This window comes from Arcobacter sp. CECT 8989, assembly GCF_004116715.1.
Lineage (GTDB): Bacteria > Campylobacterota > Campylobacteria > Campylobacterales > Arcobacteraceae > Halarcobacter.
In genome coordinates this window covers 1-57,671 of record NZ_PDKE01000014.1, presented here as the reverse complement: position 1 = coordinate 57,671, position 57,671 = coordinate 1, and the positions used below count along the sequence as shown (strand labels likewise).

General features: G+C 28.1%; 60 protein-coding genes (1 of these 60 running past the window's edge). 28 read left to right on the top strand and 32 right to left on the bottom strand.

Features of this window, described 5'->3' with window-relative positions; translation table 11 throughout:
• The 3 genes in view from CRV02_RS12515 to CRV02_RS12505 are tightly spaced (at most 12 nt apart) and all read left to right on the top strand, a layout consistent with a single transcriptional unit that may run on beyond the window.
• On the top strand, positions 1–27 hold the end of the coding sequence (locus tag CRV02_RS12515; RefSeq protein ID WP_129084384.1) for a polymer-forming cytoskeletal protein. Its footprint begins 411 nt before the window's first position; 27 of the gene's 438 nt are visible here — the last part of the coding sequence; its start codon lies beyond the left edge, outside the window; the stop codon is at positions 25–27.
• Complete coding sequence (locus CRV02_RS12510) at positions 17–2,131, top strand: DEAD/DEAH box helicase (protein ID WP_129090599.1); 2,115 nt, start codon at positions 17–19, stop codon at positions 2,129–2,131. Before CRV02_RS12515 ends, CRV02_RS12510 begins: the two co-directional genes overlap by 11 nt.
• A gap of 12 nt (positions 2,132–2,143) precedes the next feature.
• Positions 2,144–3,781, top strand: coding sequence for a cation:proton antiporter (locus CRV02_RS12505; protein ID WP_129090598.1), 1,638 nt, complete (start codon positions 2,144–2,146; stop codon positions 3,779–3,781).
• A 16-nt stretch (positions 3,782–3,797) separates the two neighbouring features.
• Here the strand turns inward: CRV02_RS12505 and CRV02_RS12500 are convergent, their stop codons facing one another.
• The 5 genes from CRV02_RS12500 to CRV02_RS12480 form a co-directional block, all read right to left on the bottom strand.
• Positions 3,798–4,610, bottom strand: a complete 813-nt coding sequence (locus CRV02_RS12500) for a DUF4198 domain-containing protein (protein ID WP_129090597.1) — start codon at positions 4,608–4,610, stop codon at positions 3,798–3,800.
• 11 nt (positions 4,611–4,621) lie between these two features.
• Complete coding sequence (locus CRV02_RS12495; RefSeq protein ID WP_129090596.1) at positions 4,622–4,942, bottom strand: DUF3325 domain-containing protein; 321 nt, start codon at positions 4,940–4,942, stop codon at positions 4,622–4,624.
• Positions 4,942–6,663: a PepSY domain-containing protein gene (locus CRV02_RS12490; protein ID WP_129090595.1), complete on the bottom strand. Its 1,722-nt coding sequence runs from the start codon at positions 6,661–6,663 to the stop codon at positions 4,942–4,944. Before CRV02_RS12490 ends, CRV02_RS12495 begins: the two co-directional genes overlap by 1 nt.
• Positions 6,664–6,665: 2 nt before the next feature.
• A complete protein-coding gene (locus CRV02_RS12485; RefSeq protein ID WP_129090594.1) occupies positions 6,666–6,929 on the bottom strand; it encodes a hypothetical protein in 264 nt (87 codons plus the stop codon).
• A 73-nt stretch (positions 6,930–7,002) separates the two neighbouring features.
• A complete protein-coding gene (locus CRV02_RS12480; RefSeq protein ID WP_129090593.1) occupies positions 7,003–9,240 on the bottom strand; it encodes a TonB-dependent receptor domain-containing protein in 2,238 nt (745 codons plus the stop codon).
• A gap of 168 nt (positions 9,241–9,408) precedes the next feature.
• Between CRV02_RS12480 and CRV02_RS12475 the strand changes: the two genes are divergently transcribed.
• Positions 9,409–10,143, top strand: coding sequence for a response regulator (locus CRV02_RS12475; protein ID WP_129090592.1), 735 nt, complete (start codon positions 9,409–9,411; stop codon positions 10,141–10,143).
• Positions 10,127–11,926, top strand: a complete 1,800-nt coding sequence (locus CRV02_RS12470) for a sensor histidine kinase (protein ID WP_258239306.1) — start codon at positions 10,127–10,129, stop codon at positions 11,924–11,926. Before CRV02_RS12475 ends, CRV02_RS12470 begins: the two co-directional genes overlap by 17 nt.
• A 3-nt stretch (positions 11,927–11,929) precedes the next feature.
• On the opposite strand, the gene CRV02_RS12465 is transcribed toward CRV02_RS12470, so the two are convergent.
• A complete protein-coding gene (locus CRV02_RS12465; RefSeq protein ID WP_129090591.1) occupies positions 11,930–13,636 on the bottom strand; it encodes a lysophospholipid acyltransferase family protein in 1,707 nt (568 codons plus the stop codon).
• Positions 13,637–13,787: 151 nt separating this feature from the next.
• Here CRV02_RS12465 and CRV02_RS12460 point away from each other — a divergent pair, with 151 nt between their 5' ends.
• Genes CRV02_RS12460 through mfd form a run of 3 tightly spaced genes read left to right on the top strand, consistent with a single transcriptional unit; the run spans position 13,788 to position 17,807 of the window.
• A complete protein-coding gene (locus CRV02_RS12460; RefSeq protein ID WP_129090590.1) occupies positions 13,788–14,495 on the top strand; it encodes a DUF445 domain-containing protein in 708 nt (235 codons plus the stop codon).
• 13 nt (positions 14,496–14,508) lie between these two features.
• Positions 14,509–14,814, top strand: a complete 306-nt coding sequence (locus tag CRV02_RS12455) for a hypothetical protein (protein WP_129084398.1) — start codon at positions 14,509–14,511, stop codon at positions 14,812–14,814.
• On the top strand, positions 14,814–17,807 hold the full coding sequence (gene mfd / locus CRV02_RS12450) for a transcription-repair coupling factor (RefSeq protein WP_129090589.1): 2,994 nt from the start codon (positions 14,814–14,816) through the stop codon (positions 17,805–17,807). Before CRV02_RS12455 ends, mfd begins: the two co-directional genes overlap by 1 nt.
• 8 nt (positions 17,808–17,815) lie before the next feature.
• Here the strand turns inward: mfd and CRV02_RS12445 are convergent, their stop codons facing one another.
• From CRV02_RS12445 to CRV02_RS12435, 3 genes are all read right to left on the bottom strand, one after another.
• The gene (locus CRV02_RS12445) at positions 17,816–18,115 is read right to left on the bottom strand and encodes a hypothetical protein (RefSeq protein ID WP_129084400.1); all 300 of its coding nucleotides are present in this window, start codon (positions 18,113–18,115) and stop codon (positions 17,816–17,818) included.
• A 53-nt stretch (positions 18,116–18,168) separates the two neighbouring features.
• Positions 18,169–20,829, bottom strand: a complete 2,661-nt coding sequence (locus CRV02_RS12440) for a diguanylate cyclase domain-containing protein (RefSeq protein WP_164969001.1) — start codon at positions 20,827–20,829, stop codon at positions 18,169–18,171.
• A gap of 76 nt (positions 20,830–20,905) precedes the next feature.
• Positions 20,906–21,322 (bottom strand): hypothetical protein, encoded by a 417-nt coding sequence (locus CRV02_RS12435; protein WP_164968628.1) that lies wholly within the window; start codon positions 21,320–21,322, stop codon positions 20,906–20,908.
• A gap of 205 nt (positions 21,323–21,527) precedes the next feature.
• Between CRV02_RS12435 and CRV02_RS12430 the strand changes: the two genes are divergently transcribed.
• The 6 genes from CRV02_RS12430 to CRV02_RS12405 are packed head-to-tail and all read left to right on the top strand — an operon-like array spanning position 21,528 to position 28,580.
• Positions 21,528–22,334: a mannosyl-3-phosphoglycerate phosphatase gene (locus tag CRV02_RS12430; RefSeq protein WP_129090587.1), complete on the top strand. Its 807-nt coding sequence runs from the start codon at positions 21,528–21,530 to the stop codon at positions 22,332–22,334.
• Complete coding sequence (locus CRV02_RS12425) at positions 22,316–23,476, top strand: glycerate kinase (RefSeq protein WP_129090586.1); 1,161 nt, start codon at positions 22,316–22,318, stop codon at positions 23,474–23,476. The genes CRV02_RS12430 and CRV02_RS12425 overlap by 19 nt, the downstream gene beginning before the upstream one ends.
• Positions 23,476–24,687 carry a glycosyl transferase gene (locus CRV02_RS12420; RefSeq protein ID WP_129090585.1) on the top strand — a complete coding sequence of 404 codons (1,212 nt, stop codon included), beginning with the start codon at positions 23,476–23,478 and terminating at the stop codon, positions 24,685–24,687. Before CRV02_RS12425 ends, CRV02_RS12420 begins: the two co-directional genes overlap by 1 nt.
• The gene (locus CRV02_RS12415) at positions 24,687–26,411 is read left to right on the top strand and encodes a sugar phosphorylase (RefSeq protein WP_129090584.1); all 1,725 of its coding nucleotides are present in this window, start codon (positions 24,687–24,689) and stop codon (positions 26,409–26,411) included. The genes CRV02_RS12420 and CRV02_RS12415 overlap by 1 nt, the downstream gene beginning before the upstream one ends.
• Positions 26,412–26,425: 14 nt before the next feature.
• Complete coding sequence (gene galU / locus CRV02_RS12410) at positions 26,426–27,259, top strand: UTP--glucose-1-phosphate uridylyltransferase GalU (protein WP_129084407.1); 834 nt, start codon at positions 26,426–26,428, stop codon at positions 27,257–27,259.
• A 49-nt stretch (positions 27,260–27,308) separates the two neighbouring features.
• Entirely contained in the window at positions 27,309–28,580 is a 1,272-nt protein-coding gene (locus tag CRV02_RS12405; RefSeq protein WP_129090583.1) for a glucose-6-phosphate isomerase, read from the top strand.
• Here the strand turns inward: CRV02_RS12405 and CRV02_RS12400 are convergent.
• The 3 genes from CRV02_RS12400 to CRV02_RS12390 all read right to left on the bottom strand — a co-directional run bounded on the left by CRV02_RS12400 (position 28,577) and on the right by CRV02_RS12390 (position 30,865).
• Positions 28,577–29,476, bottom strand: coding sequence for a DMT family transporter (locus tag CRV02_RS12400; protein WP_258239305.1), 900 nt, complete (start codon positions 29,474–29,476; stop codon positions 28,577–28,579). The two genes, CRV02_RS12405 and CRV02_RS12400, sit on opposite strands and share 4 nt — an antisense overlap.
• On the bottom strand, positions 29,469–30,365 hold the full coding sequence (locus CRV02_RS12395; RefSeq protein WP_258239304.1) for a uroporphyrinogen-III synthase: 897 nt from the start codon (positions 30,363–30,365) through the stop codon (positions 29,469–29,471). Before CRV02_RS12395 ends, CRV02_RS12400 begins: the two co-directional genes overlap by 8 nt.
• 74 nt (positions 30,366–30,439) lie before the next feature.
• Positions 30,440–30,865: a MarR family winged helix-turn-helix transcriptional regulator gene (locus CRV02_RS12390; protein ID WP_129090582.1), complete on the bottom strand. Its 426-nt coding sequence runs from the start codon at positions 30,863–30,865 to the stop codon at positions 30,440–30,442.
• Between the two features lie 65 nt (positions 30,866–30,930).
• On the opposite strand from CRV02_RS12390, the gene CRV02_RS12385 reads away from it, so the two are divergent.
• A complete protein-coding gene (locus tag CRV02_RS12385) occupies positions 30,931–31,239 on the top strand; it encodes a monooxygenase (RefSeq protein WP_129090581.1) in 309 nt (102 codons plus the stop codon).
• Between the two features lie 7 nt (positions 31,240–31,246).
• On the opposite strand, the gene CRV02_RS12380 is transcribed toward CRV02_RS12385, so the two are convergent.
• Together CRV02_RS12380 and CRV02_RS14860 are read right to left on the bottom strand one after the other, a co-directional pair.
• The gene (locus tag CRV02_RS12380; protein ID WP_129090580.1) at positions 31,247–31,444 is read right to left on the bottom strand and encodes a hypothetical protein; all 198 of its coding nucleotides are present in this window, start codon (positions 31,442–31,444) and stop codon (positions 31,247–31,249) included.
• A gap of 13 nt (positions 31,445–31,457) precedes the next feature.
• On the bottom strand, positions 31,458–31,634 hold the full coding sequence (locus tag CRV02_RS14860) for a hypothetical protein (protein ID WP_164969000.1): 177 nt from the start codon (positions 31,632–31,634) through the stop codon (positions 31,458–31,460).
• Between the two features lie 212 nt (positions 31,635–31,846).
• Here CRV02_RS14860 and CRV02_RS12375 point away from each other — a divergent pair, with 212 nt between their 5' ends.
• Positions 31,847–32,155, top strand: coding sequence for a hypothetical protein (locus tag CRV02_RS12375; protein ID WP_129090579.1), 309 nt, complete (start codon positions 31,847–31,849; stop codon positions 32,153–32,155).
• A gap of 18 nt (positions 32,156–32,173) precedes the next feature.
• Here CRV02_RS12375 and CRV02_RS12370 read toward each other — a convergent pair whose 3' ends face one another.
• Positions 32,174–32,428 (bottom strand): helix-turn-helix domain-containing protein, encoded by a 255-nt coding sequence (locus tag CRV02_RS12370; protein WP_129090578.1) that lies wholly within the window; start codon positions 32,426–32,428, stop codon positions 32,174–32,176.
• Between the two features lie 95 nt (positions 32,429–32,523).
• Between CRV02_RS12370 and CRV02_RS12365 the strand changes: the two genes are divergently transcribed.
• The 8 genes from CRV02_RS12365 (at position 32,524) to CRV02_RS12330 (ending at position 38,144) form a co-directional block, all read left to right on the top strand.
• Positions 32,524–32,829 (top strand): hypothetical protein, encoded by a 306-nt coding sequence (locus CRV02_RS12365; protein WP_129090577.1) that lies wholly within the window; start codon positions 32,524–32,526, stop codon positions 32,827–32,829.
• Positions 32,830–33,063: 234 nt separating this feature from the next.
• The gene (locus CRV02_RS12360) at positions 33,064–33,348 is read left to right on the top strand and encodes a hypothetical protein (RefSeq protein ID WP_129090576.1); all 285 of its coding nucleotides are present in this window, start codon (positions 33,064–33,066) and stop codon (positions 33,346–33,348) included.
• A 17-nt stretch (positions 33,349–33,365) separates the two neighbouring features.
• A complete protein-coding gene (locus CRV02_RS12355) occupies positions 33,366–34,850 on the top strand; it encodes a competence protein CoiA (protein ID WP_129090575.1) in 1,485 nt (494 codons plus the stop codon).
• A 347-nt stretch (positions 34,851–35,197) separates the two neighbouring features.
• Complete coding sequence (locus tag CRV02_RS12350; protein ID WP_258239303.1) at positions 35,198–35,608, top strand: adenine-specific methyltransferase EcoRI family protein; 411 nt, start codon at positions 35,198–35,200, stop codon at positions 35,606–35,608.
• Between the two features lie 15 nt (positions 35,609–35,623).
• A complete protein-coding gene (locus CRV02_RS12345; protein ID WP_129090574.1) occupies positions 35,624–36,193 on the top strand; it encodes a YceI family protein in 570 nt (189 codons plus the stop codon).
• Positions 36,194–36,329: 136 nt separating this feature from the next.
• Positions 36,330–37,040, top strand: coding sequence for a pirin family protein (locus tag CRV02_RS12340; RefSeq protein WP_129090573.1), 711 nt, complete (start codon positions 36,330–36,332; stop codon positions 37,038–37,040).
• Positions 37,041–37,574 (top strand): ricin-type beta-trefoil lectin domain protein, encoded by a 534-nt coding sequence (locus tag CRV02_RS12335; RefSeq protein ID WP_129090572.1) that lies wholly within the window; start codon positions 37,041–37,043, stop codon positions 37,572–37,574.
• A 36-nt stretch (positions 37,575–37,610) separates the two neighbouring features.
• A complete protein-coding gene (locus CRV02_RS12330) occupies positions 37,611–38,144 on the top strand; it encodes an NADPH-dependent FMN reductase (RefSeq protein ID WP_129090571.1) in 534 nt (177 codons plus the stop codon).
• Between the two features lie 142 nt (positions 38,145–38,286).
• On the opposite strand, the gene CRV02_RS12325 is transcribed toward CRV02_RS12330, so the two are convergent.
• The 14 genes from CRV02_RS12325 to CRV02_RS12260 all read right to left on the bottom strand — a co-directional run bounded on the left by CRV02_RS12325 (position 38,287) and on the right by CRV02_RS12260 (position 51,670).
• Positions 38,287–38,616 (bottom strand): helix-turn-helix domain-containing protein, encoded by a 330-nt coding sequence (locus CRV02_RS12325; RefSeq protein ID WP_258239302.1) that lies wholly within the window; start codon positions 38,614–38,616, stop codon positions 38,287–38,289.
• Between the two features lie 2 nt (positions 38,617–38,618).
• Positions 38,619–39,380 carry an oxidoreductase gene (locus CRV02_RS12320; RefSeq protein WP_129090569.1) on the bottom strand — a complete coding sequence of 254 codons (762 nt, stop codon included), beginning with the start codon at positions 39,378–39,380 and terminating at the stop codon, positions 38,619–38,621.
• Positions 39,377–40,735, bottom strand: a complete 1,359-nt coding sequence (locus tag CRV02_RS12315; RefSeq protein ID WP_129090568.1) for an aldehyde dehydrogenase — start codon at positions 40,733–40,735, stop codon at positions 39,377–39,379. Before CRV02_RS12315 ends, CRV02_RS12320 begins: the two co-directional genes overlap by 4 nt.
• Before the next feature lie 9 nt (positions 40,736–40,744).
• Complete coding sequence (locus CRV02_RS12310; protein WP_129090567.1) at positions 40,745–41,329, bottom strand: redoxin domain-containing protein; 585 nt, start codon at positions 41,327–41,329, stop codon at positions 40,745–40,747.
• Between the two features lie 157 nt (positions 41,330–41,486).
• Positions 41,487–43,427, bottom strand: coding sequence for a methyl-accepting chemotaxis protein (locus CRV02_RS12305; RefSeq protein WP_129090566.1), 1,941 nt, complete (start codon positions 43,425–43,427; stop codon positions 41,487–41,489).
• A 10-nt stretch (positions 43,428–43,437) separates the two neighbouring features.
• Positions 43,438–44,628: an HD-GYP domain-containing protein gene (locus CRV02_RS12300; protein ID WP_258239301.1), complete on the bottom strand. Its 1,191-nt coding sequence runs from the start codon at positions 44,626–44,628 to the stop codon at positions 43,438–43,440.
• Positions 44,629–44,653: 25 nt separating this feature from the next.
• The gene (locus tag CRV02_RS12295; protein WP_129090565.1) at positions 44,654–45,229 is read right to left on the bottom strand and encodes a nucleotidyltransferase family protein; all 576 of its coding nucleotides are present in this window, start codon (positions 45,227–45,229) and stop codon (positions 44,654–44,656) included.
• Positions 45,230–45,231: 2 nt separating this feature from the next.
• Positions 45,232–46,023: an XdhC family protein gene (locus CRV02_RS12290; RefSeq protein WP_129090564.1), complete on the bottom strand. Its 792-nt coding sequence runs from the start codon at positions 46,021–46,023 to the stop codon at positions 45,232–45,234.
• A gap of 3 nt (positions 46,024–46,026) precedes the next feature.
• Entirely contained in the window at positions 46,027–48,165 is a 2,139-nt protein-coding gene (locus CRV02_RS12285; RefSeq protein WP_129090563.1) for a xanthine dehydrogenase family protein molybdopterin-binding subunit, read from the bottom strand.
• A complete protein-coding gene (locus CRV02_RS12280) occupies positions 48,165–48,617 on the bottom strand; it encodes a (2Fe-2S)-binding protein (protein WP_258239300.1) in 453 nt (150 codons plus the stop codon). Before CRV02_RS12280 ends, CRV02_RS12285 begins: the two co-directional genes overlap by 1 nt.
• A gap of 114 nt (positions 48,618–48,731) precedes the next feature.
• Complete coding sequence (locus CRV02_RS12275; RefSeq protein ID WP_129090561.1) at positions 48,732–49,193, bottom strand: YiiD C-terminal domain-containing protein; 462 nt, start codon at positions 49,191–49,193, stop codon at positions 48,732–48,734.
• A gap of 1 nt (position 49,194) precedes the next feature.
• Entirely contained in the window at positions 49,195–49,842 is a 648-nt protein-coding gene (locus tag CRV02_RS12270) for a peroxiredoxin-like family protein (RefSeq protein ID WP_129090560.1), read from the bottom strand.
• Between the two features lie 9 nt (positions 49,843–49,851).
• Entirely contained in the window at positions 49,852–50,439 is a 588-nt protein-coding gene (locus tag CRV02_RS12265) for an NAD(P)H-dependent oxidoreductase (RefSeq protein WP_129090559.1), read from the bottom strand.
• A gap of 103 nt (positions 50,440–50,542) precedes the next feature.
• Entirely contained in the window at positions 50,543–51,670 is a 1,128-nt protein-coding gene (locus tag CRV02_RS12260; protein ID WP_129090558.1) for a low temperature requirement protein A, read from the bottom strand.
• Between the two features lie 108 nt (positions 51,671–51,778).
• On the opposite strand from CRV02_RS12260, the gene CRV02_RS12255 reads away from it, so the two are divergent.
• Positions 51,779–52,681 (top strand): AraC family transcriptional regulator, encoded by a 903-nt coding sequence (locus tag CRV02_RS12255; protein WP_129090557.1) that lies wholly within the window; start codon positions 51,779–51,781, stop codon positions 52,679–52,681.
• Positions 52,682–52,918: 237 nt separating this feature from the next.
• Here the strand turns inward: CRV02_RS12255 and CRV02_RS12250 are convergent, their stop codons facing one another.
• On the bottom strand, positions 52,919–53,482 hold the full coding sequence (locus CRV02_RS12250; RefSeq protein ID WP_129090556.1) for a recombinase family protein: 564 nt from the start codon (positions 53,480–53,482) through the stop codon (positions 52,919–52,921).
• Between the two features lie 202 nt (positions 53,483–53,684).
• Between CRV02_RS12250 and CRV02_RS12245 the strand changes: the two genes are divergently transcribed.
• From CRV02_RS12245 to CRV02_RS12235, 3 genes are all read left to right on the top strand, one after another.
• Entirely contained in the window at positions 53,685–54,428 is a 744-nt protein-coding gene (locus CRV02_RS12245; protein ID WP_129090555.1) for an outer membrane protein, read from the top strand.
• A gap of 527 nt (positions 54,429–54,955) precedes the next feature.
• Positions 54,956–56,062: an RHS repeat-associated core domain-containing protein gene (locus CRV02_RS12240; RefSeq protein ID WP_129090554.1), complete on the top strand. Its 1,107-nt coding sequence runs from the start codon at positions 54,956–54,958 to the stop codon at positions 56,060–56,062.
• Between the two features lie 9 nt (positions 56,063–56,071).
• Positions 56,072–56,629: an imm11 family protein gene (locus tag CRV02_RS12235; protein ID WP_129090553.1), complete on the top strand. Its 558-nt coding sequence runs from the start codon at positions 56,072–56,074 to the stop codon at positions 56,627–56,629.
• Between the two features lie 87 nt (positions 56,630–56,716).
• Here CRV02_RS12235 and CRV02_RS12230 read toward each other — a convergent pair whose 3' ends face one another.
• On the bottom strand, positions 56,717–57,028 hold the full coding sequence (locus tag CRV02_RS12230) for a hypothetical protein (RefSeq protein WP_129090552.1): 312 nt from the start codon (positions 57,026–57,028) through the stop codon (positions 56,717–56,719).
• Positions 56,982–57,260, bottom strand: coding sequence for a hypothetical protein (locus CRV02_RS12225; protein WP_129090551.1), 279 nt, complete (start codon positions 57,258–57,260; stop codon positions 56,982–56,984). The genes CRV02_RS12230 and CRV02_RS12225 overlap by 47 nt, the downstream gene beginning before the upstream one ends.
• Between the last annotated feature and the right edge of the window lie 411 nt (positions 57,261–57,671).

Sequence of the window (57,671 nt, the reverse complement as noted above, 5' to 3'; positions counted from 1 at the left end):
TCTCACCAGATTGAGCATGAATCATAAAAAAATAGAAGAAAGATTAAAAGAACTTTATGAACAAAAAACTACTATAGAAAAAGAGATTGAAACTCTTGAAGCTATAGTAAATCAAAAAGAAAAAAAGAGTCTATCAAAAGATGAAAAGATAGAACTTTTTAAATCTCTATTTTTTGCTAGAACAGATATTTTTGCAAAAAAATGGACTAGTAAAGATGGCTCTAAACAAGCCTTTTATCCCTTAACTCAAACATTTAGAGGAAGTGACTATTTACCTCTAACAAACAATGAAGTTGAGCTTCACCTAAGAGGAAAAGTTCAGCTAGCTTCATACTTAATAAATCAAACAAACAAAAGTAAATATATAGTTTTAGAGGTTTTAGAAAAAGATATCTCTAAGATATTAAAAACCTTTGCAAGTATAGATATTGAAGCACTTTTTGAGTATAGCTCTTATAACTCAATTTTAGTATGGGTATTTTTTGAAAAAGAGTTAGAAACAAAGTCTGCTAAAACTTTTGCACAATATATTTTGAAAAAATCAAATATTTCTGCAAAGATTTTTCCTACAAAAGAGTTTGTAACAAATGGAAGTTTCGATGAACCAATAGAGTTACCTCTTCATTTAAAGTTTAGAGACTCAAATAAAACAGTGTTTTTTGAGCCTAACTCTAAAGAGGTTTATAAAGACCAATGGAAACTTTTACAAAATATCTCTAAGGTATCTGAAAAAACAGTTTTAAAATACAATGATTTTGAAAAGATTGATAAAACTGATTTAATGTTTGATGATATAGAGTTCCCCTTATTTAAATTAGAGATTAAACTATATGACTATTTATATGTTCCAACGCAAAACTTATCAAGAAGTTTTATAAATAAGCTAAAAGCTTTTGCTTCTTTTGATAACCCACAAGTAAAAGTACTGTTGAGTCTTAGAAAACCACTTTATAATACTCCAAGGGTAATAAAAAACTTTGAAGAAGATGAAAACTACTTAAAACTTCCAAGGGGACTTATCTATCAAATCTCAAAGTATTTAGATGTAAATAAAGTTGATTTTAAAATTGATGATAAAACATATTGTGAAGAGATAGAAACAAAAAAGGTTTTATTTGAACTAAGAAGTGAACAGCAAGAAGCTATAGATAGAATGCTTAAAAAAAGGTTCTCTATTTGTGTAGCTCCTCCTGGTTTTGGTAAAACATTACTTGGTGCAAAAATGTTTGAACAAAGAACTTGTTCTACTTTGATTATTGTAAATAAAAATATGCTTCTTGATCAGTGGCGAGATAGATTTGTTGAGTATTTTGATTATAAAAGAGCAGATATTGGCTTTTTAGGAAAGAGTAAAAATAAATTAAATGGAAAAATTGATGTTGCAACTATGCAAAGTCTTAAAAACTCTCCTGAGATTATAAATAACTACTCTTTTGTGATAGTAGATGAATGTCACCATATCCCCGCTGTTACCTTCGAGCAGATAGTTAAACAGTTCTATGGAAAGTATATTTTAGGTCTTAGTGCAACACCTAAAAGAAAAGATGGATTAGACCCAATTTTATTCCAACAGCTAGGTGATATTTCCTATGAATATAAAAAGAAAAAAACTTTTAATAATAAATTAGAGATAATACGAACAGACTTTATATGTGAAGCAGATAATTATGCTACATTGATTAATGAATTATGTGTAGATGAAACAAGAAATGGGCTAATTATCGAGCAAATAAAGCTTCATCAAGACAGAAAGATTTTAATCTTAACAGATAGAATTGAACATATTAATGCTTTAGAAAAACTGCTTGAAAATGAACAAATAGATTATGTTTCTATTCATGGAAGTATGAGTAAAAAAGAGCAGAGTGAAAAGATTAAACTTGTTGAGTCTAAAAGTCTAATTTTAGCAACGACTTCATATTTTGGTGAAGGAATTGATTTCCCTCATTTAAATACGATTATATTTGCTACACCGATTTCTTATTATGGAAGATTGATTCAATATTTAGGAAGAATAGGTAGAGGAAATCAAGAGTGTTTAGCTATTGATTTTCTTGATAACAAAAATGCCATGCTTAATTCAGCTTATAAAAAAAGGCTTGAAGGATACAAGCAAATGCATTATTTATAAAAGAAGGAAGAGATGTTAGGAATTATCGTTTGGACACTATTGATTGCAATAGTAGTTAATCTTATTTTAAAAAGATTCCATTTACCAACAATTATTGGTTATATTTTAACAGGTACAATCATTGCATATGTCTTTAATTTACATGCGGCTGTGAATAATCATGACTTAAAAGAGATTGCAGAGTTTGGTGTTGTATTTTTAATGTTTACAATTGGTTTAGAGTTCTCTTTAGAACATCTAAAAAGAATGAGAAAAGAGGTATTCTTTACTGGAACCTTACAAATAGTAGTTACAACAGCATTTGTAATCTCTATTTGTATGTTGATTTTTGGTTTTGATTTTAGAACATCACTTATTATAGGTGCTGCTTTATCTCTATCTTCTACGGCAATTGTTTTAAAAACATATAATGAAAATAATGAAATTAAAAAAAGACATGGGCAAAGAGTTCTTGGAATTTTAATTATGCAAGATATTGCAGTTATTCCAATCTTACTTATGATTTCACTATTTGCTGCAGGTGATGATAAAAGTATCTCATCTTTAGTATTTGAGACAGTTGTTGCAGCTGGTATTTTACTTGCACTACTATATATAAGTGGTAAGTTTTTATTAGAACCATTTTTTGAGCACGTTTCAAAATCAAAATCTGATGAACTATTTGTAGGTTCTGTTTTACTTGTAGCAATTGGAGCTTCATATTTAGCTCACTACTTTGGGTTTACTTACTCTTTAGGAGCATTTGTTGCAGGTATGATGATTAGTGAGACTAAATTTAAACATCAAGTTGAGGCTGACCTTACTCCATTTAGAAACTTATTATTAGGTGTTTTCTTTATTACTGTTGGTATGCAAATCAACTTCAAAATAATTGCAGACAATATTGTAATTATTTTAATTTTATTACCTGTATTAGTTTCATTAAAATATTTAATTATCTACTTACTTGTAAGAATTGATGATACAAAAAGAGTTGCTTTTAAAACGGCTTTATCTTTAGTTCAAATTGGTGAGTTCTCATTGGCTATTTTAGAGCTTGCTAGAAGTAGAAGTTTAATTGATCCAACATACTCACAGATACTTATAGTTACTATTGTTATTTCAATGATTTTAACTCCAATTATCTTAAAAAATATGTCATCAATTGCAGCGAAACTTTTAACAGAAGATACGTTAAAACTTCCAGAGACACACAATGTTGATAAAGATACAAAAGGTCATATTGTTGTATTAGGTTTTGGACACTTAGGTCAAGAGATTGCTCATAACTTAAGAGAAGATGGACATAACTATGTAATTATTGAGCACAACTTAAAATACTTTGAGATGGGATATAAAGATAATGAACCTATCATCTTTGGAAATGCAGCTCATAAACATATCTTAGAGTCTGTAAATATTAAAGATGCTTGTGCGGTTATTGTAGCTATTGATAACCCAGAGAAGTTGCATCTTATTTGTGAAGTTATTGATGATTTAACTCACAACACAAAAACAATTGTTAAAGTAACTAGATTTAGTGAAAAACAAGAGTTAGAGTCTTTACACTTAGAGCATATTATTGTTGAAGATGATGTTGTTGCACGTGCACTTGTTGATGAAACAAAAGAGTGTAGAGTTAATTTTATAAAAGAGCAAAAAGAAGATTAATAAAGTAGGAGAAATCCTACTTTATATTTATTGTTGCACTTGCTGTATCAGAAACCGTGATACCATCAACTTCTTTTTTATTTTTAACAGTAAACATCCACTGACCAAAGTTAGTTAATACAAACTTCGCTTTACCTTTTCTAACATTTGCAAATAGGGCATTATCATTTTTTGCTAAAGCACTTTTAGCAGTAACATATCCACTTTCTAAAGCTTTACCTTTATATAAAACATCAAAAGTAATAGTATCTCCAATATGAAGTTTAGAGATATCATTTGTAGGAATTAGTTCTAACTCATGTCCTACTGCTTTTGGTTCAGACCAAGATTTATTTACAAAATATGTTTTAGCATATGTTGTATTTTGAATTGTTTCTAATACCTCTTTTAGATTTCTAATTTTATCTTTTGATTTTGTAGTAAATCTTTTATTGTCATTTTTATCAAGATATCTAATTAGTGTTTTTGTTTTGGTAGCTAAACTAGCAGTGTATGTACCTTCTTTTGACTCTTTTTTGAAAGATATTTTTTGCATAGCAAGGTTACTATCTACAATATTTAGATTATCTTTATTATAAATCTCTTCTAAACCTTTTTGTGGTTTTTTTAAAGCAATTGCTTTACCAGAAGGTGTAATTAAATCAAAAGATTTTAGTTCAACTCTATCAGATATAGAGTCTTCAATTGTTGGATTATGTCCTGTTCCTAATCCTACTGTTACAAGTTTAGCTCCATGAGAAGATGCCTCAAATGAGTTAAGCCAAAGTCCATGGGCAAAAACAGTTGAAGTTGTTATTGCTCCTGCTAGTAATAGTTTTGAAAGTTTCATTTTTTTTCCTTTTATAAAAAATTTAATATCAATGTTAAAACAAAAAGTAAAACAGATATTTTGATGATTAGATGAGGTTTGTATGTGTACATGAAGGCAATAAAAATTGCAACAATACTTAACAAACCTATAAAATAAGTTATTCCTAGTGAAATACCAATTGTTTTAATAAAAACAATAAAAGAGATAATCAAAAAGATACTGCCTAGTATTTTCATGAAAAGTTTTGTGTTTTTATTTACTGCTTTTTTTATTACTTGTTTATAGTGTTTTTCTAAAGAAAAAGAGAATAGTAACATTCCAAGATAAGTTAAAAATGAAGCAAGAAACATTATGCCTTTCTCCTTTCTTTTCTAATTAAAATAAATCTTATTAATAGACAAACTAAAGCCATAAAGATAAAGAAAATATCAAAATATATAAAGATAGAATCTCTAGTAAAAACTTCTGAAAGGGAGTCTAAAACTGTGATTGCATTTATAATTGGTAAAGATAAAAATAAAACAGCAGTTAATAAAAGCTGTTCTTTCCAAGCCTTGTTTGTATCTCTTAAAAAAGCATAAATATAAGAGAAAAGCCAAGCTAAGAAGAAGGCATTTATTTCTAGGTCTCTTCTATTTGCTTCATCAATAGACATAACTCTATTTGCTATAAAATAAACAGCAAGACCAAGCATTATTCCAACTATTGTTCCAAGGTTCAATTTCTCAACAAGCCAAAAGCCAAAACTTTTTTTGATAGCATTTTTCTTTTTTCTTTTTTGTGTCCATAATGCAAGACCCGTTCCCACAAGAATAATTCCTAAGACTCCAGAAACAAAGAAAACAAATCTAAGTGTAGAATCTGCAAATTTTGCTTCATGTAAAGCTCTTAATGCAGTACTTGTATTTAGAACGCTACTTTCTAAAGAGGGTAGGATAGAACTATCAAGTAAAGTCAAACTCTTAGCATCATAAGTAGCTACTTCTCTTTGCATTTTGTAGTTAAATAGTGTTGTTGCAACCCTTGGGCTAACTTCTATAATAGGGGTTTTATTTTTCTCTTTTATAATTGTAAAAGAGCCAATATTATTAGGCCAGATTTCATTAGCTTTTTTTATGATTGAGTTTAGAGTCTCTTTTGTAATAATATTTTTAGTCTCTATATATTCATACTTATGAAGCTGTCTATTTGCATTTGTTAAAGCAAGTCTTTTAGAGTTATTATTTGTGTTCTTAGCTTGTCTTAGTGCGTTAGAGTTTACAGCACTATAGATATTTGCTTTATTTTCTACTTCCTTGTTTTGAAGAATAACTCTTTTAGTTTCAATCTCTTTATTATCTACACTATAAAGTTTGATGTATTCTTGTTTATAAGCTCTGTAGTTATCTCCAAAGTATGCTTTTATTCCCCATGGCATTATTGTACCAGTTAAAAGAATCAATCCTGAGTAAGTAATCATAAGCAAAAATGGTAAAGCAGCAACAGCAGGAAGAATATGCGCATCCATCCAACCTCTTGTATTGTTTTTAGGTCTAAATGTAAAAATATCTTTGAAGATTCTTTTATGAATTAGAATTCCTGTAATAATTGCAACAAACATTGACATAGTTACAATGGCTACAATCCACCTACCTACACTTCTAGGAACTTCATAAAGTTCAAAGTGGAATCTATATAAAAAATTACCACCTGCTGTTTTAGTAGTCTCTTCAATTTTTTCACCACTACTTGCATCATAATAAGTAGGAGGAATTCTTCTTTTTCTTTTGTTAGTTTGTTCTTTTTTATTTGAGTTTTCAACTCTTACTGCTAATAAGTTACTTCTACTATTTGGTAGAGTTACACTTACTTTATCATTTCTTTCAATCTTTTCTATTGCTTTGTTAATTGCAATATCTAAAGTCTTATCACTTTGTTTTGATTTGTGAAACTCTGGTTGCATCCATAATGTGATTTCATTTTTATAGTATGCACTTGTTCCTGTTACAAAAATAGCAAATAAAAGCCAACCTACAATTAAACCACTGTAAGTATGAAGCCATCTCATTGTTTCATTAAAGTTCTCTTTCATGGCTATCCTTTTATACCAGTAAGACAAATATTTATTAAATAAAGATTTGCACTAATTAGGCTAAGTTGTATAATTAAACTTTCTAATTTGATATTACTATATGAGTAGATAATAAATCCTAACCAAACAAGAAAGGAAATCATTGTTGCAAAAGAGATTGTTTCAATTTTATTTGAAAAAGGTAGAGCAAGGCTTAAAGTCACAGTAAGTAAGGAGGCTAATAAATATCCCCCAGTACATGCAGTTATTAATCTAAGTATATTCATTTTGATTCCATTATTTTAATGATAGTATTAATGCCCAAGTCAAAAATTCGCAAAAGACTTAGGCATTAAGAATTTAGAATGTGTAGTTTAAACTAATCCAAAAGTTTCTACTTGGTGTGATATTACTGTATTGGTCATAGTAATATGGAGTTCTTCCTGAACCTTTTTCCACTGCTGAATACTCTAAGAAGTCTTTATCTAATAAGTTGTTAACTCTTCCATTTACAGTTAAGTTTTTATCAACTTTATAAGATGCTCCAAGATTCCAAACTGAGTAGTCTTTGTAATATAAGTCTTTATAATCTCCACTAGCAGTTTCATATCTTGTGTTAAATCTATCTTTCTCTCCTTTATATTGTAAATAAGTATTAAACTTAGGAGTTGCTTGATAGTCTAAAGTTGCACTATACATATGTTTTGGACTACTTGTAAGTGGTCTTCCATTTGTTGAGTCTTCATTTGATTCAATTTCAGAATCCATATAAGTCCAACTAGCTTTAATAGATAAGTTATCTAAGATAAAATATTTACCTGCTAATTCAAGTCCTAAGATTTCTGCTTTTCCAACATTTTGTTTCATTTTTGGGTCATAACCTAAATCAACCCAAGCTTGAGAAATACCACCAACAGCATCATCACTTTCAATCTTATCTTTAAAGTTATTTTGGAATAAAGTCACATTGAAGTTGTGTCTATCAGGGTGTTCATAATAAACTGCAATCTCTTTACTTAAACTCTCTTCTGGTTTTAAATCAGGATTTCCAATCCAAGGAGAAGTACCTTGTCCTCCAAATCCTGTAACACCTTCTTGTAAGTCTGATGTTTTAGGAGTTTTATATCCTGTTGCAACACCACCTTTAACAGTCCAGTTATCATTTAAAATATAAGTTAAATAAGCTCTTGGACTTACATGGCTTCCAAAGTCTTCATGCTTATCATATCTTGCACCAACAGTAAGAGTTAATAAATCAGCCAAATTCCAACTATCTTCAGCAAATAGGGCATATTGATAATACTCTTTTTCACCATTTGTTTTTCCTTCACTCATACCAAAAACACCATCTGTCATCTGTGCTTTTAAGTATTCTGCACCAACAACAATATGATGCTTATCTAAAGGAAGTTCATATTTTGCACTAAATGTAGTGTTTTTAGATTCTAATGTTCTAGCTGGTCTTGGCATAAGTGCTGCAAAATAAGGATCAGCTAATGCTGCATCTAAGTCTGCCCATCCTGCTTTATTGTCTTCAATATATTGTCTTTGTTCTGCTGTTAAAGGTAAACTTCTTCCTAAGTTTTCACTTTCAATATGATGAACACCTACTGTACTTTTACCAACTTTCCAATCTGCTTCCCAAGATAAAGAGTATTGTTCTCTTTGCATTCTTTGGTATTCAGCATAACCAACTCTTTGTCTTTCATATAAAGTTTCATATGTATCAAGAGTTCCTACTTGACCTTCTGTATTGTCATATTTTTGTTTTGCAATATCAAAGTCAGCTCTAATAGTATGATTATCATTTGGAGTGAATGTTAACCCTGCACCTAAAGTCCAGTTTTGATTATCCATAGTTTTACCACTTGCTGCAAAACTATCATTTGATTTACTTGAATCCTCCATTGTTCCATTATTATTGAATGTATCTGCATCCCATTGTGGTTGAGACTCTTCTTTATCGTAGTAACTTCCTCTAAGGCTAATTCCTAATTTATCTTTGATAATTGGACCCATGATTGCAACATCAGTTGTTGATTCACTTCCCCAATAGCTTTTTGATTGGAATGTTTGACCTTTTGTGATAGAACCAGTCCATTCATTTGCAATTTTTTTAGTAATGATATTAATAACACCACCCATTGCATCAGCACCATAAAGTGTACTCATTGGTCCTCTTACAACCTCAATTCTTTCAATCATAGATATAGGAGGAATATTAGCAAATTGTAAACCACCAAAGTTATTCGGATAGATATCACCATTATTATTTTGTTTTCTTCCATCAATTAGAACAAGAGTATAATCAGAACCCATACCTCTAATACTAATAGTACCTTGACCTGATTTATCAGTACTCTCTCCAATGTCAACACCTTCGATGTCTTTTACTGCATCTAAAAGATTAGTGTATGGTTTCTTTTGTAAATCTTCTTGTGAGATTACAGAGATACTTGCAGGAGCTGTTACAAGCTTTTGTTCAAATCCACTAGCACTAGTTACAGTGATGTCCCCAAGATTTGACTCATTTGCATAAAGATTACTCAATGTTGTAATTGCTACTAATGAAAGTAAACTTTTTCTTTTTATATTCATTTTAATCCTTGTGTAAAAAATTAGTAAACGTATTGTATTAATAAAAAATGATGTAAAAATGATATTTTGATAATTGCTATCAAAATCATTTGTAAAAGTAAAATTTAATTAATTTTTCAATACAATACTGAGTCTAATTATCATAATAAGTATTAGAAAGGCTTAAAAGTGTCAAGTAATTTATTAGCAAATAGAAATTTTGATGTTCTTGTAGTTGAAGATGAACCAATCTTAGCTATGGCGATGGAGTTAAAATTAAAGAAGTTAGGACTAAATGTAAGTGGAATTGCTACTTCTCCTGACCACGCAATATTGCACGCTCAAAATAATTTTCCAGATATAGCAATTATTGATATAAATCTAAATGCTAAAAAAACAGGAATAGATGTTGCAAACTATTTATGGAAAAATTTTAATATTCCTATAATATTTTTAACTTCATACTACAATGATAATATTTTAAATCAGGCTATGGAGTCCGAGCCATACGCATATTTAATAAAGCCTTGTAGAAATGAAGAACTAAAAGTTGCAATAAATACTGCAATGCATAAACACCAGTTCTTTTTTAAAAATAAAAAAAGTTTTAAGCAGATAAAAGATGATTTTTTATATTTAGAAAATAGTGTTAAATATAATAGAAGTACTTCTGAATTATATGTAAATGATGAGGTTTTTAAACTAACAAGAAATGAAAAGAAACTATTTGAGATATTAACAAAAGAAGCTGGTAAGGTAGTTAGTTTTGATACTATTTTTAACTTTATTTGGCGAGAAGATGTATATGACTTATCAAAGCTGAGGTCTTTGATTTATAGACTTAAAACAAAACTAGGATTTAATCCTTTTGAGAATTTATATGAAGAAGGTTATAGGGTAAAAATAGTTGGCGAGGATATTTAAACTAAAAAACTACTCCTTTACTACAAAGGTAATTTTCTCATTTTTTCTTATGCTTATATTTATATATGGAATAAGAACTGCATTAACAATTCCTAAAATTCATAGTGAAAATGAAAAAGAGGTAATAGAACATATTACTAGAACTTTGATGATTATAAAAAATCAATTTATGATTATTGGTAAATCTATTGGTATGCAAGCAAACCTTGAAAGAGAGCTTACTCAAAATAAGATTGCAAATGAGTTTTTACAAAATGAAAAGCTCTTAAACTCTTTTTCTAAAGAAGAACTTCTATCATATCTTAGTAAAAATGAGTATATAAAAGAGTGCTCTTTTCAAATAGAAAACTTTGATGCATCTAAAATATATAGAAAATGGATAGAGAAAGTAGAAAATAATCCTTCAAAAGCATATAGAAAACAAAAAACTTATCACTATAATTTTCCTTTAGATAATAAAAAGAATATAGCTCTTGCTTGTAGTCATAGTAGCTTAAATCCTGGACACTCTCCTTTTGAAAAAGAGTTAAAAAAACATTTCCATGAAAAACTTGTATTTGGAACAAGTTTAAGTGAAGCAAAGACAGCACTTTTTTGGCTTAACCCAGAGTTTAAGCAGTATGATACTCCTTTATATTCAAATGATACAAATATAAGAAAAAGTAGATATACCCTAAGTAATCTGTCCAATGTTAAAAATCTTCCAATAGGAGATTTAAGTTTAAAAGAGCTTTTAGAAGCAGATGAAAAGAAACCAATATCTCATAAAATAGATGGAAAAGAGGTTTTAACTTGGGTTATAAACCTAAGTCCTAATGCAAAGAACAATAGATATTTTATTTTAATCCATAGTATAAATAAAGAGGAGATAATAAATAAAAATAGTGAAGATATTATTGTTTTACTAAATGAGACTCTACTTACTATTGCAATTAGTTTTTTATTAATTTTATTTTTATTTAGAAGGATATTAAAAAATATTGACAAAATCACAAGAGCTGCAATAGAGGTAAATCAAGGTAAAAAAAATATAAGAAGTAGGGTTAATGGAGATGATGATATTGGTATTTTAGGTCATGCTTTTGATTCTATGTTAGACCTTTTTGAAAATAACATTAAAACCTTAGATAAAAAAGTTGAAGAGAAAACAAAAGAGATAACAAAATCACTAGAAGAAAAAGAGTTACTTTTAAAAGAGATTCACCACAGAGTTAAAAACAATCTTGCTTTAACAATTGGTTTAATTGAACTTCAAGAAGAAGATGTACAAGATGAAAAAACAAGAAAAGTTCTAAAAGATATTCAAGAAAGAATTTTTACAATGGAACTTTTACATAGAAAACTTTATGAGTCTGAAAATATAAATGATATACCTTTTAAAACCTATGTAAAAGACTTAGTATCTACAATAGCCCACTCTTATGATATGAACAATAAAGTAGCTGTTTCAATTAAAATGGAAGAGATAAATTTAAATATAGAAAAAGCTATGCCATGTGGTTTGATTTTAAATGAGTTAATAACAAACTCTTTTAAATATGCATTTTGTAAAAATGAAGATGCAAAGTTAGATATAGAGATTACAAAAGATAAAGAGACTTTAATTATGAGTGTAAAAGATAATGGTAAAGGTTTAGAAGGTGAGTTTGATGAACTTCATACTAAAACATTAGGTTTAAAACTTATAAATACTATTGTTAGATTTCAGCTTTTTGGTTCTATTGATTATATTTATGATGAAGGTGCAAAGTTTATTATTAAAGCAAAAGTAGAAGATATATAGACCTTAGCCTATATATCTTTTTCTTGCACTATCTTTGATTTTTTCTACATCAACTAAAATAAAACCATCTAAACAATCTGAAAAGTCAGGGTCAACATTAAAGCCTAAAAACTTAACACCACCTTCTTCACAAATATCTGAGTACTGTTTAAATAGTGTAGGAACTGCAACTCCAATACTATTTAGACTTGATTTTAAAATTTTAAAGTCCTCTTTTCTACTTTTATATTCAAAGATTGACCTTAAATCTAAACTATGAGAAGAGTATTGATATGGTATTTTTGCTTCAACCATCTCTTCATCATTTGCATAATAGTATGAATAGTGAAATACCATTAAGTCTTTTGCTGCACTTGGAAAGTTTCCTGAGATTGATACAGGACCAAACATATATTTTATTTCAGGATGATTTTTTAAATATGCTCCAATTCCATACCAAAGATAGTCTAAGGCTCTTGTTCCCCAATACTTTGGTTGTACAAAACTTCTTCCAAGTTCTATTGAGTCTTTTAAATATGGAATAAATCTATTGTTATATTTAAACAAAGTATTAGAGTAAAAACCTTTCACTCCAAGGTTTTCATTGATAAACTTACCATTTCCTATTCTATATGAACCAACTATCTCTAAGTCATTTTCATCCCAAAGAATGATGTGTTGATAATAAATATCATACTTATCAGTATCTCTTTTTTTATTTATTCCTTCACCAACTTTTCTAAAAGATAGTTCCCTTAGTCTTCCTAACTCTTTTAAAACTACAGAATCCTCTTCATAATCATAAAGGTAGATTTTTTTGCCATCTTTTGTTTCACCTATTAGCTTTGATTTTTTAAGCTCTTTTATAATGTCCTCTTTTTTCTGAGGATGAGCAATAGCTTTTTGTGTTTCAAAGAATGACTTTTTGCCTTTTTTTAGGGCATAAAGATGCTTTTTATAAAGGTTTACAAGATACTTCTTATCTAAACCTTTTGGTTTGATATTCTCATTTGGAATAATCTGTCCTATCTTTATATTTATATTTGTTGATTTCTTTTTAAACATCTCATGGGAAAGTAGAAGTGTTGAGAATGTCTTATTTAAAACCGACATAGTATAAAAAGTTTTAGAGTTTTTACCACCAATAAAAATAGGTAAGATTGGAGCATTTGTATTTATTGCAAAATTTAAAAAACCTTTATTCCAAGAAGGATCTTTTACTCCTTTTGCACTAGCACGGCTAACTTCTCCTGCTGGGAATATAATCACAGCTTCATCATTGTTTAAAGCATTGTAAACTGATTGGATATCTTTTTTTGATTGTCTCATTTTATAGTTATCAATTGGAATGAAAAGTGATTTTAAAGCATCAATTCCAACTAAAAAATCATTTGCAACAATCTTTACATCAGTTCTAATTGTTCCAACAAGTTTTAGTAAAGATAGCGCATCTAATCCTCCAAGAGGGTGGTTAGCTATAATTACTACTTTTCCAGTACTTGGAATGTTTTGTAAATCATTACTTGAAACTGTATAGTCAAAGTTAAAATAGTCTAATACAGCATCAACAAACTCAAAACCTTTTAGGTGTGAGTGTTTTTCTAAAAATTCATTTATTGAGTTTTCATGTACAACTTTTTTTGCAATGTTAATTAAAGATTTCTTCAAGAAGTTAGGGTTTTTATTTATATTTGGAAACTTCTTTGCTATCTCTTTTTGAACATCTATCATTTTTACTCCTTAGTTTGGAAATTTTAAAATAAATGCATTACAAATGAGTTACATGGATTTATTTAGGTGGTTACTTTTTTTAAGAGCAATAGGGTAATAAATAAATTACGTAAATTATGATAAAATCCCAAAATAAAATAAGGAGGCGTTTATGAGTAGAAGTGATATTACAAATTTAGTGACTTTGCTTATTATGGCATTTGGTTATTCAAATGATAACCATACTATTTTTATGGTTGGACTGTTTGCCTTAAGTGGTGCTATTACAAATACTTTGGCTATTCATATGCTTTTTGAAAAGGTGCCATTTTTATATGGAAGTGGTGTTATTGAAAAAAAGTTTGAAGCTTTTAAACATGCAATCCATAATTTACTTATGAATGAGTTTTTTACAAAAGAGAACTTAACAAACTTCTTTAAAGATGAAGTTTCAAGTGCAAAAAGTACAATTGATTTTGAAAAACTATTAAATAAAACAGATTTTACACCTGCTTATGACTCTTTAAAAGAATCAGTTATAGAATCACCTTTTGGTGGTATGTTAGGAATGTTTGGTGGTGAAGTAGCATTAGAACCACTAAAAGAGCCTTTTGTAGAAAAACTAAAGACTTCAATAGTAAAGATTTCTCAAACAGACTCTTTTCAAGCTGTTGTAAATGAAGCCTTAACATCTGAAGATTTAAGTGAAGATGTATATGAAAAGTTAAGTAAAATAGTAAATGCTAGATTAGATGAACTAACACCAAAAATGGTAAAAGAATTAGTTCAAAATATGATAAAAGAGCACTTAGGATGGCTTGTTATTTGGGGTGCAGTATTTGGTGGACTAATAGGACTTATTAGTACAATAATTTTATAGGATTAGGATAAAAATGGAAGAATTAGACGTTTTAGTACTACTTGATGTAGCAGGGCTAGAAGACAAAGAAAAATTTGAAAAACATGTAAAAAGAGAAGGTTTTTCTCCTGTAGAAGGTGAAAATTTTGTTTATACTGCAAAATCTACAACGACAACATTTTCTACAAAGGCATATATTTTAGAAGTGTTTAAAAAGGGACTTCAAAAAAACAGTTTCACGGATGCAAATTTAATTTTCTTGCTTAATGAAACACCTTATCCAGCATATTATTATGATAAGCAAACAAATGACTTTGAAGAAGCAAAAGAAGAAGAATAGTGAAAAATATATATGAATATTTAAAGAACTTAAAGGATGAAAAAAGATTAAAAGAGTGTCAACTCTTAATCGTAAATGACGATAAACAAGCTCAAGTAGCAAGTGATATTGTCTCTTTTTTAGGATTTAAACCTTTTGCTTTAGCTGATTTTAGAGCAAATTATGGGGACGATTTATTATCTTTTTCAACTGAACTTCAAGATATAACAAAAGTTTTAAACGAATACTACTCATATAAAAAACAAGACAAAATATTAATTGCTCCAATTAGAACAGCTTCATTTCCCTTACCAAAAGATAAGTGTTTTGACTCATTTGAGATAAGTTTTGCAGATACTTTAAACTTAGAAGAGTTAAAAACAAAACTTTATAACTGGGGATACTATTTTGTAGATATTGTTACAAGTGAAGCGGAAGTTTCTATTAGAGGAGATATTTTAGATATTTGTCCTTTAGGAAGTGAAACAGGATATAGAGTATCACTTTTTGATGATGAAGTAGAGAGTATCAGAGAGTTTGATATTGAAGACCAAAAATCATCAAAAGATGAAATTGAAAACTTTAAAATCACTCCTGCTTTTTTAGCCCTTGATGAAAGTTCCCTTGATGAAATAAATGAGCAAATAGAGAGTGTAGAAAGTGATGCATTTATTAAAGATATACACTCTTTAGGGTTTTGGTATTTAGGTGAACTTGGTGAATATTTACCACAAAAGCTAAACTCTTATGTAACTTTAGAAGCTTTAGATGAGTTAGAAGAGGTTTATGTATTTGAAGATAAAAGAATAAACAAAGACAAATTTTTAACTCTACCTCAAATATTTAACTCAAAGTCTTATCAAGAGATAGCTCCAGCAAATATAAAAGAGTTTTTAACTTTCCATGAAGATAAGAAAGTGACTATTATCTCTTCTTCAGAAGCAAAGGTAAAATCTTTTGATTTAGAACTTTCTAATTCAAATATAAATTATGTCTTTGAAAACTATATTATCAATCTTATTGGAAGTGATGAGATAGTAATTTCACTTAATAAAGAGATTAAAAAAAGAAGAAAAAAGAAAGTAAAACTTGTACTTGATGAGCTTCAAGTTGGAGATTTTGTAGTACATGAAACCCATGGTATTGGTCAATACAAAGGAATAGATCCAGTTGTAGTTATGGGAGCAAAAAGAGATTTTGTTGTTGTAACTTATGCAGGGGATGACAAGCTTTTAATTCCTGTAGAAAATATTGATTTAATTGATAGATATGTTAGTGATGGAAGCTCTTACGCTGTAGTTGATAAACTTGGTAAGGGAAGTTTTGCAAAACTAAAAGAGAAAGTAAAAGATAAGCTATTTGCTATTGCAAATGATATTATTAAGATTGCAGCAGCAAGAGAACTAATCAATGGTATTAAAATAAATACTGACAAACAAGTATTAAAAGATTTCCAAAATAGTGCAGGCTTTGAATATACAAAAGATCAAGCAAGAAGTGTAAGAGAAATCTTTGAGGACTTAAGTTCTGGAAGAGTTATGGATAGACTTCTTTCTGGTGACGTTGGTTTTGGAAAAACAGAAGTAGCTATGAATGCAATTTTAGCAACTGTTTTAGATAAACACCAAGCTATTTTTGTATGTCCTACAACCTTACTTGCAACACAGCATTTCCATGGGATGCAAAAAAGATTTGAAGAGTTTGGTATCAGAATGGCTAAACTTGATGGAAAATCAACAACAAAAGAGAAAAATCAAGTTAAAAAGTCACTTGAAGATGGAAGTTTAGACCTTGTAGTTGGAACTCACTCTTTATTAGGTGTAAAAACAAATGACTTAGCCCTTGTAGTTATTGATGAAGAACACAAGTTTGGAGTAAAACAAAAAGAGAAACTAAAAAGTCTAAGAGAAGATGTTCATATTTTCTCTATGAGTGCTACTCCAATTCCTAGAACACTAAACTTAGCCCTTTCTAAACTAAAAGGTATGAGTTCACTTCTTACTCCTCCAAGTGAGAGACTAGGAGTTAGAACTTACGTAAAAGAGTATAGTGATAAGCTTATTAAAGAGATTGTTTTAAGGGAAAAGAGACGTGGTGGTCAACTTTTCTATGTACATAACAATATTGCTTCAATAGAAGCTAAAAAAGCTGATATAGAAGAGATTGTTCCAAATATTAAAATAGAGATAATTCACTCTAAAATCAAACCAAAAGAAGCAGAAGAGATAATTGAGAAGTTTGATAATAAAGAGTTTGATATCTTACTTGCTACATCAATTGTAGAATCAGGACTTCACTTACCAAATGCAAACTCAATTATCATTGATGGGGCAGATAGATTTGGTATTGCCGATTTACATCAGCTTCGTGGAAGAGTAGGAAGAAGTGATAAAGAAGGATTCTGTTACTACGTTGTTGAAGATAAAAAACAAATCACTAATGATGCTATTAAAAGATTAGTAGCCCTAGAATCAAACTCTTATTTAGGTTCAGGAACTGCTTTAGCTCATCAAGATTTAGAAATCAGAGGTGGTGGAAATATTATTGGTGAAGCACAAAGTGGTCATATCAAACAAATTGGTTATGGACTATATTTAAAGATGTTAGAAGATGCCCTTGCAAGTTTAAGTGGAGATACAAAAGAAGAAGCTAAAACTGTTGATATCAAATTAGCTATTTCAGCATTTATTTCAAGTGATTATATAGTTGAAGATAGAGTAAGACTTGAACTATATAGAAGACTTTCTAAATGTCACAGTAAACAAGAAGTTTATGAAATAGAAGAAGAGATGGAAGATAGATTTGGTAAGCCAGATATTCCAACAAAACAGTTCTTAGAATTAATTATTATAAAAATACTTGCATTGGCAAATGGAATTAAAACTATCTCGTCTTATGAGATGAATATAACATTTACAAAATTAGATGATACAAAAGAAACAATAAAGAGTTCAAGCAAAGATGATGACGATATCATCGATGCTACACTAAAGTTTTTAAATAAGAAAAAGTAAGGGTAACCTTACTTTTTTCTATTTGGAAGATAACTAAACAGCATAAAAATTACAAACACCATTACAAATACAATTGCAATAGAGTTGAAACTTAACTCAACTTCTGGACCCGCACCTCTTTGGTAGTTTTTAGGCATAAATAAAAACATTGTAGAAAGTAACATGAATGAAGAAGTTACGATAGCAATTAAGTGTGCAAAAATCATATGAAAACGTTGTTTATAGAAATCCTTGATTATTTTCCAAGTTATAAACGAAGCTGTAAATACAATGATTAGTACAATGATCTTATCATAGTTTGGTTCCATAAAAGTCCTTAAAATAATTTATGGAATATTGTATGTATATATTACTTAAACCCTTATGATATAACTATTTTATTTCGCCCAGTTTTCTTAGCTGTGTATAGATTTATATCAGCTCTTTTGATTGTATCTTTTATATCTTCATCTTTTTTATAGATTGTTGCTCCAAAACTACAAGTTAAGTTTCCAATTATCTCAAACTCATGTTTTATAACTACACTTTTAATATGCTCTAGCGAACTTTGAAGAGTTTCATCTGTAACATTTTTCATAAGTAAAATAAACTCTTCTCCTCCCCATCTAACTAAAATATCTTCTTTTCTTGTACAAGAGTTAATAACTTTTACTAAATCTATTAAAGTAATATCTCCAACATCATGCCCAAAGGTGTCATTTACTTTTTTGAAAAAGTCTATATCCACAAGACATAAAGCAAAACTTGTAGTTGGGTTTTGGTCTGATTCATAAATAAACTTTTTATTAATAAGCTCAAAATACTCTCTATTGTAAGCATTTGTTAGTTTATCATGGATAGTTTTTTGTTGTAACTCTTGGTTCATTAAAATTGTTTCTGTAATATCAGTAAAGCTAACTATAAATAGTGAGTTTTCAAAGCTATTAATAGTCACAGAAAAAGATTTTTTTCTTCCATTATTATCATTGATAGCTACAATTCTACTTGTTTGAGGAAGCTTTTGCAGTTCTTGAACCCACTCATTGTGATTTTCTATTTTTGTTAGATTAAAGTAATTATTATCATCTAAGAATAGTTCACAAATACAATTATAGTCTTGTAGAAAGTGAGATAGATTTCTATAGTTAAAAAACTCAAAGAAACTTTTATTTGCAAATTGAAGTTTTTCTCCATCTGTAAGGATTACAATATTTTGTTGTAAATCGATAAATTTGTATAGCTTGTCATAGGCATTTTTTTGTGAATTAATATCACTAATAATCCCTTCAAGATACTTTTTATTATCTTTTCTCATGATTTTAAATCTATCACTTATCCAAATAGAGTTTCCAGATTTTTGTTTTAGTCTATACTTTAATGTGATAGCTTTAGTAATATCACTTTTAGCTAGATTCTCTAAAGAATACTCCACTTGTCTTAAGTCATCTTCATGAATTATTTGGCTGAATGAAATTCTACTATTAAAAAGTAAATCCTCATTTTCATAGCCTAAAATATTTTTTAAACTATTATTTAAATATGTTATTGTTTGGGTTTTATCAATTTCTCTTTTATAAACAATATCAGGAATATTTGAGACTAAAAGCTCAAACTCTTTTTTTGAATATTCCGCTTCAATTTGGAATTTCTTTATTTCAGTTACATCTCGTAATGTACCAATTGAACGTATTGCTTTACCTTCTTTATTAAGTATGTGGTGTGCTTCTTGTTCTACAAATATAACTCTTCCTGTATTTGTTATAATTCTAAATTCAGCTTTATAGTCAAGAAGATTTTTAAAGAATTTTTTATAGATTGTATTTATTCTTTTAAAATCTTCTTTATGAATAAATTTCATAAAATTTTTATATGAAGGCGTGATTTCATTTTCTTTTACTTCAAGAATTTTAAATAACTCTTCACTCCAAGTTAGTTTCTTATTTACATTGTTTCTTTCCCAATAACCAATGTGTCCCATAACTTGTAGTTCATCAAGTATTTCATCTTTGTGTTTTAGTTGTATTTTTCTCTTTTCAGATTTAAATAAAAAGTAGAAGAATAAAGAGTTTAATATAATAAAAAACATTAATGAAGTTTGAAATTTATTTATTGCACTTTGTAAGTGAGGGTGTTCTCTTGTTATTATTAAGTATGCGACTTTCTTTTTTGAGATGGCATTTTTAATAGGCAAATATGTAGTTATATATCTTTTGTCTTCATATGTTGAAGTAAAGTTAAATATCTTATTGCTATCTTTTTTTGCTAAGAACTCTTCTTTATTTGTATTTATATAGTCTTCAGTAATATCTTCTATAATGATATTTTTCTTTTTGCTTATTGATTTTTCATGGTAGTAAGCATTGTTTGTTTCACAAAGTCTATAGTTAGAAATTTCTGAGTTAAATACTTTTGCATCTACAACCTCTTTTTTTATTATAAAGTCAATATCTGCTTTTAACTCTTTATTTAAAGATTTAATAATTGCATTCATAGAAACTGAAATTTCTACACTTCCTAGATATTTCATTTTGTAACTAAGCGGATAAACAAATCTATAGCCATTGAAAACTCTTCCCTCTTCAAAACCTTGAATAGCTTGTCTATTTTTATTAGTGTACATAACAGTTGTTCTGATATTAGAAAGGCTATCTCCAAATTTTTCAGGACGATGAAATCTTAAAAAGCTTTCATTGTCTTTTAGATGAAAGTGAAGTTGTTTGATTTTAAAACTATGCATGTTTTCATACATATATAAAAGTTCTTCGTGCAGATTTTTTCTTATTCTGTTTTTTTGAGTTTCATTTGCTTCATAGGCATCAAATATTATTTCTTTAACTTCTTTTGTATCAAGCTTATTAAAGTAGATGATATTTGCATTAGTTTTATAAGAATCAATAATTGTTTTATATGTCACATCTAAAATCTCTTTTTCTGATTCTAGTTGTTGTTCAACTTTGTTATTTATCAAATAAAAGATAATCGTCACAAATGTGACTGTTGTCAGAATAAAGGCTGTAAAAAGTATCTTCAAATTATTATTCATGTTTAATAACATTTCTTTTTATTTAATTATAACAAAAAGATACTTTTTATTTGTTGAAAAGTATAATGAAAACTTATTAAAAAGTTTTCCCTAAAGAGTAACCTTTATTTGAATGATTTACAATAATTCCATAATAAGTTAAATCTCTAATTCTCTTTACTATATTTCTCATAGTAAATATTGACATTTTTTTATTTTTCCAAACTTCTTTATGTATTGTTTCAAAGTCTATAATTTCACTCTTATTTTGTAGAAGTAGGTTAAATAGACCATGTTGAAGTTTTGTAAACTGAATTGCTTTACCATTTTTATCAAAAAGACAATTTTTTAGTTTGTCGTAATAAAAACCTTCTTCAAACATAACTTTACTGTTTATTTGTTCATTAATTAATTGTTCAATAGTCTCTTCAAGTGGAAGTTCAATTTCTTGTGATTTTTCAGTTAGGAACTCTTCCATCTCTTTAGATAACTTGATAGTTATATCTTTACTCATTTGTTTCCTCATACTACAATTAAAATATAATTATTATTGTAACATAAATCAATTTTTTAAAGTTTAAAATTACAGTAAATTTTAAAATTTTGTCACAAAAATCACGAAAATGATAAAATTGTTTTGAAAATTATTTTTGTCACTGGATAGTAATTATTCATTTGTACAATAAATATTGAAAAAAAAGATGTTAGAATAAACTATTATGAAGAAAATTATATTTACAGATTTAGATGGCACATTTTTAAATCACCATGATTATTCCTATAAAGAGTCATTAAGCTCTTTATCTAGATTAGTTAAAAGTGATATCCCAATAATTTTTACTACTAGTAAAACTAGAAGTGAAGTTGAAGAGTTGCATAAGCGATTAGGAATAAACGAACCTTTTATTGTAGAAAATGGAGCTTCAATATTTATTCCAAAAGGGTATAAAAACAAAGATTTTTCTTTTTTAGAAAGTTTCGATGAAAAATATTATTATTGTAGGATTGGTGAAGATTATACTCTTATATTAGAGTTTTATAATAAATATAAAAATGAGTTCACTCTTAGTGGATTTTCTTCAATGTCTACAGAAGAAATTCAAGGACTAACTTCTTTATCATATGAAAAAGCAAAACTTGCTTCAAAAAGAGATTTTACAGAACCTTTTATTCTAAAAGATGAAAATCAAATTGAAGCTTTAAAACAAAAGGCTTTAGCTTATGGTTTAACTCTTACAAAAGGTGGTAGGTTTTATCATATAATAGGAGCTAAACAAGATAAAGGGAAAGCTGTAAAAAAAGCAATAGAGATTTTTGAAAAACTCTTTAATGAAAAGTTCTTTTCTATAGCTTTAGGTGATGGAGAAAATGACCTACCTATGCTTGAAATTGTTGATTTACCAATTGCAATTAAAAATCACAAAGGTTTATTTGTAGAAACAAATAACAAAGAGATTTTAAAATCAACACACCAAGGTGCAAAAGGTTTTAAGGAGATGATTACAAAATGTCTAGAAAACTACTAAAAGAGCTTTATTTTACAAGTGTAAATGAAGTAAAAGCAAAAGCCTTGATAAGTCAAAATATCAAACTATTTGATGAGAGTATTAAAATAGTTGATAAAAGTTATAGTTTTGAAAGGTATAAAAACATATATGTCTTTTCTGTTGGTAAAGCCTCTTATCTTATGGCAAAAGAGTGTGAGCAAATTTTAAAAGATAAAATCTCAGGTGGTTTAGCAATTTGCCTAGAAGATAAAAAATTAAACTACATAGAAACCTTCCAATCTACTCATCCAATAGTTTCAAGAAAAAGTTTTAAAGCTGCCCAAAAGATGATAGAAAAAATGCAATCTTTACAAAAAGATGATTTGGTGATTTTTTTACTTTCAGGTGGTGCTTCCGCAATGATAGAAAAACCAATTGATGGTTTAAACTTTCAAGAGTTTGAAAAGGTTTCAACTGCTGTTTTAAAAAGTGGAGTTGATATCAAGGCTTTAAACTCTGTTAGAAAATCTATTTCTCAAATCAAAGGTGGAAAACTAGCAAACTACACAAAGGCAAAGTGTGTGAATCTTGTGCTTAGTGATGTTGTTGGAAATGACTTATCAGCTATTGGCTCAGGTCTTATGTACAATGAAAAAGTAGCTAACTATATTATTGGAAGTAATAAAATAGCTTTACAAAAAGCGAAAAAAAGTATTGAAGCTAAAGTTAAAAAAGCAAAAATAGTAACTACTGTTTTAAATAAAGATACAAGTAAAGCAGCTCAGTTTATAAAAGAGACAATAGAAAAGTATGATAAGAAGTTTGATTCTTATGCTCTATTTTTTGGTGGAGAAACTACTACAGAAGTAAAAGCAAATGGAGTAGGTGGAAGAAATCAAGAACTAGCCCTAAAGCTTTTAATAAATGATGCAATAAAAGATAAAACAACTATTCTTTGTGCAGGAAGCGATGGAATAGATGGAAATAGTAACTCAACAGGAGCTTTTTTAGATAATAAAATCTATAAAAAAATCCAAAAACTAGAATTAAATGCACAAGAGTATTTAGAAAATTGTGATAGTAATAGTTTTTTTAAGAAACTAAAATATGATTTTACTATAGGAAAGACTGGAACAAATGTGATGGATTTTATCTTTGTACTAAAAAATGGAGGTGCATAATGGCAGATTTTTTTCAAAATGGTGCAATAACAACTTTACAAAACTTAGGAAATAGAAGTTTAGAAAGTATTGAAAATGAACTTGAAGAGTTTAGCAAAAGAAGAAGAATGGTATTGCTTTTACCTGCACTTTACTCTGAGTTTGAAACTCCTGCGATGGCAAAGATTATTGAAGAATTAAAAAGTGTCAAATATCTTTATAAAATTATTTTAGGTTTAGACAAAGCTACAAAAGAGCAGTTTGAAGAGGTAAAAGAGCTTATGTCAGTTCTTCCTTGTAAGGTCGATGTTTTATGGAATGATGGACCAAATATTCAAAAACTATATAAACAACTAGAAGAAGAGGGCTTCCCTGGACTTCAAGACCCAGGAAAAGGAAGAAATGTTTGGACTATGATGGGATATGGACTTACAGATAAAGATGCATATGCCTTTGCTTTACATGATTGTGATATTGTAAATTATAGTAAAGAGATACCCGCAAGACTTTTTTATCCTATTGTTCACCCTGCTTTAGACTTTGAGTTTAATAAAGGTTTTTACTCTAGGGTTACAACAAAACTTCATGGCCGAGCTACAAGACTTCTTTTTACTCCTTTAGTAAACTCCCTTGTAAAAGTTTTTGGAAGTAACAAGTATTTAGAATATATGGAGAGTTTTAGGTACTCACTTTCAGGAGAATTTTCATTTATAAGGTCACTTGGTAGAGGTATTGGTATTTCTCCAACTTGGGGCTTAGAGGTTTCTACTTTAAGTGAAGTTTATAAAAATACTTCAAATAAAAGAATCTGCCAAACAGAGATTATGGAAACCTATGAACATAAACATCAAGACTTAGGAAGTCAATCAAGTGGTGGTGGAATATACAAAATGGCAAATGATATAGCCAAAACTTTATTTAGAGTTTTAGCCCAAGAGGGAGTTGTGTTTTCAGAAGCTTCATTTAAAACCTTACTTGCTACATATTTTCAAGAATCAAGATTTGAAATCTCAAAATACAATGCCCTAAGTAAAATAAATGCTCTTCAATACAATAGAGAAAAAGAGATAAAAGCCGTTGAAGCTTTTCAAGATGCTATTAAACAAGCCTCTTTAGAGTTTTATGAAGACCCAATGGGAGTACCATCTTTACCACCGTGGATTACTGTTAGATCTGTATTGCCAGACTTCTCTGATAAGTTTTATTTCTCAGTACAAGAAGACAATAAATAATGCATATCTCAAATCCAGAACATACTATAAATAAAAGGCTAAATAGACTTTATCCTCCTGAGATTGCCCAAAAAGCAGTAAATAGTATCATAGATTTAATATTCAAATATAAATCAAGGGTTGACTCAAAAGAGTATAAACTAAGCCAAAAAGATGTTATCTTGATAAGCTATGGAAACCAAGTTACAAGGGAGAGTGAGCCTTCACTTCAAACCTTAAAAGAGTTTATGGATAAACATTTAAAAGGCATAATAAACTCAATACATATTTTGCCCTTTTATCCATACTCTTCAGATGATGGTTTTTCAGTTGTAAACTATAATACTGTTGATCCTCATATGGGTTCATGGAGAGAGATTGAGCAAATAAGTGCTGACTATAGACTTATGGTTGATGGAGTTATAAATCATGTGTCACAGTTTTCTGATTGGTTTAAAGCCTATTTGGAAAATGATGAGTATTTCAAAGACTTTTTTATAGAAGTTGACCCAAGTGCTGATTTAAGAAAAGTAGTTAGACCAAGGTCAACACCTCTTTTAAGTGAGTTTCTTGATGCAAACGGAAGAGTAAAAAATATTTGGACTACCTTTAGTAAAGACCAAGTTGATTTAAACTACAAAAGCCATAGGGTACTTAGAAATGTTCTTGATTCACTTTTTTACTATATAGAAAAAGGTGCAAGAATTATAAGACTAGATGCCATTGCATTTATTTGGAAAGAGCTTGGAACATCTTGCGTACATCTTCCTCAAACCCATGAGTTAATACAACTAATAAGAGAAGTCTTACATGAAGTAGCCCCTGAAGTTATAATAATCACAGAAACAAATGTACCCCATGATGAAAATGTTTCATATTTTGGAAGTGGAGATGATGAAGCACAGATGGTATATAACTTTGCACTACCACCTTTACTAATTCACTCAATTTTAAATCAAGACACTAAAAAACTTACCTCTTGGGCTAAGACTTTAACATTGCCTAGTGATAAGGTTTGCTTTTTTAACTTTACAGCAAGTCATGATGGAATAGGCTTACGACCTGTACATGATATCTTAAGTAAAGAAGAGCTTGAGAACTTAGTAGAAACTGTAAAGGAGCATAAAGGACTAGTTTCCTATAGAATGGATGAAAATGCAGTTGAGAGTCCATATGAGTTAAACTGCTCATATATAGATGCCCTAACTCACCCAGATGAAGATAGTAATATAAGATTAAAAAGAATGTTAGTAGCTCAAGCAACAGCTTTAGTTATGCCAGGTGTTCCAGGGATTTATTTCCACTCCCTTGTAGGTTCAAGAAACTACCATGATGGAGTAAAACATAGTGGTCAAAACAGAACTATAAATAGAGAAAAGCTAAATATTGATTGGCTTGAAACAAAGCTTGCTAAACAAGGAAGTTCAGTAAAGACTATGTTTGATAGTTATAAAAGGTTGATTTCTATTAGAATTAGTGAAAAAGCCTTTGACCCTTTTGGTTCATTTAGATTTTTAGATTTAGGTTCAAAGCTTTTTGCTCTAGAGCAAACTTGTAAAGAGTGTGAGCAAAGAGTCTTAGCTATTCATAACTTTTCAAATGAAAGGGTTAAGTGTATTATTCCTGAAGATATATCATTGCCTTTATATGATATACTTTCATCAAATTTTACAGTCACAATAAAAGATAATAGAGAAATATATATTGAGCCTTATCAAATAGTATGGCTTAAAGGAAATGTATAAAAGGAGAAAAAATAGTGATAAAAAAATGTTTATTTCCAGCAGCAGGATATGGAACTAGGTTTTTACCAGCAACAAAAGCAATGCCAAAAGAGATGTTACCAATTTTAACTAAACCATTAATCCAATATGGTGTAGAAGAGGCAATGGACGCTGGATGTGATGTTATGGCTATTATTACAGGACGAGGTAAAAGAGCTATTACTGACCACTTTGATATTTCATATGAGTTAGAACATCAGATTCAAGGTTCATCAAAAGAGAAAATGCTTGCAGATATTAGACATATCATTGACAAGTGTACTTTTACATACACAAGACAAAATGAGATGAAAGGTCTGGGTGATGCAATCTACAAAGGAAATGCACTTTTAGGTGAGCAAGACCCATTTGCAGTAATCTTAGCAGATGACCTTTGTGTAAACCCAGACGGTGATGGAATCTTAGCTCAAATGGTAAAACTATATGAAAAATACAAGTGTTGTATCGTAGCTTGTATGGAAGTTCCTCAAGATGAGGTTCATAAGTATGGAGTTATCGAAGGAAATGAGATAGAAGATGGTGTATTTATGGTTTCAAATATGGTTGAAAAACCAGACAATGATAAAGCTCCTTCAAATCTAGCTGTTATTGGAAGATATGTATTAACTCCTGATATCTTTGATATTATCAAAAATACAAAGCCTGGTAAAAATGGTGAGCTACAAATCACTGATGCCCTTTGTACACAAGCTAAAAATGGCATGGTTATGGCATATAAATTCAAGGGAAAAAGATTTGATTGTGGTAGTGTAGATGGTTTTGTTGAGGCTACTAACTATTTTTATGATTTAGAGAAAAAGCAAAAATAGTTTAACTCTCAAAACCTTTATTTACTAAAATATAAATAAAGGTAAAAAGATGGTAAGTTTTGAGCAGAATTTTTATCCAAAGATTTCTAAAGCAGGAAAAGAGACTTTAAAAAAAAGTTTTGAAGCTTTAAAAGAAGAGAAAGAGTCTAAAAAAGTAGGCTACTATGAGCTTCCTAAAAATGGTTTAAAAACTATAAAAGAGCTCAAAACTTACCAAAAAGAGAATCCTTATTTAAAAAAGGATTCTATAAAAAATATCATTGTAGTTGGAATTGGTGGTTCTAGTTTAGGGACTAAAGCTGTTTATGAGTTTTTGAAATACAAAACCAAAAGCAAAAGAAAACTACACTTTCTTGAAAATGTTGACCCAATAATTATTGGTGAAACTCTACAAAAAATCAAAAAAGAAAATACTCTATTTTTAATCATCTCAAAATCTGGAACTACTATTGAGACAACTTCTATTTTCAAGTATATTATTGAGAAGTACAAGTTTGATTTATCACTAAAAAAAGATGCAAATAGATTTGCTTTTATTACCGATAAAAACTCTTCTTTGTCTAAACTTGCAAATGATTATTCTATAAAGCAATTTAATATTCCTAAAAACGTAGGCGGTAGATTCTCTGTTCTTTCTGCTGTTGGAATTGTACCTTTATCTTTAGTTGGAATTGATGTAAAAGAGCTTTTAGATGGAGCAAAAGGTTTAATAGACTCTTTCTTTGAATTTAAAGAGAAAAAAATATTAAAAAAAGCCTACTTTTATTCTAAACTTGCAAAGAAGTATCCTATCAATGTTTTGTTTTCTTACTCATCTTTATTTACATATTTTAATCAATGGTATGTGCAACTTTGGGGTGAGTCTTTAGGTAAACATGATATGCTAGGAAATAGTGTAGGGCTAACACCTGTACATCTTGTGGGTTCAGTTGACCAACACTCTTTTTTACAGCTTATTTTGCAAGGTCCAAAAGATAAAACTGTAACAGTTATAAAAGTAGAGGACTTTAAAAAAAGAGCCAAAATCCCAGATATTAAACTAAAATACCTAGAAAAAACAGACTACATAAACAATCACTCTTTTAATGAACTGCTAAATGAAGAGTGTAATGCAACCTATGAGACAATCTTAGAAAATGAGATTCCAGCTGATATGATATTTTTAGATAGAATCTCAGCTGAAAATATAGGAATACTTATAGCTTACTATGAACTTCTAACTTCAAGTGTTGGACAAATGCTTATGATAAATGTTTATAACCAACCAGGAGTAGAGTTTGGAAAACAAAAGCTAGTTCAAAAGTTTGAAGAGGAAGCTTAGATTTTCTTCTCTTTGTGAAGTATATATTGAAGTAGCACAGTTACCATACAAGAGATTACAATAAAAAACCAAACTTTAAACCCAAGGTTTACATCACTTAAAACTGATACTAAAATAGCAACTACTGCAGGGTTGATATAAGTATATGACATGATAATTTTTGGGTTTAAAACTGTTGTTGCTTTTTGGTAAAGGTATAGAGTAAATAGTGTTGTCATAACTATTAAGTAAGCAATATTTATAGCAAACTCTCCTTTTACTAAGTGCCAGTTTAAAGGTATGTCAAATATAAGTAAAATAATAGCCATCCAAAATGAACCACCAAGTAAAATAGAAAATACCATTACTATAGGTTTTTCATTCCTTTGAAGTGTCTTTAAAAAGATTGAATAAAATGCCATCAAAAACATACTTGCAAAAAATACTAGGTCACCATTGTTTAAAGAAAAAGATAGAAGTAAATCTAAACTACCTTTAAAAATAACACCACAAGTACTAATAGCAGCTACAAAGAAAATAAGATATTGTCTTAAACTAATTTTGTCTTTAAAGAAAAAGATACTAAGAAGTGCTGTTAATAAAGGCGTTAGGGTGTATAAAGCCCCTGTATTTAAAGCTGTTGTCGTCTCTAGTGCTATAAGTTGCAAGACAAAGAACCCTGCATAAAAAGAGCTTAAGATAGCTCCTCTTCCTAAACTAGGTATTATCATTGCTCTATTTTTTTTACTTACTAAAACAAAAGGAGCTAAGATAATAGCCGACACTAAAAATCTAAGTAAAATAAGTGAAAAAGGGTCGATAAGTCCTGCTAAGTTTTCAACAGCTATAAAAGAGCCACCAATTAAAATGGTGGCTAAAAGTATATAGAAGTGACCTTGTAGAACTGGATTATTCAACTTCGATGGCTTTTTGCACACAAGCTTCTATTGAAGTATCATCTGCAATAAGTGGTTTTATATTTTTTGGAAAGTGTTTTGCAGTTGTCTGTCCAATAGAAATAGCATAAAAAGTATTATCCCATTCAAAGTTTTTGAAAAAGTATTCAATAGTCGAAGGTGAAGAGAAGATTATCTTTGAACCTTTTGGAAAGTTTACTTTTTTATCTATCTTTTTAAAATTGTTTTCATAAATAGACTCTTCATCACAGTTGATACCTTGTTCTTTTAAAATATCAACAAGTCTTGAAACAGTTTTTTCACCTCTTAGGTATAGAACCTTTTTGTCTTTTAAATCTTCTGCTATCTCTTCGGCAAATTTATCACCGTGTTTTTCTTTTCCTACAAACTCTAATCTACCATTTAGGTTTCTAACAAGCTTTGCACTTTGTGGTGAAATCACATATGCAGGAATCTTTTTCCATGATTTGTTAAATGAGTTTATAGACTCAATTGCATTTTTAGAAGTGAAGATTAAGGCATCATACTTTTCTAAGTCTATATCTTTTTTAATAAATTTGATTTCAAATAGAGGGATATTTTTAGCCCACTTTACTTTTTTGTTGCTAAGTACGAAAATGTTTTTTCTACTATTTTTTATATCTTCAGCGATAGAGTTATATGCTCTTTTTATTCTTGACATGATTGAATTTTTCCCGTTTACTATGATAGCTTTATCAGGTAAAACATCAAATTGAATGTGTTTTTTTGATAAATAAAATGTGATTTTTGTAAATTCTCTTTGGGTGTGTTGATTGCAGTATTTATTGTCTGGTTTGATTATATTTGTTTTTGGATCATATTCATAATATATTAAGTCTAATGAATCAATTAGCTTTTTAATTTTCATAATCAATTTTACTCCTACACACTAAATGTAATATATGTTTTTTCAGATTAAGATACTCTTAAACACATGGTATTTTAGTCTAACTTTGAATTTAAATAATCAAAAATAATATTCTGATTTTCAATAAATTGCTCTAACTCTTTTTTCCCAACTATTTTTGTCAGCTGTGATTGTAGTTTTTCTATAAAACTATTTGCTTCTTCTAATAAAGCATTTCCTTTTTTTGTCAAAGAGATGTTTATCTCTTTTTTGTTTTTCTCTTGTACTAGTTTTATGTAGTCTAATTCTTTAAGCTTTTTTATACTTTTGTGGGTAGCTTGTCTTGATTGGTTAAGCTCTTTTGCAAGAGTTGATATTGACTGTTTATCGCTTTTTTGCAAGTATGGAAAGATAAGTAAACTTGACATAGAAATACCTTCATACCCCACTTCTTCTATATGTTTTAGAATAAGTTGATTAAAGACTTTACTTGTTTCAAGTGATAAAAAGCATATTGACATTGTAAACCTAGTTGACAAAATTTATTATTTTTGGTTATTATATCGAAAAAATTTAGGAATTACAAATGAAATATTTATTACAAATCGATTTTCCTCACAATGGACCTTTTGGCAAAGAAATGAGCGAAGCTATGGCTGACCTAGCAAAAGATATTGCTACAGAAGAGGGCTTAGAGTTTAAAATTTGGACTGAAAATGAAGAGACTAAAGAAGCAGGAGGTATTTATGTATTTAATAATCTTGAAGATGCAAATAGATATTTAGATAAACATACAAAAAGACTACAATCTTTTGGATATGATAATATCAACTCAAAAATATTTAATATAAATGAAGAGTTAAGTATGCTTTCAAAGGCTGGGTTTTTGAAATAAAGTATATTTATTTTGATTGAATAATATTATTTGAAATACTAATTGATTGTGAATTATTGCCAGTTGCAGTTGAAATATTTGATTGATTAACTATTTGTTGATTATTAATAACTTGAGAATTACTTATACTTTTATCAGGGAAAATAAATTCTAATATTATTCCTGCAACTACAGCAATAAAAATTCCTATAAAAATATTCTTCAAAGTAACTCCTATATTATTTACTATCTCTTATCTCTTTTATTTTTTTCAAATACAACTCTGTTTCTTTAATATTATCTTCTGTTGCAAGTCCAAGATAAATGAGCTTTAATAACTCTGGCTTAGAAGTTTCCCAATTTTTTAGTGTCTTGGGATCAACATTTATTCTTTCTGCAAGATCTTTTTTTGTCATTTTAAGAAATTCCTATCTAATATCTTGACAAAATAGAAAATATTTACTATAATTATAAAAATAAAAGGAATAATTTCTATTTGTCAATAAAATATATTGATTTATTGGAAAAGATAGTTATTGAAAATTGTCATTTTAATGTATCTGTTTCCATAAAATAATCAACTTATTATCGCAGAAAATGATTAAGATACTACTAAAGGATATAAGTTTTGCTTGAACTTTTAAGTATTACAGTAAATATATTTGTTCTGATAGTTGTTTTAAAACAAACTTTTTCTTTAACCTATAGACTAAATAGCTTTGATAGACAAAAGGAAGAAGTTGTAAAAAAATTAATCAAGGAGTCTAGAGATAATCTTTATCTTACATCAACTATAAGTAGTGGAATTGAAACAAACTTGGAGTATAAAAAACTAAATGAGAAAATATTAGTTAAATCACTAAATGATATAGTGAAAAATAATAGTGAGTTTGAAAAAAAGATAAAAACTTTTGAAAGGAAGTTAGTTAATAAATAATATTATTTAAATTAGAAACTAAATGTCTTTAAAAAACTCATTTATATTTACTTCTAAAACATAAGCAATTTTTGCAAGATGTTCAATATTAAAGTGATAATTTTTGTGACAAATCTCACAACATGAAATAACAGTTACTGATTTGTGTCCAATAGCATGAGCAAGACTTAGTTGAGAAACTTTTTTTTCTTTTCTTATTCTTTTAACATTTTGACCAATTTTGATATATAAATTTTGAATATAATCTTCATCTAAATTTTTTATTTCTTTCATTTTGCCTCTACATAAGAAGTTTTTAAATTATATATTGTTAGGATTTTAGTAGCAACTTTATATATAAAGTTAAATACTTTTAAAAAGGTAAACATATGTTAGAAATCGTAATTATGCTTATAGCCTTAGTTCTTATAGTAGAACTTTTTAGACAATTAAGGTATTTAAGACAAAAAGTTTATGAGATAAGTTCTCATAAAGAAGAGTTGACAAAAAACTTAATAAAAGAATTAAGAAGTGAGCTTTGTATTATTTCTACTATTAGTAGTGGTATAGAAGTAAACATAGAAGATGAGAAGATAAATAAAGATAGCCTAATGAACTCATTAAATGATATGTCAGCTAGTATAAAAAACTTTGAAGATAAAGTAAAATGGTTTGAAAGAAAATTGTTGAGTTAAAGGGATTTTATATTAGTCAATCTATTAAAATTAAGCATATAATTTACGTATTATTATGTGGTTTAAAAAAGTATAGAGCTGATGAAGTACCCCAAATTATATGCTTAAAAAAATAGAGGTGATAAACTATTTGATTAATTGTTTTAAGTAATAACTTTTATAATTTAAAAATATATGTCATAATAAGTTATTAAATTTATAAAATTAAGGAATAACTTGTTATCAAAGAGAACCTTGAGAGTAGAAAATATAAAACTGAATAGATTAATTGAATCTACTGAAGATTTTGAATTTATAGTTAATAATAAAATTCGTTTATATGTAAGTTTAGAGAATGAATTTAAATTAACAATATTAGATAAACTAAAATGTCCATTTACTATATTTTTTGAAGATGAGATAATAATAAATAATATAATTTCATCATCAATTGATTTTGAAATCATTATGGAATCATATTTGAAACCTATAAATGGAAATACCAAAATATTTAGTATGGATTATAATGAGTTTAATTAATAAAAAGAAGTTATTAAATGGGTTTTAAAGCTATAAAAGAAAATCAGGAATATCTTAGTTTTCAAATTGATTCATCACAATGGAATAATCTTAAAAAAGATAAACAATTTAAATCTGATTTATATATGTCTTGTTGCAATGCTAAAGCAATAATGAAAAATAGTAGTTTAGGATTACAATATTTTGCTCACCATCGAAAAGGTGATTGTATTCATGCTGGGGAAAGTATGAAACATATGATACTTAAAAAGGAATTGTATGAAATATTACTTGACAATAATTATAAAGTAGAAATAGAAAAACAATTATCATTTGATGAATATACAATTAGACCTGATGTCTACTTACAAATGGATGATATTAATATTGCATTTGAAATACAAGTAACTTCTCAAAGTTTAGAACAAATGCTTTATAGATCAAAAAAATATAATGATAATGGTATTTATGTAATTTGGTTAAATCTATTTAATAATAGAACATATACTTATACTCATTTTAATTACGAAAATCCTCTAATAAAGATGTATAGTGTAGATGAAAAACTTCTAAATGATATATATGAGTTTAGAATTAATAATTCAGATTTATTTAGTTTTATACTTAAAAATTTAAAGTTATCTATAGATCAAGATATTGATATAGAAAATAATAAAGACTTATTTTTATATGACAAAGATGATTTATATTATTATGTAGATAAAAGTGCAGTTATTAATGATTTTAAGATGATTTTAAATCAAAACTGGTGTGGATATTCTAATACCATTGAAAGAAGAGAAAGTGATTATATTCAAATAATAAAAGGAAATTATTTAAAAGGATTTATACTAAAAAATTTTAGCTTTAAATATTGTATAGAAAAAAGTCCTAAAGAACTTAATATTGAAGATATGAGTGAAATAACTAGTGTAGAAAAGTTTAAATCTATAATTAAAAATATAGCTATAGATGAAGGTTGGGAAGCTAGTATTAATAAAAACCATACAAAAGAAATACAAAGTCATGTATATTTAACAAAAAACTCTGTAAAACTGCTTATAATGATCGATGATATGAAAAACTATGAAGCTATTTATAAATATTGTAATAAATTAGGTATTGAGTATATACTTCTATCCAATGAATTAGGATATAGTAGTTCTTTTAATCCTTTTTATCAAATTTATAGATGTAGTGATTCTTTTAAATATATAGATGGTATGAAAACTAATAGATTAATTTTTTTAGATTGGCTTATAACTAATTTACGACTTAGTTTAAAAGATTATCCAATGAGTTTAATAGATGAAATATCAATTGATGATTATGTAAGTGTTGAAAATCATACTCATTTTATAATGGCAAAAGAAAAAATTAAAGCTACAAAAAACCCTAGATGGCATATTCAAAATATTGAAGGTTATCCTGTTATATCTAAAGCTAAATATAATGAACTAATAATAAAAGGAGAATATTTATATGGGTTTAAAAGATATGAGTTAAATGAAGTATTAATATAGTTCTAAATTTGAAGTTAAACTTACGTTGATTTATAAAAATAACTAGTTATTAAAATCTATTTAATTAAAGTCACTTGCCTTTTCAATTAAAAGATATAAGATCTGTTTAATAAAAACAATATTGTAGTTAAATTATGGCAAAATACCATATAATCTTAATATTTACTAAAAGAAAAGTGAACATCTATCTAATATCAATAACAAAGAATCATAAATTAAAACTTAAATTTAAAAATTTAATATTTCAAAATGCAATATATTTTGTATTTATAAAAAATTTATTGATATTATACGGATGTATTAAAGGAGAGAGTTATGATTACACAAATATCTCAAAAAGGTAATTAGTGAAGAGAATAGGAAATTCTATTTTAAATAAAGCCAAATATAGTAATAATACGGATGAATGGTATACAGATTATAAAACAATAGAAAAAGAAGTTATTCATTATAAATCTCAGTTAAATGGGAAAAAAATATTATGTAATTGTGATGATCCTTATGAGTCAGCTTTTGCAAAATATTTTATAAAAAATTTTAACAACTTGAAATTAAAAAAATTAGTATGCATTTCTTATTCAAAGTCTGTTATGCATACAAGTGAAGATGACAAAGGATTAATCTTAGTTGTTGAAAATATACCAAATAAATTAGATAATACTTTAAATGATGAAGATATTTGGAAATATTTACAAGAAAGCTTCACAAATCTCAGTAAGCTTTTTTTAAAACAAATACTACTAACTAGTAATAATTAAATGAAAAGGAAAAAAATGACAAAATTAATTAAATTAGGATTAGCTTCAATTTTAGCTTCAGGTGCATTATTTGCAGGAACTTATAATGTAGACACTTCTCACTCAGGTGTAAATTTTAAAGTAAAACACTTAATGATTTCTAATGTTTCTGGTAAGTTTGACAAGTTCTCTGGGACATTTAAATATGATGAAGAAACTAACACGTTAAAAGCACTATCTGGAAAAGTAGAAGTTAATTCAATTAATACAGAAAATGAAAAAAGAGATGGACACTTAAAATCGGCAGACTTTTTTGATGCAGCTAACCACCCAACATTAACTTTTGAATTAGATAAAGTAAAAGGTGACACAGCATATGGAGTATTAACTATGAGAGGTGTTTCTAAAAAAGTTGAATTAGATTATGAAAATAACGGAACAGTTACAGACCCTTGGGGAAATAAAAGAGCTGGAATTGAGTTAAATGGTAAAGTTAATAGAAAAGACTTCGGGCTTAACTGGAATAAAGCATTAGAAGCTGGTGGTGTTGTAGTTGGTGAAAAAGTAAAATTAAATATTGTACTTCAAGGTATTTTAGCAAAATAATTAAATCAATAGAGTATGAATTATATTTAGCTTCCCCTTTAATTAGATAATTCATACTCTTAAAGTTATTAGAAATCACAAATGAAATAAAGTTATTTCCTTTGTGATTTTTAAAACTAAATATAAAGGATACAAGATGTTAAAAAAATTAGACGCAAAAAATATGTTCCTATCAAACTTAGGATGGTTAAAAAGTAGATTTCATTTTAGTTTTGCTGAATACAGAAACTTCAATAATATGAACTTTGGTGTATTAAGAGTACTAAATGATGATTTAGTAGATGCTCGAGAAGGATTTGGAACTCATCCCCATAAGAATATGGAGATTATTTCTTATGTTGTTAATGGTGAATTAACACATCAAGACTCAATGGGAAATAAAGAGACATTGACAAGAGGTGAAGTTCAATATATGAGTGCAGGTACAGGGATTACTCACTCCGAGATGAATGAAGCAGATGAAAAATTAAGGTTTTTACAAATTTGGATAATCCCACCAAAAGAAAATACAAAACCAATTTATGGTTCTCATAGATTTAAAGAAGAAGAAAGAACAAATAAGCTTTTAAATATTGTTTCTTCTCAAAGTGGTGATGCAGTAATTAAAGTTCATCAAGATATTAAAATCTTTGTATCACAATTAGATTCTAATAAAGAGATTAATGTGAATATTCCAAAAGATAGACAAATTTATTTTATACAAATTGAGGGTAGTTCTAGTATCAATGGAGTTGAGTTGAATGAAGCAGATGCAATAGAGATAACGGAAGAATCAAAATTTAATGTTAAAGCTTTATGTCAATCTCACTTTTTATTTATAGAAATGCCAATAGAAAAAGAACGTTAAATGAAAAGTGTTTTAATTATATTTTTATTCATAATTACTTTAGAAGCATCAGAGAAACCATATCAAATTAAACTAATTGATTCTTTGGATAGACCTGATGATGGATATTGTTTAGATATATTAGGTTCAGGCAAACATATGCGTCCAGATATGCCTTTAATGGGACATAATTGTAAGCCAGGACTATATGCCGACGAAGCATTTATTTTTAGAAAAGATGGTACAATTTATTCTCCTGTATTAAACCTTTGTGCAACTATTGCAGGAGTAAATAGTTATGTATTAGACTATACCTCTTTAGTTTTAAAAGAATGTAATGAAGACACTCCTTTTGTTAATGCAAAATTTATGCAAGCTTTTGAATATACAAAACTAAAAAAGATAAAACATAAAAACTCTAACAAGTGTCTTGAAATGGGAGAAGAATCATCACGAACTTTTTCTCCTGTACATTCATGGAGAACATTATATATGAGAGAATGTTCAAAAACTAATACAAAAAGGTCTACGTGGTATTTTAATATCACTTTTTAGATAGAAGTATTTATAAAATTATTTAAAAGGAAAAGAATGAAATTAGTATTGCTATCAGGTAGCTTTCATAAAAATAGTAGAAGTATTTACATACTAAAAGAGATTAAGCGTTTTTATCCAGAGTTTGAAATGATAATTCCAAAACTAGATGAACTACCTTTTTATTCAGAAGATTTAGATAAGCAAAGACCTGAGATTGTTTTAGAACTTTTTTCACTTGTTGAAAATGTAGATGGTATTATTGTGTGTAGTCCTGAATATAATCATAGTATTCCAGCAGTTCTAAAAAATGCTATTGATTGGATATCAAGACCTGCATTTAATTCTGTATTAAAAGATAAGCCAGTAACTATTATTACTCAAGGACAAAGCCCTGTTGGAGGGGCAAGAGCACAGGCTCATTTAAAATTAGTTTTTGACTCTACACTTTCTAATATTCATATGACTCATGAAATGATGATTTCAGGAGTTGATAATGTATTAGATATGGATGGTAAAATTACTGATGAGAAAGTTGTTAAGAGATTAAAACGTCATATTGATAACTTTATAATGAAAATCAAAGAATAAAGTATTATATATTTTATTAAAAGGTTTAGTTAAATAAGAAACTAATTATAATGGGGAGTTGATAGTCAACTCTCCTCCATGGTTGAAATAGGGTTAATAGCTTTTCAAAAATAGTTACTGTTTAAAAGAACGTCATTATAACTTATATTTTACTAATAAAGTTAATTTTATACTTATCTACCCATGTTAACATACTAAAAATAATAGGTTTTAATTTTTTCCCAACTGGTGTAACTGAATAAACTACTTTTGGTGGTACTTCTGGAAAATATCTTTTTTCTACAAGACCTTTTTTTTCTAATTCTTTAAGTTTTACAATAAGTGTTTTTTGAGTTATATTGTTAATTCCTTTATTTAAATCTTTAAGTCTTCTTTCTTTATTTAAAAGAGAGCAAATAATTTTAATTTTCCATTTATCATTAAAAATGTTTTGTATAATATTTATTTGTTCTTTTTTAGTTTCTAAGTTCACAATTATTTCTCAAATAGTAAATCAGTTCTAATGATATATTTTATTCCTGATAAAATTTTTTCAGAGCTATGTAAACAATGTAAGTAATGAAGTCCATGAGGAAAGCATAAAACTCCTCCCTTTGGTGTTCTTATATCTATAGTTTTTCCATTATGAACAGTTTTTGCAGGAAGTTGTGGATTATCTTTATCTATTAAAAATTGTGTAGCTCCACCTTCAAAATCTTCACTTAATAAAACTAAAAAGGTCATCTGAGAAAATCTGTCAGGGTATGCATCCATTATTAGTTTATTATTAATTACTGCACTTCCTGGCCAAGCTCCATCTATATGTAGCTTAAAAAAATCACCTTTTCCATATTTATAAAACCTAAATCTTTTATTTATCCCTAAAGCTTTTTTACCTTCAAAAATATTATCTTTATCGAAAATAAAATTTTTTACTCTATCCCAAATAATATTATGAGTTTTATCATCTATTACCCATACTAGGTTATTATTATGTCTTACATCTCTGGGAAGAGAAACAGCTGCGTCTTCTGTATAGTTTAGATTTTCTGTTTCTTTTATCAAAGAATCACACTCTTCATTACTTAAAACATTTAGAAGTTGAAATCCTCCTGGAAGTTCATCAATATCAACTCTTTGAATCTTTTGAAGATGATTTTCATTCAGTTCTATAGGGTTATCTATGCTACTCGCCCAGGTTGGAAGATCATTTCTTATACTTCCCGGTTCTTTTGCTACTACAAAAAATTTATTCATCTATTTCTCCTCGTTACTACTTTTGGCTGGGTAAATTGCCTATGACCATCAGCAGATCCATGATATCCAAAACCACTTTGTTTAGCTCCAACCCATGGTGTATCTCCAATAGAACCATTTCCTTGATTTATTCCAAGCATCCCTGCATCAAGTTCTGTTGCAACTATATCTACATCCTTTCTTCCAAATATAGAAGCCCCAAGAGCATAGTCACTTGAGTTTGCTCTTTTTATTACTTCATTAATTGTTTCAAATGAACTAATTGCTACAACAGGACCAAATGTTTCCTCTTTAAAAACTAACATATCATCTTTAACATTACTGAGGACTGTAGGTTCTATAAAACTATCATTTCTATTTATATCCCCTAAGTGATGAGTAGCTCCTTTTTCAATTGCATCTTTTATATGTTTTCTTATAATGGTTCTTTGATTTTCATTTATAATAGGTCCTATATCTGTATCAGGGTGATTCCATGAACCAACTTGATAATTTTTTGCATAGGTTATAACTCTTTGTATAAATTGTTCTTCAATCTCTTTTGATACGTATATTCTTTCACTTGATGTACACATTTGTCCAGCATTTTCAAACGAACTTGCAACTGCAAATCTTGCAGCTCTATCAATATTCGCATCATTAAGTACTATTAAAGGGTCTTTTCCTCCAAGTTCTAAAATAAGTCTTTTTAATCCATCCGAAGCATTTTTCATAATATTTTTACCAACATCTTTTGAGCCTGTAAAAGTTATAAGATTTACATTAGATTTTACTAAGGCTTTTCCTTGATCTTCTGCTCCAAATACTACTTGAAGTACATCTTTAGGTAAAACACTTTGAAAAATTTCTACATATTCTTTTGCAATAAGTGGTGTTTCTTCAGATGGTTTATAAACAACACTATTCCCTGCAACTAATGCTGGAATAATAACCCAGTGTGCCATAGCCATTGGATAATTCCATGGAGAAATAACAGCACAAACTCCTAATGCATTATATTGAAGTTCAGTTTTTACACCATGTCTATCAAATACTTGTGTTTTTATGGCATTTTTTACTTCATTTGCTTTGTATATAATATCATTAGCACAACCAATAACTTCTCCAGTTGCACGATTAAAATCTTTTCCCATTTCTTGACTTAAAAGTTTTGCAAGTTCCTGACTTCTTCTATTTAAAACTTCTCCTGCTTTTTGTAAATAACTTATTCTTTCATCAACACTTAACTTTGCCCATTTAGTCTGAGCTTGTTTAGATTTTTCTACTATCTTATCTATTTCATTTGTATTTGTAATATCAACACTTCCTAAAAGTTCAAATGTTTCAGGATTGTATGAGTTTAGTTTATTTTCCATTGTAGCCCCTCAGTTATTTACTCTTTTTAATTCATTTATAATATCCGAACCAAAAGCTCTTTGCGTATAGTCTCTTTTTGCATGTTTGTAGATAATCCTTCCATCTGTATCAACAATTAATGTTGCTGGAACATTCAATTCACTTGTATCCCAATATCCTTCAACTCTTTCTTTTATACCTAATGTTTCGTATATTTTAGTAATCTCATCAGTTGCAAAGTATGTCATATTGAGTTTTTTACCAAAGCTGTTGGTAGTATCGGATATAAGTGTTACATGTTCTGAACTAAATGTTGATTCTTCTGGTTCTTCTCTTGAAACTACTGCGATATTACAACCTAATGATTTAAAGTATTCACCCATACCATCTAACATTTCCATATATCCTCTACAATAGGGACACCATGAAGCTCTCATAAATATTAGAAGTAAAGGTTTATCTTTATACATTAAATTAATATTAATACTATCACCATTAAAGGTTTCTACTGTATGCTTTGGTAATAGTTCACCAATAGGTGTAATTTTTCGTTCTATTTTTTCATTTAGAATATCAACTGCTTTTAGTTTTAAATACTCTTTCTTTGTAATCATCAAGTGCCTTTATATGATTTTATTACATTATACTATTATAGGGAGTGCTTTTAAATACATAAAATTACAAAAATATTGCCTAATTACAACATTTATTTACAATAAGAAAAAAAAATAAAATAAAGACAATAATTTATAAACTATTGTCTTTATACATTTAGAAAGATTTAGAGTTTACATCCTCAACAACATTTTTTGCTAAGATCTTAGTATTAATTGCAATATCTTTAGAGGTAGAAGCAATAGATGCATTTTGTTGTGTTTGTCTATCTAAAAGAGTAACAGCGTTATTAATTTGTTCAATTCCATATTGTTGCTCTTTACTTCCTTCTTTAACATCTGAAATTAAATCTATTGTTTTAGAAATTTTTTCATTTAATGACTCATATCCTTTGATCATTTTATCTGAGATATCTTTTCCATTATTTGCTTTTTCTGTTGCTGATTCAACTAATAATTTAATTTCTTTTGCTGCGTCTGCACTTCTATTTGCAAGATTTCGTACTTCTTGTGCTACAACAGCAAAACCTTTTCCTGCTTCACCTGCTGTTGCTGCTTCTACTGCTGCATTTAGAGATAGAATATTTGTTTGGAAAGCAATTTGGTCAATTACTGTAATTGCATCATTAATTGCACTTACTTTCCCATTAATTTCTTCCATTGAATTTGTAGTTTTATTTGCTAAACTATGTCCAATTTTAACAGATTCCGTAACATCAGTTGCATAGTCAGCCATCTTAAGAACATTTTGAGTATTACTTGAGATATTAGCTGTAATTTCTTCTAAAGATGCTGATGTCTCTTCTAGCGATACTGCCGCTTCATTTGATGAACTGCTTAGTTTATTAACATTTAGCAATAATTCATTAGAGCTATTAAGTAGAGTCTCACCATTTTGTTTGTTATTAGAAAGCATCTCGATAATAGAATTACCTAAAGAATTAACACCATTTGCTAATAATAAAAAGTGTTTTTGATAGTTAGTTGTATCAACATGATTTGTATATTTATAATCAGAATATTCAGAGAGAATATTAAGAATTTTGTTTATATTATTTTCCATGTTATTGGCCATATTATTAAGTAGATTAATTAATTTATTTAAAGACGAATTTGTACTTTTTATACTTACTCTTTGTCCTAAGTCCCCATATTGAAATAATTCTAATACACTTATGATGTTCTTTATTACATTTTCTTCTTCTTCTAAAAATATTTTAGTTTTTATGATATTATCATTAACTATTGTTGACATACATCCTATTTCATCTTTACTATTAATACTTAAATACTTTATTTTAGACTCTTCTTTATTAAGGAACTTAAAGAAATGAATAAGATCTTCTTGAAAGTTTAAAATAGGTTTTACAATATAATGAGAAGAAAATAAAGAAATTATAATAAAAAAAATGATTGCAAAAATTAGAGTAGATATTATTATAGAATAAATAATACTATTAATTTTATTATCAACTCTGTTTTTCATTGAGATAATCGTATCTTCAATATCTTGTGTATGAATTACTGTTCCTATATTCCAATTCCATGGAGCAAAGTGCATAACGTAAGTGACTTTCTCAACTATAATTGTTTTATTTTTATTTTTTTCATCAGGTATTTCCCAATCAAAACGTAATGTTGCTCCTTTAGGATTACTTTTTGCATTTTGTATCACATTTTTAAAAACCTGATTACCATGTGGATCTCTAAGATTAAAAAGACTTTTACCTAATAACTCTTTTATTGTTGCATGCATTAAAAAAACATCATTTCTATCTGTTACCCAAAAAAAACCATGTTTTCCATATTGAATTTTTGAAATTGTTTTCAATGCTTTTTGTTTTATTTTTTCTATTTCATGTTCATCTTTATTTAATGTATTATGATGAAAGACTTTTAATGTCTCTTTTACCATAGATACATAGTTTTGTAATTCTTTTTCCTTCTTAATATATGCATCTTTTCTATAAAGTGAAATATTATTCTCTGTCAACGTTTTAATATTCCAAATAGCTTCAGTAGCAATAACTATAGCAGTCAAAATAATAGTTACAAAAACAATAGTTAGAATTTTCCATTTAAAATTAATATTTTTCACATAAAGTCCTTTAATTTTTATTTTTATCCCAATAGTTTTTTATCTCAACTAATTCATCTTTTATATTTATAAATACATCTACTAAATTAGGATCAAAGTGCAACCCTGAATTACTCTTTATTTCAATAATTGCATCCTCTATACTCCAAGCTTCTTTATATGGTCTCTTCATTGTTAAAGCATCAAATACATCACATATTGAGACAATTCTTGCAGCTAAAGGAATTTCTTCACCCTTTAATTGTTTAGGATATCCTGACCCATCATATCTTTCATGATGATGTAAAGCAATAGATGCTGCAAGTTTAAAAAGTGTTGTATCACTTTGTTTTAAAATGTCATAGCCTAACTGACAATGTGTTTGCATTATCTTCCACTCTTCTTCATTTAATTTTGCTGGTTTTTTTAGAATCTTATCTGGAATTCCTATTTTTCCACTATCATGCATTGGAGCAGCTAGTCTTATAAGTTCTACTTCTTTTTCAGGTAATCCAATTTTACTTGCTAAAAGTGCTGAATAATCAGCCATTCTCCATATATGAACACCCGTGTCATTATCATTAAAATGTCCTGCTTCTCCAAGCATAAATATTGCATCTTTCTGACTTTGCATTAACTCACTTGTTCTTTCACAAATTAATAATTCAAGTTCATTTTCACTTCTTGATGCTGTTTTAACAAAGAAATTTACCAATATAATGATTACTGTGACTGTTCCAATTATTCCAAAAAGATATAATGATTCATAGACATTTGGTGGCAGTGTATAAAGGTGTTCTTCTTTAAATACTAAATAAATGCTAATAAAAATAAAAAAGACAAAAGTACTAATTGAAAGTTGTGTAATACGTTTCCAATTATGGTTAAAAAAAACTAAAATAGATAAACAAATAAGATAATATTGAAAACCACTTTCCCACCCAATATAATATATTGTAAAAACTTGATGTATTACAAACTCTATGGAAATAATAGTAAATGCGATGTTTAAATATCCTTTTCTATTTAAAAAATATGCACATATAAAAATTGGAATACTAAATATAATATTAACTAACACCATTTCAATAATTTGAAGATAATTAAAAATAAACACTAATATAATATGTATTACTATGGCAAAGATATATGCAATTTGTGTAGTTTTAAAAAACTTTTCATCTACTTTTTTTATATGTTTAGTTATTCCAATTTCCAACAATGCATCACCTCTTTTTATGAAATCTTTAATTGAGTTTTAGAAGTTTTAAATCTTCTTTTGTATCAATATCAATGGCATATTTGTCTTCTAATGGAATAATCGTATGATTATTTTCCATTATAATAATTTTTGCTCCAGTATCTCCATTTAATTTTTTTAATTGATTAAAATATTTTTTTGGGAAAATAACTGGTACGGCATGTTTTTGATTATATAAGGAACAAATAATCTTATTTTCTTTTTGAGATAAGTTCACAATTTTCTTCATATGATTAACAGGAATAAATGGTTGATCACAGAGCATTATTAAAACATTATCATATTCTTCAATTCTAGAAATTCCAGTTCTAATAGAACTCGATAAACCTTCTCTAAAATCTTTGTTGAATATAGTTTTAACACTAAGATTTTTTATTTTCTCTTTACAAATTTCTGAGTTTGAACCAAGTACTACAAAAACATCATCTGAAACTTCAAGAGCCTTTTGGCAAGCATGTTCTAGTAAAGTTTTTCTTTTATATCTTACCAATTGTTTTGATTCACCTAATCTACTAGATGTTCCTGCTGCTAAAATTAGTACTGCTAGTTTTTTATTAATCATAATTATATTTTTTTATTTTTTCTAGCTTCAATTTGAGCACATATTGAAAGAGCAATAGACTGATGATTGATACCACCAATATCAAATCCAACTGGAGCAAAGAATCTTTTTTCATTATGAAGACTGAATTGTTCACACTTTTTCTTCATATTTTTTTTATTACCTAGGATTCCAATATATTCAACATTTGAACTTAATAAAGCTTGTAAATATGTATCATCTGTTCTTGGACTATGACTTAGAATCACAGATGCATTATAAGAATTTAAATTCATATTTAAAATATCATCTAAATTTTCAAGTTTTATAAGCTCATCCGCTTCATTTACAAATTCTTCTCTCATTTTCATATCTATTACAGTAGTTTTCCAACCCATGATATTTGCAATTGAAATAAGTGAACTTACATGAGCTCCTGTTCCAAAAATCAATAAAGAATAAGGTTTACCAAATCTTTCCAAAGTATTATCTAGAAAATCATAATTATCTTCATAAAAAAATGAAGATAAAGAGTATATTGAAGTTCCATGACCACTAGTTTTATCTTTTGGTTTATTTTTATAAGTGATACTTTTCTTTGATTTAAAAAGTTCTTTTGATAGTTCAAAAAATTTTTCATGTAAAGCAGGACTTCCTAGAACACCTGTAAACTCACCTATCGAGTTTACAAGCATAATATTTCCAACTTTTGCATAACAGTGTCCAACTGTATTTGTTACACTTATTAATACAATATCAAGTTTTCTTCTTTTTGAATTATCTATAAAGTCCAAATACTCTTTACTAAAAAACACTTTTTATCCTATGTTTTTAATAGGGTAGTTCGTATACTTTTTACCTGTTGCATCAAATAGGGCATTTGCAACTGCTGCAAAAATAGGAGGAGTACCAACTTCTCCTATTCCACCTAATGTAGTATCACTTGAATTTATTATATTTATTTCAATTTCAGGAGCATCAGAAATTCTTGATACCTCATAATCATAGAAATTGCTTTGTTGAGGCATTCCTTCATTTAAAGTTATTTCACTATATTTAACTGCTGCTAATCCAAAATTAATACCACTTATCATTTGATTTTCTACATTTAATGGATTAAATGCAAAACCACAGTCAACTGTTGTCCACACTTTTTCTACTTTATAGTCATTTCCTATAATTCTAACCTTGGCAATCATCGCAGCAATGCTACCAAATGAAGGTACGAATGATACACCGTAACCTACATTTTTTTCTATTTTTCTATTTTTCCAGTTAGCTAGTTTTGCAACGTCCTCAAGTACATGAATATGTCTTAAGTCTGTTAACATATCTAATCTATACTCAATTGGATCTATTTTTGCTTCTTTTGCGGCAAAATCAATAATACCCTCTACCATAGGTCCAGATTGTGTATGACCAACTGATCTCCACCATTGTACTGAAATTGGAGACTCTGGAGTGATTGCTTGAAGGTTATGATTTTTTATATCATAAGGATGCGTTGATAATCCTTCCCATTGTGCCCAATCAACTCCATTCTTTTCTAAAAAGGAAAATGGTGTTCCAGCTACAACACTTTGCCCAACAACAGTAGCATCAAATGATGTGATTTTCCCTTCTTTATCTAAAGCTAACTTAGCTTTATTTTTATATAAAGGTCTATAATTACCCATTTTAATATCATCTTCTCTTGTCCATAAAGTCATTATAGGCCAAGCTTCACCTTTTGAAACTTGTGCTGCATCTAAAATATAATCAACGTTTTTAGCAGCACGTCTACCAAAACCACCACCTAGATAAGTATTATTATATGTTACATCTTTAGATTCAATACCTAACACTTTTGCAGTAACATCTCTATAAATTGATTGTAATTGTCCTCCTGTCCATACTTCAGCACTTCCATTTTTATCATGAACTACTGCATTAAGTGGCTCCATTGCAGCATGGGCTAAAAATGGTAAATTGTATTCTGCTTCAATAACTTTTGCAGCTTCCTTGAATGCTTTTTCACTATCACCATCTTTTCTCATAATGTTACCATTTTTATTTAATAGCTCTGAATAGTCTTTATCTAAAGTTTTACTGCTTACGTTTTTAAATGCACCTTCATCCCAAACAACATTTATATCATTAACTGCTTCTTTAGCAGTCCACCAATGTTCAGCAATAATAGCAATACCTGTTGAAATTTGCTTTACTTTTAAGATACCTTCTTTTTTAAGTGCTGAAGTTGCATCAAAGCTTTTAACCTTTGCACCAAAAATAGTTGGATGAATAACGACAGCATACTTCATGTTAGGAACTCTAATATCAATACCAAATTCAGCTTCACCTGTTACTTTGGCCCATGCTTCTTTTGGATGTCTTCTTGTAGGCTTACCAATAAGTTTACATTCATTTAATGGTTTGATTTTTGGATCAGTTGGGACTTTTACTGAAGCTAAATCTTCTACTAAGTCACCAAAATTAAAACTTTCTTTAGTTATTTTATTAATTACTTTTGAGTTTTCAGTTTTTACATTAAATTTTCTAACCTGCCACTTTTTAGCAGCCGCTTGTTTTAACATGATATTTAATGCAGCCCCTACCTTTCTAAGTCTATCATTGAATACTGTAATAGAAGATGAACCACCCGTAAGCATTGCAGGAATCCATGCATGATAATAAATTTCACTAGGTTTTGCTGCTTCAAATTCAATATCTTCCCATTTTACATCTAACTCTTCTGCTATACACATTGCTAAAGTTGTATATGTTCCCTGTCCCATTTCAGCTTGACCCATTAAAAAAGTGATCTTATTTTCTTTATCAATTCTTACAAATGCGTTTGGCTCTGATATTTTTGCTTCAGTTTGAATATCGGATGCTTTTGATTTAGTTGGTAAATAAAAACCAATAACAAAAGCACTTGATACGAAGGATGTTGTTTTTATAAATTCTCTTCTTTCCATTATATTACCTTTGATGCTTTTTTAATTGCTGTTTTGATTTTATTATATGTTCCACATCGACAAATATTACCGTCCATAGCTGCTACAATTTCTTCTTCTGTTGGATTTGGATTACTTTTAAGTAAACTTGCTGCATTCATTATTTGCCCTGGCTGACAGTATCCACATTGTGCTACATCTTCTTCTACCCATGCTTTTTGCAGATTTTTAACAATGTTATCTTCTTTATTTGATACCGTCGTTATTGATTTATTATCTGCCATACTAATAGGAGTTGAACATGATCTAATTGACTCATTGTCCAATAGCACAGTACAGGCTCCACATTGGGCCACACCACATCCGAATTTTGTATGTGTTAAATTTAAATGCTCTCTTAATACCCATAAAATAGGTTTATTTGGGTCAACATCAACTTTGTATTTTCTTCCATCAACTTTTAAATTGATCATTATTATTTCCTTAAATTTTTATTGTAAGTATCATATTATGCAGGTTTTTTAATGGAATATCAAAAGTTCCACATTGCATGTCAAGTTCTATAAATTAAACAATGTTGTTTATTTTTAGTTATTATTGGCTGTTAAAACATAAGTCCCTTCAAATACAGCACCACAGTTGCTATTATTGTCAAAGATATTAACCTTTAGAGTTATTCTTGAAAGCTTTTTTCTGTTATAGGTTTTTACAAACCTTTTAATTTCTTCTAGTTGTAATGATACATCACAAACAGCTTTCATATCAGTATTTATAGGTTTAGGATATGATATGGAACTATCAAAAATTAAGATATTTCCATCAAGATTATTCTCTTGTTGAATCATATAAACCATACCCCAGCCAGTAAGAACAGCTAGGTTATATAAACTTCCACCAAAAGCAGTATTAACATGATTAATATTTTCTTTTAAAGGTGCGAAGAGTTCAAGTTGATTATTATTAAACTCTTTGACTTTTATTTTAATTGATTGAGTAATAGGTATTTTTTTATCAAAAACACTTTGTAGCTCATCTATATTTGTATTCATTTTACAGATTATTCAAAGCCTCTATTATTTCAGAAGGCTCTGCTCTTTTTGTATAGTCTACATTTAAAAAAGCATATTTCACTTTTTTATCTTGGCCAATTACATAAGTAGCTGGAACTGGTAATTCGTAATTATCTTCTCCATAAATAGTTTCAAAATTTAATCCAAAACCATTTTTATATAAGTTTTCTAACTCAGGAGAAAATTTAAATACAAGTCCTAGTTTTTTTGCAACTCTATTTTCAATATCACTTAGAACTTCAAATTTTAAATGAAGTTTTTCTTGAAGAGATAAAGAATTGTCAGGAGTCTGAGGTGAAATAGCTATTAAACAAGCATGTTTGTTTTTAATTTCACTAAGCGCATTATTAAGTGCTTGTAATTCAAGATTACAATATGGACACCAAGCTCCTCTATAAAAACTTATTACAATAGGTTCCTTTTCTAAAACATTATATAAATCTAAATCCACTCCAAATGTATTTGGTAATTGAAAATTTGGTATTGTATCTCCTACATTTAACGCATTTTCAACAAATCCAGATAACTCTAAGTCTGCAGTTTCTTTATGCATTATTGATACTGGGTCTTGTCCAATACTTGATTCTATTCTACTTCTTGTCGCATCTAATTGTTCTTGTAAACTCATAGTTTATCCTTAGAAATTTTCTTTAATATGTTTTTTGAAATTCTCAATATCATTATCTCTATCTGCTTGTTTAAATACATCATACACAGCAAAAGAAGGTAGTTTTTGTAAACCACAAAATTGGAATGTTTTATGTAATAAAGCTGTTGATTGATCTAAGCTCATACCATCCATAAATTCACTTTCATCATTAAATGCTGATTCAGGTGCATTCCATGTTGTAGAAATCATATATTTTTTATCTGTTAATATTCCACCAGAACCATATTTTTTAGAAAGATCACTTCTTGTTCTTCCATCACCATTACTCATTGATCCTGATCCATAACCAATTAAAAATACTCTATCAATATAGGTTTTGAATGCACCTGGTACACTGAACCAATAAATTGGAGTTTGTACAAAAACCACGTCAGAGTCTAGAATTTTATTGTGTTCAGTCATCGGATCATAATCTTTTTGAACTTCTGTAACACTAACTTCATAGCCTTTAGATTCTAAAATCTCTTTTGTATATTCAATAAGAGAATTGTTTAATCTGTTTTGTCCTACACCTTCATATGTTTCATATCCGTTAATTAATAATGCTTTTTTCATTTTAATCCTTTTGATAATTTTAATAGTATAATAACACTAATGTTATATCTTGTAAATACATAATATTGCAATTTTATTGCCTATTTACACTTTAAATGTGATTTTATTCAAGGTAATCACTTACATCAACTGTTAAAATATATTTGAATGTAAGAAATACATATACAAACATACCAAACATCATCCCTACCAATGAATATTCAATTCTAGGCAAAAATGTACTTGCAAATGTAATACCAATACATATTGTTGTATTAATAATAATTTGCTTCTTCCAGATAGGGAATGCATGCATATATGGTATTTGTTTACCTAAGTAGAAAAAAGTTAATCCTATTACTGCCAACATTCCAAAGGTATGCTGATCAAGATCTTCTAAAATTGAATGTCTAATTAAATTTGCTAAGATTAATAATCCCATACACAAAAATAGATGCATATAAATTAATACATGTCCAGTATCTATTTTTTTTGCTTCTTCAAATTTATGATAACTATCAAAATAAATCCACCAAATGGCACATATAAGTATGAAACCACTTGTTGCACCTAATATGTCATATAGTTCCCAGCTTATACTTGATAAACTACTCACAATACTTATCATTGATTCACCTAAAATTATAATCGCTAAAAGTCCAAGTCTTTCAACAAGATGTGCTTTATCTACAGGCTTTTCTTTAAGTTTATCTTTTAATTTAAATTGCCAAAACATATCAAATAAGATTCCTGCATAGAAAAATAGAAATTTAAAATTTGAATCAATCAGCAATGAAGATAAACTAATTATTGCACCAATAATTGTGCCAACTGCAATATCTTTTGCAAAAGTAACTTCACTTTCATATTTTGAATGTACATTAAAATAAACAGCAGCCATAAAAAATCTGATTAAAACATAAACTATTACAAAATAAAGAAACTCTTTATCTAAACTATTTTTTGAAAAAGTTGCTAGAATAACTACTAACCCCATTAGTAGCAATGAAAATAGTCTATCTGCTCTATTATCACTATCAAATCTATTAGAATATAAAGTATGAGTCATCCAAATCCACCACATTGGTATAAAAACTAATGGGAAACGTAAAAGTTGTTCAAAACTTATATGTCCATGATGTGTATGTGCCAAATCATGTGTAACTATTCCAATTGCTGCAACGAAAACCAAATCAAAAAAAAGCTCTAGCCATGTTGCATGTCGTAAAGGCTGCTTATATAAAAATGCCATTTATCTCTCCCTATTTAATTTAAATTATGATATAATAACACTTTATTATGGTAAATTAAAGTAATAAAAACACATTTTTATTGCCTAAAAACACAAAAAAGGTCTTGAATGCAAAAAAACAAAGAAGAGCTACTTGAAAATTTATGTTTAGTGCATGGGTTAGAGAATAATCAAGGTTATGCTGATACTTTAATTAAGGATATAAAATTATTTAGAATATCATGCAATGAGGATATTTTACCACTTCTATATAATAGAGGATTCATTTTTATTGGAAGAGGAATGAAGAAAGGATATATAGCTGAGCGTGAGTTTATAAATACTCCAGATGATTACTTGATGATTACTTCTCCTCAACCTATAGAATGTGAAACCTGTATTTATGATGAACATTCAATGATTGGACTTTATGTTAACTTGGATATGAATAGATTAAGAAGAATTGTTTCAAAATATAATGAATTTTCCAAATATTCTGATACAAATAAAAAGGTTCCTTATAATGTTGTCTGCAATAAAAGAACAGATGAAATAACAGATGTCTTTTATAGATTATTAAAAATTCTTCAATCAGAACTTGACTCAAAAATGTTAGCATCTTCAATTTTAGATGAACTTTATTTTAGAATATTAGAAGATACAAGTGGTTATATTTTACAACAATTATGTGAACATGGGAGTTCATTTTCTAGAGTTTCAAAAGTTATTGAATTTATACATAAGAATTTAAAAGAAAAAATTTGTATTGAAGAAATGGCAGAACTTGCAGGAATGAGTCCAAATAATTTTCATAGAATATTTAAAGAAGCATTAAATGATACTCCAGTTCAATATATTAAAAAAGTAAGATTAAATAAAGCAAGACAATTAATTTTACATGAAAATATGAAAGCAGTTAAAGCAAGTGAAGAAGTAGGGTATGATTCCCCTACACAGTTTAATAGAGAGTTTAAAAGATATTTTGGTGCAAGTCCAGGGAAAGTTAAAGAATTAGGATATAGTGGCTTTTAAAAGTATGTAGTAATTAAATACTTGAATTAATTTTTAGGTTTTATAATAATTTCAAAAGTCTAAGGTTTCAAGTTATAAGAAATTTTTTAATTGAGTAATTAATCCACTTACTTTTAGATTAGTCTTTGTTAACGAAAAGTTTTTCTCAAAAACTCTTACTTTTAAATCAATTTTTACTAAAATCAAGCTTGTTCTAAAAAGAGTTGAATTTTTGAACATATGAAGTAGTCAAATTGACTACTTCTTTTTTGCTACATCTTTAATTGCTCTATAGATTGTATTACGTGCTTCATGAAATAGTTTAGATAATAAAGCAACAGACTTTCCTTTTTCATGCTGCTTATATATAGTATTCTTCTCTTTACTACTTAAAATAGCTTTTCTGCCAAACTGAACACCTTTTTTCTTTGTAGCTTCAATTCCTTCTCTAACACGTTCATTTATTAAATCACGTTCAAATTCTGCTATAGCACCTAACATTGTAAATAACAGTCTGCCTGCTGGAGATGTAGTATCAATATTTTGATGTAATACTTTTAGATTTACATCTTTATTTTGTAAAAACTTTGCAATATTATGAAGGTCTATTACAGACCTTGCTAATCTGTCAAGTTTTGTAATATAAAGTACATCACCTTCTCTAACAAAATCCATCATAATTTTAAACTGTTCACGATTTGATTCATTCTTTCCTGATTTTTTTTCAGAGAAAATCTTTTCACATCCAGAACTCTTGAGTTGATCAATTTGATTCTCAAGATTTTGACTTGAAGTTGAAACTCTTGCATAACCTACATTCATAATAAATCCTTTGTATTGAATTTACTATTTATCTCATATATTTGAAGGATTGTAAAGTGATGTCAATTTTTCTAAATGAACACTTTGTGAGATAATTATAATATATGAGTTAATTAACTATTGTCTAGTTTATAGGGACACTCCTAAGTTAAATATAATAATTAATAATGTATATTTTTATTTAAAATAAAAGGTGGTAATTATGTACAGAGTAATAGCTTTATTTATATTTTTAATGTTATTCAATAGTTTAAATGCAGATGACTCTTATCAAAATTGGGAGGGTAAATATTTTGCTATTGCCTATAATTATAATCATGGAAAAATCAATGATAAAACCAAAATATTTGATGGAAATTATTATACTGGAGATGATAATGCCTTAATTTCTTCCAAAGGACTTAAAGATATTTCAGAAAATATTCACGGAGCAACTATTTCTTTGGGCTATAACAAACAAAATGAAAGCCTAGTGTATGGAGTTGAATTAGATTTATCAATTGCAAATTATACATATGAAAACAACTCTGGAAATATAAGATATAATACACTTCCGGGGAGTACTTTTAACGTTAATACTAAAATTGAACATGATTGGATAACTAATTTACAAGCAAAAGTCGGTTATGCTCATAAGTCATCAATGTATTATTTAGTAGCTGGCCCATCACTCGCTAAAATTGATTATGAATTTATAAAATCAGATACTGCTTTCAATATAGATTTTAAGCAATCTAATAATGAATTAAAACTTGGGTGGAATGCAGGGTTAGGAATAGAACATAAGCTAAAAAATAATTGGGCAATAAAAATAGAGTATTTATATACAAACTTCTCTAATATAGGAAAAGATGTGAAGAACTTGTCTGGATATACTGCAAAATATACAAATGAATATGATTATGAAATTAATACTTTTACAATAGGTATTGTAAAACGTTTTTAAATAATCAATACAATTTTATAGTAATATATTAGGCATTAAATTATTATTACATAACTTTTGATTTTAAACATTATCAAGTATACCAGAAGTTCTAACTTTTATACTTCTATTTAAAGATATAATTTGTTCCAAAAAATGTTTAAGAAGTAGAAATTAGAAATTCTCTAAACTCTAAGGACTTTTTGAACAACAAAATCACTCTTTATGTTATAAATTTAAAGATTCATCTAATCTACTTTCAAATAATATTGCTAACTGTTAAATAGTTAAAGACTAAAAGAACTTCTAAATGAAAATAAAACAATTATATATCTATTATAAAAATCGAGTAATTCAAGAGTATGAGAATGATTCTCTTACAAATTCTTACGCTTGTAATGAATATATAGATGATCCAATAGCGTATACTTATAACTCTAATACCTATTACTATATTAAAGATAGACAAATACTCTATCCAAGCCATAACAGACTCTTTAGGAAATATTGTCGAGTCTTACTCTCATAATAGTTTAGGTATACTGACAATGAAAAATTCAAGCTCAAATGTTATTTTAAAACTCAATGTAAATAATACTATTACTTTTACAGGTAGAAGATATGACAGTGAGTCTGGATTGTATTATTATAGAAATAGAATGTATAGTCCTAACTTAGGAAGATTTATATCAAAAGACCCTAAGGGATATATAGATGGTATGAATTTGTATGCTTATGTTAAGAATAATCCATTAAGGTATCTTGATCCTATGGGGACTACGGCAAGTGAAAAGTTCACAGATCTTTATGGAAGTGGAACGGTATATTATAGTAGAAGTGGAAGAACAAGTGACTATAGAGTAGAGTATGATAATGAAGTTAGTGGATTTGGATACTCTTCAACTGTAGGAAACTATGAGTTTGGTGGTACAGAGAATGGGTATTACTATACAGATTCAAGATATGGAGGAAGTGAAACTTACCATCAGTTTGGTGAAAATGGTGAAGAGACTCTTTCTGAAACTTTTTATTCTTCTTCTATAGGGAATCAATCAGAAAACTTTTTTAGAGATAATATTGCTGGGCAATTAATATCAGAAACGGTAGGTAATCCAATTGCTGCTTTTAGTGAGAATAAAGTTAATCCCTTAAGTGGTTATTTATTAACGCCGAAAGAAGTAAAGGATAGTCAGTTTTTAACAGTGGTAGGAGCTTTAATACCTTCTGCAAGGACTACTGGTTTTATTGATGATTCTGTTAAGAGTGTTGATGATGTTGCTAAAAGTTTTAATAGAAGTGAAATAATAAGTGGTTTCCAAGATCATCATATTAATAGTTGGACAAATAAACATACTAAAAACCATGAGTTATTAGAAAAAGCTAATTTTAATCTTGATACAAGAGCGAATAAAATGTTTTTACCAACGGACTCATCCCTTCATCCGACAAGGTCAATTCATAGGGGGAGACACTTAGATTCTGTAAATAAAAACTTAGAAAGAGAAATGTCAACAGTACTAGAGTATGGAAAAGCAAATAATTGGAGTACAAGTCAATATAATGATGCTTTAAAAGCTATTATAAAAGAGGAAAGAAACTTATTAAAGTCTGGTGATAGAGCTTTAAACAAAATTCAAAGGCCATGGGCAGAGTAAAGGAGAAAAATGTATATTTGGGATTATTTTGAAGGCTATCCACATAAGCTAGTTGGAGAGTATGATAGAGAAAACTCTATTGATAGATTTATATTTAAGAGTGGTGATCGATTGGATTTAAAAGAAAAACCGATTGTTTTTATTGAAGGGACAAAGGAAGAAATATTAAAATATGATGATATTGAAAATAATGGAGGAGCATGGCTAAAAATAGTGTCTCCTAAATTAGTTTCGACTTTAGAAGAATATGCAAAAGATGATATTGAGTTTATTGATGTTATTTTAAGAACAGCAAATGGCGATATCACAGATTATAAAATAGTCCATATTCTAAATAAAGTAGAAGCTTTAAATGAAGCTGAATCAATTTTTTCTTATATAACAGGTTCAAATAATAGTGCAATAAGAGGATTTCGGAAGTTGAGACTTTATGATGATAAATTAAAGAATAATATAGCACTATTATCTGAGTATAGCTCTTTTATTTTAATTTCTAATGTTTTAAAAGAAAAAATTGAGAATTTTAGAGGGGTAGCAGTTTTTAAAGATAAAGAAATGGTTTTCTAAGTTTCAATCCAAAAATGTTCAGCTTAAATTAAAAAGTAAAAACGCAAGCTCAGAAATTGGGAAGGTCAGGTGATAACGATAACCTTATCAAGTACTTCTCCTAATTATCTTATTGACTGCTAGCTGAGATATACCGATTATTTTAGCAATTACATACTGAGAATATCCTTGCTCATATGACTCTAAAATATACTTATTTCTTGTTTGATTATCTGTAACTTCATCAAACAGTTTTTTTAGTTTTTCTGTATCTATTTTTTTCTCAATATCTGGTGCTTCCACTAAGCTTGAAGCTTTTATTAATTCTTTTAAATCTTCACTATCTATATCACAATCAAAAAAGCCTTCTATTTCATCGATATTTTGCCCATGTGTTTTTACTATCCATGAATTTTGCAAATATCGAGGTACTCTCTTCTTTAAAAAAATAGTAACTAGAACTATAAGGATAATATTCTATTTTGTCAACCATTTTTGCTTTTAATGGGTTTTGTTCAATATCTCTCATAAGTATATAAAGGTATGCTTCATTTGCCACATACCATGATTTAAATCTTCCTTGCCACAAATGTTCACTTCTTTTATACTTTTTATTAAAGTATATTGCGTATGTAGCATTTAAATATCTCATAAATTTTGAAAGATTTTCTTATTTTAATACAAATATTATTTCTTATCGTAGTTGTTTATTAATATCCCTATTTGTAGGAATAATCAATGGCAATGTTTTCAAGATGGATACTTAGCAGGTTTTTTTATGTTCAAGAATCAAAGATAATCATACCATTTACATTTATTTTACTTTTAGTTCATTTTTATATATTTGTTTTTCTTTGTAAAAAAGATAAAAAATATTGAATTAATGTTTATATCGGAATTTTGTGACAAATAAATTCAAAAATTATTATTTATATAAGATATTAGAATTTCAAAAATTTTTAAATTTATAATTAATATTCAATTATGATGTATATTTTAAGAATGGGTCTATTTATTTAATTTTCAAATAAATCAGGTATAAGATAGTTAGATAATTTACTAT

Excerpts from the sequence above, each read along its gene's own strand:
- CRV02_RS12510 (WP_129090599.1), top strand. The coding sequence starts at position 17 with ATGAATCATAAAAAAATAGAAGAAAGATTAAAAGAACTTTATGAACAA.
- CRV02_RS12505 (WP_129090598.1), top strand. The coding sequence starts at position 2,144 with ATGTTAGGAATTATCGTTTGGACACTATTGATTGCAATAGTAGTTAAT.
- CRV02_RS12500 (WP_129090597.1), bottom strand. The coding sequence starts at position 4,610 with ATGAAACTTTCAAAACTATTACTAGCAGGAGCAATAACAACTTCAACT.
- CRV02_RS12495 (WP_129090596.1), bottom strand. The coding sequence starts at position 4,942 with ATGTTTCTTGCTTCATTTTTAACTTATCTTGGAATGTTACTATTCTCT.
- CRV02_RS12490 (WP_129090595.1), bottom strand. The coding sequence starts at position 6,663 with ATGAAAGAGAACTTTAATGAAACAATGAGATGGCTTCATACTTACAGT.
- CRV02_RS12485 (WP_129090594.1), bottom strand. The coding sequence starts at position 6,929 with ATGAATATACTTAGATTAATAACTGCATGTACTGGGGGATATTTATTA.
- CRV02_RS12480 (WP_129090593.1), bottom strand. The coding sequence starts at position 9,240 with ATGAATATAAAAAGAAAAAGTTTACTTTCATTAGTAGCAATTACAACA.
- CRV02_RS12465 (WP_129090591.1), bottom strand. The coding sequence starts at position 13,636 with ATGATAGATGTTCAAAAAGAGATAGCAAAGAAGTTTCCAAATATAAAT.
- CRV02_RS12460 (WP_129090590.1), top strand. The coding sequence starts at position 13,788 with ATGAGTAGAAGTGATATTACAAATTTAGTGACTTTGCTTATTATGGCA.
- CRV02_RS12455 (WP_129084398.1), top strand. The coding sequence starts at position 14,509 with ATGGAAGAATTAGACGTTTTAGTACTACTTGATGTAGCAGGGCTAGAA.
- CRV02_RS12445 (WP_129084400.1), bottom strand. The coding sequence starts at position 18,115 with ATGGAACCAAACTATGATAAGATCATTGTACTAATCATTGTATTTACA.
- CRV02_RS12440 (WP_164969001.1), bottom strand. The coding sequence starts at position 20,829 with ATGAATAATAATTTGAAGATACTTTTTACAGCCTTTATTCTGACAACA.
- CRV02_RS12435 (WP_164968628.1), bottom strand. The coding sequence starts at position 21,322 with ATGAGTAAAGATATAACTATCAAGTTATCTAAAGAGATGGAAGAGTTC.
- CRV02_RS12430 (WP_129090587.1), top strand. The coding sequence starts at position 21,528 with ATGAAGAAAATTATATTTACAGATTTAGATGGCACATTTTTAAATCAC.
- CRV02_RS12425 (WP_129090586.1), top strand. The coding sequence starts at position 22,316 with ATGTCTAGAAAACTACTAAAAGAGCTTTATTTTACAAGTGTAAATGAA.
- CRV02_RS12420 (WP_129090585.1), top strand. The coding sequence starts at position 23,476 with ATGGCAGATTTTTTTCAAAATGGTGCAATAACAACTTTACAAAACTTA.
- CRV02_RS12415 (WP_129090584.1), top strand. The coding sequence starts at position 24,687 with ATGCATATCTCAAATCCAGAACATACTATAAATAAAAGGCTAAATAGA.
- CRV02_RS12405 (WP_129090583.1), top strand. The coding sequence starts at position 27,309 with ATGGTAAGTTTTGAGCAGAATTTTTATCCAAAGATTTCTAAAGCAGGA.
- CRV02_RS12395 (WP_258239304.1), bottom strand. The coding sequence starts at position 30,365 with ATGAAAATTAAAAAGCTAATTGATTCATTAGACTTAATATATTATGAA.
- CRV02_RS12390 (WP_129090582.1), bottom strand. The coding sequence starts at position 30,865 with ATGTCAATATGCTTTTTATCACTTGAAACAAGTAAAGTCTTTAATCAA.
- CRV02_RS12385 (WP_129090581.1), top strand. The coding sequence starts at position 30,931 with ATGAAATATTTATTACAAATCGATTTTCCTCACAATGGACCTTTTGGC.
- CRV02_RS14860 (WP_164969000.1), bottom strand. The coding sequence starts at position 31,634 with ATGACAAAAAAAGATCTTGCAGAAAGAATAAATGTTGATCCCAAGACA.
- CRV02_RS12370 (WP_129090578.1), bottom strand. The coding sequence starts at position 32,428 with ATGAAAGAAATAAAAAATTTAGATGAAGATTATATTCAAAATTTATAT.
- CRV02_RS12365 (WP_129090577.1), top strand. The coding sequence starts at position 32,524 with ATGTTAGAAATCGTAATTATGCTTATAGCCTTAGTTCTTATAGTAGAA.
- CRV02_RS12355 (WP_129090575.1), top strand. The coding sequence starts at position 33,366 with ATGGGTTTTAAAGCTATAAAAGAAAATCAGGAATATCTTAGTTTTCAA.
- CRV02_RS12345 (WP_129090574.1), top strand. The coding sequence starts at position 35,624 with ATGACAAAATTAATTAAATTAGGATTAGCTTCAATTTTAGCTTCAGGT.
- CRV02_RS12340 (WP_129090573.1), top strand. The coding sequence starts at position 36,330 with ATGTTAAAAAAATTAGACGCAAAAAATATGTTCCTATCAAACTTAGGA.
- CRV02_RS12335 (WP_129090572.1), top strand. The coding sequence starts at position 37,041 with ATGAAAAGTGTTTTAATTATATTTTTATTCATAATTACTTTAGAAGCA.
- CRV02_RS12330 (WP_129090571.1), top strand. The coding sequence starts at position 37,611 with ATGAAATTAGTATTGCTATCAGGTAGCTTTCATAAAAATAGTAGAAGT.
- CRV02_RS12320 (WP_129090569.1), bottom strand. The coding sequence starts at position 39,380 with ATGAATAAATTTTTTGTAGTAGCAAAAGAACCGGGAAGTATAAGAAAT.
- CRV02_RS12315 (WP_129090568.1), bottom strand. The coding sequence starts at position 40,735 with ATGGAAAATAAACTAAACTCATACAATCCTGAAACATTTGAACTTTTA.
- CRV02_RS12310 (WP_129090567.1), bottom strand. The coding sequence starts at position 41,329 with ATGATTACAAAGAAAGAGTATTTAAAACTAAAAGCAGTTGATATTCTA.
- CRV02_RS12295 (WP_129090565.1), bottom strand. The coding sequence starts at position 45,229 with ATGATTAATAAAAAACTAGCAGTACTAATTTTAGCAGCAGGAACATCT.
- CRV02_RS12285 (WP_129090563.1), bottom strand. The coding sequence starts at position 48,165 with ATGGAAAGAAGAGAATTTATAAAAACAACATCCTTCGTATCAAGTGCT.
- CRV02_RS12280 (WP_258239300.1), bottom strand. The coding sequence starts at position 48,617 with ATGATCAATTTAAAAGTTGATGGAAGAAAATACAAAGTTGATGTTGAC.
- CRV02_RS12275 (WP_129090561.1), bottom strand. The coding sequence starts at position 49,193 with ATGAATACAAATATAGATGAGCTACAAAGTGTTTTTGATAAAAAAATA.
- CRV02_RS12270 (WP_129090560.1), bottom strand. The coding sequence starts at position 49,842 with ATGAGTTTACAAGAACAATTAGATGCGACAAGAAGTAGAATAGAATCA.
- CRV02_RS12265 (WP_129090559.1), bottom strand. The coding sequence starts at position 50,439 with ATGAAAAAAGCATTATTAATTAACGGATATGAAACATATGAAGGTGTA.
- CRV02_RS12260 (WP_129090558.1), bottom strand. The coding sequence starts at position 51,670 with ATGGCATTTTTATATAAGCAGCCTTTACGACATGCAACATGGCTAGAG.
- CRV02_RS12255 (WP_129090557.1), top strand. The coding sequence starts at position 51,779 with ATGCAAAAAAACAAAGAAGAGCTACTTGAAAATTTATGTTTAGTGCAT.
- CRV02_RS12250 (WP_129090556.1), bottom strand. The coding sequence starts at position 53,482 with ATGAATGTAGGTTATGCAAGAGTTTCAACTTCAAGTCAAAATCTTGAG.
- CRV02_RS12245 (WP_129090555.1), top strand. The coding sequence starts at position 53,685 with ATGTACAGAGTAATAGCTTTATTTATATTTTTAATGTTATTCAATAGT.
- CRV02_RS12240 (WP_129090554.1), top strand. The coding sequence starts at position 54,956 with ATGAAAAATTCAAGCTCAAATGTTATTTTAAAACTCAATGTAAATAAT.
- CRV02_RS12235 (WP_129090553.1), top strand. The coding sequence starts at position 56,072 with ATGTATATTTGGGATTATTTTGAAGGCTATCCACATAAGCTAGTTGGA.
- CRV02_RS12225 (WP_129090551.1), bottom strand. The coding sequence starts at position 57,260 with ATGAGATATTTAAATGCTACATACGCAATATACTTTAATAAAAAGTAT.